Here is a 57,671-nt window from a genome sequence, read left to right as displayed (position 1 = left end):
AGAGTCGCTTTTTAGTGTGATTAGTCCAGGTGTATGAATAAATACATCGCCTGAAACCTCTGTTACCCAACTGCCGGTAACATTGTAAGAAATATTACCAGTAACGGTATTGGTCATATTGCCGGTAACTGTTTCCGTTATATTGCCAGTGGTGGTTTCAGCTATGTCACCGGTTGTTACCTGTTTGATATCTCCAGTTATGGTTCGGGTGATATTTCCAGTTGTTGTTTGGGTTATATCACCGTTGGTTGTCTGAGTAACATCTCCTTTGGTCGTCTGGTTAACATTCCCTATGGTATTCTCTGTAATATTTCCATTAAACGTTCTGGTAATATCATCCGTAATGTTAACAATGTCCCCACCGCTTTTGATGGTGAACTCTCGGCCACTGGCGATCTCAACCTGCTGCTTATTATTAAAGGTGTTTTTCTCGAGTTCTTTAACGGTGATATCACGTTTGGAATTATAGGCAAAAACCGCATCACCCATAACGGTATCGAACTGTTGCCCACCGATATACGTCGTTCTGGTGCCATCAATGGTAATATTTTGATCGCCCTCGACGGAGATATTCATTTTGTCTTCGGCGTGCATATCAAGGGATTCACGGCCTGGGGCATCTTCAAAGAATAAATAGCTGGCATTGTCTGCGCTGCCATTGGTGCTACGTGACATAAAGCCCATTTTGGTGGCGTCGTTCGGGAGATCCCAAGGTGGCATGCTGTCTTCGTTATAGACGCGGCCGGTGATCAGCGGGCGGTCAGGATCGCCGTTGATGAAATCCACCACGACTTCTTCACCAACACGGGGAATTTGTACGCCACCATATTTCCAGCCAGCCCAGGAACTGGAAACACGTACCCAACAGGCACCGCTCTCGTCACCTCTGCCATGCCGATCCCAGCGGAATTTTAATTTCACGCGGCCATATTTATCCGTCCAGATAGGTTGGCCTTCTGGCCCAACAACCTCTGCGGTTTGGGGGCCATGCGTTTTTGGCCACGGAGTGATTCGGGCAGGGCGCCAATTTACATTGCTAGGTACGACGGTAAATTCGGTACGGTGCTCAGCGCTGCTCACATCGTCGCTGGAATAACTGCTTTCGGTCAGGAAATAGTGAGCCTCAATCGTCAGGTATTCGCGCTGATCTTCAACCCGTGGGGCGTTGGAAAGGGTAAAGGTATAGCCGGGAGCAATACCCAGAGTCGAACCCGTGCCAGTCATTCTTTCGTGTTGGGCTTCAAATTCCTGCTGGCGAACGCGTGCGTAGAATTGGCCATGGTCGTGATCGGTAAAATGCCCTGGCCAGTCGAACACTTCTGCTTTATCACCAGCAAAAGAGGTTGGGTTTTGGCGGGTTTCTAGCAGAGAGGCACGAGGTTTACGGAAATCATAATCATCCAGGCTATACAGGCTTGGGGTGATGGCATCGGAAACACTCCAACTTTGGATACCATTGAGAGTGGTACTTACCCCGGTATCTGTCAGTTGGTAGGGAATAATTTCATAACCTTCCAGTTTTTGGTGCGACTGCGGCGCGTCTGCAAGCACCATCGTATGGCTGCCCATGTCGTGACGGAAGTAGTAATAAATCCCTTCGTGTTCCATTAGCCGACTAATGAAGTTGAAGTCACTCTCCTGATACTGGACGCAATAGCCCCACTGGCGATAGCGGCTGGTGAGTTTGTTCTCTAGTTGGATTTGATAGTTGGCAAGGATACTGGAAATAATTTCAGGAATAGACTTTTCCTGCCAAATGCGGAAATCCCTGTTTTGTGTCAAATACCATAAGCCTGGTTGAACAGTTGCACGGTAAACATAATAGCGATCACCGCCAGACTCTCTACCGACGAGCGTCATACGAGTGATATAGCCATTTAAGTAGCGGGTGGAAGATGAGTTTGAACGTAATTCTATGGTTAGGGTTTTTCCTAATAAATCTCTAAGATTAATACTGCTATTGACACTTAAGAGTTCGATTTCAAATGAATAGAGTTCGGATATTTTTTCATTTCCAATGAGTGACTTAAATAACAAGGTATCATCAGCTAATGGAGTATGTGCCAAGATGACTCTGTTCATTGAATATCCTTATCCTTTAGGCATGGCTACCGCACAGAATCTGTGATGACAAATTCAGTACTAGATAAAAACAATTACAAATCAACATCATGGCCTGATTTTAAAAACTCACGTCAAACGATTTGTTTGCAGATACTCTGCTTTTAAAAAATGTAAATTATGCATAAAAAAACTGATGTATTACGGGTTTTTATTGTTTTTAATAATTAAAAATCATGAATGATAGCATTATGAAATCATCTCTTGGCTCGGGTTTTTCTGGGTTAAAGTCATGCTGGTAAATTAATCCATGCTGTTAATGTTACATTATTAAAATCCTTCTATTTATCTATGTCAAATACCTTATAAGGATTTATGACTACCAAAGCATTTTCTGGAACTATTAAACTGGCGTTATTAATTTTCATTTTTACCTTGCCAGAGTTAAATATAAAATTCCTTGAGTCATATCTATTTTCATCGCTAATATTTCCATCTTGCCTGATTTTGGGATTATTCCTAACCAGCCTAATGGCTAGCTGATTATGTTTGTAGAAATGAGAATGATGGGTAATACCCTCTATGGTGGGTATTCACCTGCTTTGCGACGGTAGGCGGTATAAAATGTATTTTATTGATTCACAATGTGATTGTGACTTTAGCCGCGTGGGTCGGTAGTAAAATCCCTGTTAAGCAGGCTAGGGTTTAGTGCTATTCTGTCACTCTTGTGCGAGGTGGGAAGCGTATCAATGTGTGTATCGAATAAATGACATATAGCATTGATTTTAATTAAATAATGCCTGGCAGGGTTGGTTGGCTGAGCTGGCCAACGCGGCGCCCACCAGGCGCACTAAAAAGCACCGCTAAAACAATTCAGATGTTTCTTCTGTTCAGCCTAGAGGCGTAAGAACAGATTAAGCGACCAATATCGGCTACCAGGGCCGTAAGCGTGGAGAGCGACAGCAATGGCTGGGGATGACCGTGAGCCTATCGGGCGCAAAGGAAAACAACCAAAACGTAACGTGCCGCGCAAACCGGCGCACCGTCGTCGCGATGACGATTATGATGATTACGAAGACGACGAGTATCAGGATGAGTATGACGATGATGAATATGATGACGAAGAGGAACGCATGCCACGTAAGGTAAAAGCGCGTCCTCCACGCAAAAAACGCCGCTGGCTTGGCCTGCTGATCAAACTGTTCCTGGTGGTTGCCGTGCTGCTGGCGATCTACGGTATTTATCTGGATTCCCAGATCCGCAGCCGTATCGATGGCAAGGTCTGGCAGTTACCGGCGGCGGTGTATGGCCGCATGGTCAACCTGGAACCCGGCATGCCCTACAGCAAAAAGGAGATGATCAGCCTGCTGGAAGGGATGCAATATCGCCAGGTGAGTCGGATGACGCGCCCGGGCGAATTCACCGTGCAGGGCAATAGTATTGAGATGCTGCGCCGTCCGTTCGATTTCCCGGATGGTAAAGAAGGCCAGATCCACGCACGGCTTGATTTCCAGAATAACGGTTTGGCAAAAATCGTTAACATGGAAAACCAGCGCAGTTTTGGCTTTTTCCGCCTCGATCCCCGCCTGATCACCATGTTGCAGTCGCCGAATGGCGAACAGCGGCTGTTCGTTCCGCGTGCGGGTTTCCCCGATCTGCTGGTGGATACGCTGCTGGCGACCGAAGATCGCCGTTTCTACGAACATGATGGCGTCAGCCCTTATTCTATCGGCCGTGCGGTGGTGGCCAACCTGACCGCCGGGCGCGCGGTGCAGGGGGGGAGTACCCTGACCCAGCAGTTGGTGAAGAACCTGTTCCTGACCAACGAACGTTCATTGGCGCGTAAGCTCAATGAAGCCTATATGGCGTTGCTGATGGATTACCGTTACAGCAAAGACCGCATTCTGGAGCTGTACCTGAACGAGGTGTATCTCGGCCAGAGCGGTAGCGATCAGATCCGTGGTTTCCCATTGGCCAGCCTGTATTACTTCGGCCGCCCAGTAGATGAACTGAGCCTGGATCAGCAGGCGCTGCTAGTGGGCATGGTGAAAGGGGCGTCGCTGTATAATCCGTGGCGCAACCCGCAGTTTGCTCTGGAGCGCCGCAATGTGGTGCTCAAGCTGTTGCAAAACCAGGGAATGATCGACGCTGAGCTGTATAACATGCTGAGTGCGCGCCCGCTGGGCGTGCAGCCGAAGGGTGGGGTGATTTCACCGCAGCCAGCGTTTATGCAACTGGTGCGTCAGGAACTGCAGAACAAGCTGGGCGACAAGGTTAACGATCTTTCCGGCGTGAAGATTTTCACCACGCAGGACCCGGTTTCACAAGATGCGGCTGAAAAGGCCGTGGAGGATGGGATTCCCGCGCTGCGTGCCGCGCGCCACCTTAACGACTTGGAAGCGGCGATGGTGATCGTCGATCGCTTTACCGGCGAAGTTCGTGCCATGGTGGGCGGGGCTGACCCGCAGTTTGCCGGTTTTAACCGGGCGCTTCAGGCCCGCCGTCTGGTGGGGTCGCTGGCTAAGCCGCCAACCTATCTGGCGGCGTTGTCAGAGCCGGATAAATATCGCCTCAATACCTGGCTGGCGGATCAGCCGTTGTCGATCAAACTGCCGAACGGCAGCCTGTGGCAGCCGAACAACTACGATCGCCAGTTCCGTGGTCGGGTGATGCTGGTGGATGCGTTGGCGAACTCGCTCAACGTACCCACGGTGAATCTGGGGATGTCGGTTGGGTTGAATCAGGTCAGCGCCACCTTGCAGCACCTGGGTATCCCCAAAACGGCGATTACTCCGTTACCTTCTATGTTGTTGGGGGCGATCGGCCTGACGCCGATGGAAGTGGCGCAGGAATATCAGACCATCGCCAGCGGTGGTAACCGTGCGCCGCTGTCAGCGGTGCGCTCGGTGATCGCGGAAGACGGTTCGGTGCTGTATCAGAGCTTCCCGCAGGCGGAACGCATGGTGCCTGCCCAGGCAGCGTATCTGACGCTGTATGCGATGCAGCAGGGCGTGGCGCGCGGGACATCCCGTTCGCTGTCGGTGAAATTCCCGAACTACAATTTGGCCGCAAAAACTGGTACCACCAACGATCTGCGTGACAGCTGGTTTGCCGGTATCGATGGCAAAGAAGTGGCGATTGCCTGGGTCGGGCGTGACAACAACGGCCCGGCCAAGCTGACCGGCGCTAACGGTGCCTTGACCCTGTATCGCCGTTATCTGGAAAACCAGACGCCGTTGCCGCTGATGCTGCAACAGCCAGAAGGGATCAGCCAGATGGGGATCGATTCTGCCGGTAACTTTATCTGTGGCGGCGGCAGTTCACGCACCATTCCGGTTTGGACTGAAGATCCTCAGCGGTTATGCCAGGCTAGCCAGGTGGCTGAACAACAGCAGCAACAGCAACAGCAACAGCAGCAGCCGTCAGGTGAACAGAAAGATGCTAATGGCGTTGCTGGCTGGATTAAGGATATGTTTGGCCAGTAGTTAAGCTGATTTGTGCTATCAAGCCCGTGACTTTTGTTGCGGGCTTTTTTCTTGTTTTTGCGCGGCGCTGCGCAACGTTGGCATTTACCGATAAAACGGTCATTAGTAAGGCCGGAGAGATGAATATACTGCGCGTGGGTGCTCTGGATCTTTGTATCTGGAGCCTGAGCGAAAGGTACAAAGAGAAAAGCCCCGAGTCGATAACATCAACCTGCACTGAACCCAAAAAGCTCTGACTCCGTGATAGGAGAGCCCCTTTGCTAACGTGGATAATCATGACACTCAGTGAAATCGGTCATGTGAGCATCCATCCATTTTCCATGGTGTACACAGTACTCCTATTGGTGTACTATGTACCTACATAAGGCGAATGTTCAGTGAGTCATGCGATAGAGTTTATCGAGACCCCAATGTTTACCCGACAGATAAAGCAGATCGCCACTGACGATGAGCTCAAAGATCTTCAGAAAGCGCTTATTGCATCCCCTGATAAAGGCGAGTTGATTCAGAAAACGGGTGGACTGCGAAAAATCAGGATGGCGACAGGTTCTCAGGGAAAGAGTGGCAGCGCCAGAGTCATCTACTTCCTCGCAACCGAGGAGGTTATCTATCTCGTTATGGCCTACCCTAAGAGCACCAAAGACAGCCTGAGCGATGCGGAAAAAACTGAGTTGAAGAAACTCACAAAATTACTGAAAGATGAGGTGTGAGATGAGTTTTTTTGATGACCTGAAAACATCTCTGGAAGAAGCTGTAGACATCAAGCACGGTATCAAAGCGCCAGCTAATGTTACCCGTTATGAGATAGCGGATGTCAGGGCTATCAGAGAACAGCTTAATGTTTCACAGGCTGAAATGGCAAAGGCGTTGGGAACCAGCGTTGATACGATCAAAAGCTGGGAGGCTAAGCGGCGCAACCCAACCGGCCTGGCGGCGAAAGTGCTGGCAACCATTCAGGCTAACCCTGCTTTCTTTCGTGAACTGGCAGCGCATTGACCATCCACTAAAACAACAACGGCGAGCCACTGGCTCGCCGTTGTTACTTCCGCAATACAAACTTACTTCAGGCCAGCCGCTTCGCGCAACTGAGCGGCTTTGTCTGTTGCTTCCCACGGGAAGTGCTCGCGGCCAAAGTGGCCGTAAGCCGCGGTTTCGCGGTAGATCGGTTGCAGCAGGTCCATCATCTGGATCAGGCCGTATGGGCGCAGATCGAAGAACTCACGCACCAGCAGGGTCAACTGCTCGGTAGAGACTTTCTCGGTACCGAAGGTCTCCACCATGATGGAGGTCGGTTCTGCCACGCCGATAGCGTAGGAAACCTGGATCTCACAGCGATCGGCCAAGCCAGCAGCAACGATGTTTTTGGCGACATAACGTGCAGCATAGGCGGCTGAGCGGTCAACTTTGGATGGATCTTTACCGGAGAACGCGCCGCCACCGTGACGTGCCATACCACCGTAGGTATCCACGATGATTTTACGCCCGGTCAGCCCACAGTCGCCCATTGGGCCACCAATCACAAAACGGCCGGTTGGGTTGATGTGGTATTTGGTGCTGGCGCTGAGCCACTCTGCTGGCAGAACCGGTTTGATGATCTCTTCCATCACCGCTTCTTGCAGATCTTTCAGGGCGATATCTTCGCAATGCTGGGTGGAAAGTACCACGGCGTCGATACCCACGATTTTGCCGTCATCGTACTGGAAGGTGACCTGGCTTTTGGCATCTGGGCGCAGCCAAGACAGCGTGCCGTTTTTACGCACTTCGGCCTGGCGCTGAACCAAGCGGTGTGCATAAGTGATGGGTGCAGGCATCAGCACGTCGGTTTCGTTGGTGGCATAGCCAAACATCAGGCCCTGATCGCCGGCACCCTGCTCCAGCGGATCGGAGCGGTCAACCCCCTGATTGATATCCGGCGATTGTTTACCGATGGCGCTCAACACGGCACAAGAATTGGCGTCAAAACCCATATCGGAATGGACATAGCCAATTTCGCGCACGGTTTTGCGGGTGATCTCTTCAATATCAACCCAGGCGCTGGTGGTGATCTCACCGCCAACCAAAACCATGCCGGTTTTCACGTAGGTTTCACAGGCTACGCGCGCTTTTGGATCTTGTTCCAGGATGGCGTCAAGAACCGCATCAGAGATCTGGTCGGCAATTTTATCCGGATGCCCTTCGGAGACAGATTCGGACGTGAAGAGGTGTTTAGCCATTGTGTTCTTTACCTTGCATAAGACGGGTTAGAAATTACTGCACAGCGCTGGAGATCCGGGCATCAAAGCGAAGGGTCTTCCGCCGATGGCGAGATGCATCCTGCAACGCCCCTCAGGCAAAGCCGTTAAGCAGTTTATCAGTCAAACAGTATAGATGGATTAACATCTGGACGTCTATTTTAGGCCAGCATTCGGCCGGATTGCCAGCAATTTTTTGCCATAGCGCTCTTTTACATTCGGCCCCGGACGCCATTTTCATCGCTTGAAACAGTTTCTGGCAAATTTTCATTTTGCATTTTACCCAGGGGTTCGGTATAAACTGCGCGCGCGGTTCATTTGGTGCACAGCGCGGTTTTGGTTAAATCCCGGATCGCCGCATCATTACCTGCCGTAGGCACCGATTACGGTGCCGCCGCTTCACTGAACGTTAACGTTCTTACACTACATTAGAGGCTTAGTCGTTCATTGCGAGCGACGTGCGTGGAGGTGGTTGGATTAATGATCCGTTGTCTACCGGTTGTTGGCTCTCAACAGCAGTGCCGTTCTGGCGCATATTCTTCTGTTATTTCCCGTCTTGTCTCCACACCATCTACCCGATGTTATACCCATATGGGCGCTACTCAGGATTCTCGGGCCGGCTAACGGTCATCTGAAGAACTGAACAAGGGTAGCCTGCAGCTTTCCTGTGGGATCTTTTTTGACCCGATTCACGAGGTTTGAATAGGGTGTCTTACAATAAATCTATTGGGTATCAACCGATCGTGAATCACGAACGGCAGATTAATTCACTGCCAGAGTAGCGCTTTACTGGGTTGTTCTCACGGATTTTAGCTGCGATAGTGGCTGACTGTATCGCCAGTGCGCGATATGAGGCGAGTAATGTCTGATGATCTGTTGATTCACCATCCGTCAGTAGCGGATGAAAATTTATCTTTGCGCTCCATGCAGGAGGTTGCCATGAATGATCTTAATGCCAGCAAGATGCTGCGTACTTATAACGTCGCCTACTGGGGCAACAATTATTTTGACGTCAACGAACTGGGCCACATCAGCGTGTGCCCGGATCCGGACGTCCCGCATGCGCGTGTCGATCTCGCTGAACTGGTGAAAGAACGGCGCAAAGACGGCCAGCGTCTGCCAGCCCTGTTCTGTTTCCCGCAGATTTTACAGCACCGCTTGCGCTCAATTAACGCCGCGTTCAAGCGTGCGCGTGAATCTTTTGGTTATGAAGGCGGCTACTTCCTGGTTTACCCGATCAAGGTTAACCAGCACCGCCGGGTGATCGAATCCCTGGTCAATTCCGGCGAACCGCTGGGGTTGGAGGCGGGTTCCAAGGCTGAACTGATGGCCGTACTGGCCCATGCCGGTATGACCCGTTCGGTGATCGTCTGTAACGGCTACAAAGACCGTGAATATATCCGTCTGGCGCTGATCGGTGAAAAACTGGGGCACAAAGTCTACCTGGTGATCGAGAAGATGTCAGAAATCCAGCTGGTGCTGGAGGAAGCCGAGCGTTTGAATGTGATCCCGCGTTTGGGCGTGCGTGCACGCTTGGCCTCACAGGGTTCGGGCAAGTGGCAGTCGAGCGGGGGCGAGAAATCCAAGTTCGGTCTGGCGGCGGTTCAGGTGCTGAAACTGGTGGAAACCCTGCGCGCAGCGGACCGCCTCGAAAGCCTGCAACTGTTGCACTTCCACCTGGGTTCGCAGTTGGCCAACATTCGTGATATCGCCACCGGTGTGCGTGAATCTGCGCGCTTCTATGTGGAACTGCACAAGCTGGGCGTCAACATTCAATGCTTCGACGTCGGCGGTGGTCTGGGTGTTGATTACGAGGGCACTCGTTCACAGTCCGATTGTTCGGTGAACTATGGCCTGAACGAATATGCCAACAACGTGATCTGGGGGATCGGTGATGCCTGTAATGAACATGGCCTGCCGCACCCGACGGTGATTACCGAATCTGGCCGTGCCGTTACGGCTCACCACACGGTGCTGGTTTCCAACGTGATTGGCGTTGAGCGCAATGAATTTTGCGATCCGGTTCCACCGGCTGACGATGCGCCGCGTGCGCTGGAAAGCATGTGGGAAACCTGGCAGGAGTTGAACGAACCGGAAAACCGCCGCTCACTGCGTGAATGGTTGCACGATAGCCAGATGGATCTGCACGACGTCCATACCCAGTACGCTCACGGCATGCTGGATCTGACCCAACGCGCCTGGGCCGAGCAGTTGTATCTGAACATCTGCAATAAGATTCAGCAGCAGCTTGATCCTAGCAACCGTGCGCACCGCCCGATCATTGATGAATTACAGGAGCGGATGGCGGATAAGTTCTACGTCAACTTCTCGTTGTTCCAATCCATGCCGGATGCCTGGGGCATCGATCAATTGTTCCCGGTATTGCCGCTGGAAGGGTTGGATAAGCCACCAGAAGGGCGCGCTGTGCTGCTGGATATCACCTGTGATTCTGACGGCACCATCGATCACTATGTTGATGGCGACGGTGTGGCAACCACTATGCCGATGCCGCCGTACGATCCCGAAAACCCACCTGCGCTGGGCTTCTTTATGGTGGGGGCTTATCAGGAGATCCTCGGCAATATGCACAATCTGTTTGGTGATACGGCATCGGTTGATGTTTACGTATTCCCAGACGGCAGCGTGGAAACCGAACTGTCTGACGAAGGTGATACCGTCGCCGATATGCTGGAATACGTACAGCTCGATCCGAAGGTGCTGCTGGCCCGTTTCCGCGATCAGGTGAAGGAAACCGATCTGGACAGCGAGTTGCAGGCGCAGTTTGTGGAAGAGTTTGAAGCCGGGCTGTATGGTTACACGTACCTTGAAGACGAATAAATAGTCATCAACGGCTGGGCGTTATCTCTGCGCTCAGCCGGTTTATCCTCTCACGCCTCCCTCTGATTTATCATTTTCAATCCCCCGAGTTATCACAAATTAGTTAACTCTCCGTGAGGATTTGGTCTAGGTTTTCCGCGTAAATTGTCATCATCGGTTATTCACTGAGGTAACGACGATGATCAACAGACGGCATTTTATTCTGGGTGGTGGTGCGATATCCGCTGCTTTTGCGGTGGGGCTGTTGCCCACGTTTTTCTCACGGGCCGCCAGCAAAGAACAGTTTGAAATCAGCTATAGCGATGAACAATGGCGGCAGCGGCTGGGCCCGGCGCAGTATGAAGTGTTGCGTGAGGAGGGCACAGAGCCGCCTTACAGCAGCCCGCTCAATGACGAACACCGCAACGGGATATTCTCCTGTGCAGGCTGCAATCTGCCGCTTTTCTCTTCCGCGACCAAATTTGACAGCCACACCGGTTGGCCGAGTTTCTATCAGCCGCTTGACCATGCCGTGGCCACGCGTCAGGACGGCTCATTCGGCATGATCCGTGACGAAGTCCACTGCCAGCGCTGCGGTGGTCATTTGGGGCACGTATTCGACGATGGGCCGCCGCCGACCGGGTTGCGCTACTGCATGAATGGTTTAGCGATGGTGTTCACGCCGCAATCGGCATAGCCAGATAAGTGAGGAATAAGATGAAAAGTGGAAACAGATTGGTTGTATTACTGCGTTCTTACGGAGTCTGGGGAGCGTTGCTGCTGGCGATGATGCTGGGTTTTCAGAGCCTGGCGGGGGCGTTTGACGGCCCTGAAACCGCAGTGGTGATTCCTGCGCCGCTCAAGGATGAAGCACCGGCCACGTCACACAGTGAAACCGCGATCTTTGCCGGTGGCTGTTTCTGGGGCGTACAGGGTGTTTTCCAGCACGTTAAAGGCGTGACCAACGCGGTGTCGGGCTACGCCGGTGGCACGGCGCAAACTGCCAATTACGATACCGTCAGCGGGGGGAATAGCGGGCATGCGGAGTCGGTGCAAGTCACCTTTGATCCTACGCAGGTTTCCTATGGCCAACTGCTGCAAATCTATTTTTCTGTAGCTCACAACCCGACCGAGCTTAACCGCCAAGGGCCGGACAGCGGCACGCAATATCGCTCCGCTATTTTCCCACTGACCGAGTCACAACGGCAGGTGGCCGAGGCCTACATTGCACAGTTGGATGCCAGCCATAGCTTTACCAAGCCTTTGGCAACCCGCATTGAGAGCAATGGACATTTTTACCCTGCCGAGGCTTACCACCAGAATTTTTTAAACGACAATCCTGATTACCCCTATATCGTGATCAACGATCTGCCGAAGGTAAAACAGCTGCAGCAGCTTTTCCCACAACAATATCGCCAAGATCCGGCGCTGGTTAACTGAATCTGGGGGCGTTTCTTCTATACTTGGTGGCGACGAGTGTCTTGAAGCGCAAGCGAAATGCGGCGATAATCCGCTCCTATCAGCAGTACTGAAACAGACATTGAATCAATCCCTTTCTCGTCGGGCTAACGACGCGGGAGGGATTTTTTTTTGCTACCGCCTGAGCGATTGATTGCGGGCGAACCGTTGAAATATGAGGATTTACTATGAGCACCTTAGGCCATCAGCCCGATAATTCTTTAGTGTCCAACGCCTTTGGTTTCCTACGCTTTCCGCTGAATTTTATGCCTTACAGCAGCGATGCAGAGTGGGTCATCACCGGTATTCCATTCGATATGGCCACCTCTGGTCGCGCCGGTGGCCGTCATGGTCCGGCGGCTATCCGTCAGGTATCGACCAATCTGGCCTGGGAAGGTGCACGCTGGCCGTGGGGGTTTGATCTGCGCGAGCGCCTGAACGTCGTCGATTGTGGTGACATCGTGTTCAATTTTGGCGATGCGCATGATATGAGCGAAAAATTGCAGGCGCACGCAGAAAAACTGCTGCAAGCCGGTAAGCGCATGCTCTCTTTCGGCGGTGACCACTTCGTCACGCTGCCGCTGCTGCGCGCACATGCCAAGCACTTTGGCAAAATGGCGCTGGTTCATTTTGATGCCCACACCGACACCTATGCTAACGGCAGCAAGTTTGACCACGGCACCATGTTCTTCCATGCACCGAACGAAGGCCTGATCGACCCGCATCATTCGGTGCAGATCGGTATCCGTACCGAGTTCGATCGTGACAACGGTTTTACCGTGCTGGATGCTGCGCAGGTTAACGATCGCGGCGTGGACGATCTGCTGACTCAGATCAAACAGATCGTCGGCGATATGCCAGTGTACCTGACCTTCGATATCGACTGCCTGGATCCGGCCTTTGCGCCAGGCACCGGCACCCCGGTGATCGGCGGCCTGACTTCCGATCGTGCGTTGAAGCTGGTGCGCGGCATGCAATCATTGAACATTGTCGGGATGGACGTGGTAGAAGTGGCACCTGCCTACGATCAGTCGGAGATCACCGCACTGGCCGCCGCCACGCTGGGCCTGGAAATGCTGTATCTACAAGCGGCTAAAAAGCAGGGGTAATGCCCGGCACCATGGAGCCGGCAGCTGTTTGCCGTGAAAATAAAATGGAGGAACCGTGCTGACTAAACCATCTACACGCCTAAATAAATATATTAGCGAGAGCGGTATCTGTTCGCGCCGCGAGGCCGATCGTTACATCGAGCAAGGCAATGTTTTTATCAATGGCAAGCGGGTCGGGCTGGGGGATCGGGTGTTTGCTGGCGACGTCGTCAAGGTTAACGGCCAGCTGATTGAGCCGCGCAACGAAGACAACCTAATCTTTATTGCGCTCAACAAACCGGTTGGCATCGTCAGCACCACCGAAGACGGTGAGAAAGACAATATTGTTGATTTCGTCAACCATAGCACCCGCATTTTCCCCATCGGGCGGTTGGATAAAGATTCTCAAGGGCTGATCTTCCTCACCAACCACGGCGATCTGGTGAACAAGATCCTGCGGGCGGGCAACGACCATGAGAAAGAGTATCTGGTCACGGTCAACAAACCGGTGACTGACGACTTTATCCGTGGCTTGGGTGCCGGCGTGCCGATGCTGGGAACGGTGACCAAAAAGTGCAAGGTGAAGAAAGAAGCGCCGTTTGTGTTCCGTATCGTACTGGTGCAGGGGCTTAACCGTCAGATCCGCCGCATGTGTGAGCATTTTGGCTATGAGGTAACCAAGCTGGAACGCACGCGCATCATGAACGTTGGCCTGGCCGGGCTACCCTTGGGGGAGTGGCGCGATTTAACCGACGATGAGTTAATCGATTTGTTTAAATTGATTGAAGGCTCTTCCTCAGAGGCTAAACCGGCGAAGAAAGCCAAACCTGCCCCAGCGGTAAAAAAACCGGCGGGCAGTGGGCCGAAAAGTGCCGAGAAGCCAAGCAGTAACACGGCAGCGCGCAAGCGTTTTGCCCAGCCTGGGCGCAAAAAGAAAGGGCGTTGAGTCGAGTTAGAGTTGCGCTGGCCGCTCTAACCAACGTCTCTGAAAGCGCGGATTGCAACGGGCAGTTCTTCAGCCCACTGCAATCCCGCGCTTTATTAATTTAACCGTTCTTTACTGGTTTCTTTAATAAAAGTGAAGGCCAGCAGCGATAGGCTGCAACCGACAATGACATAAAAGGCCGGTGCTGCCGCATTGCCGGTGATTTTGATCAGATAGGTGGCAATAGAGAGTGAAAAACCACCGAAAATACCCACCGCGACACTGTAAACCAGAGATAGCCCAGTAGTTCTGACATGGCGCGGATATATTTCAGGCAAAATGGTAATGGAAGGCGAAGCACCAATAATATTAATCGTGCTCAGCACGATCATAATGGCAAACATAAGATGCACGCTGGGGTAACTGCTTAACAGATAAAAAGCCGGGTAAATTAATAAGGTAAGGACGATCCTGGAACCGGCAATCAGCGGGCGCCTGCCGACCTTATCGGACCACATTCCCGCCAGCGGGCCACCAATCAGAGTAATTAATCCGCCGATGGCACCTATCAGCATGCTATAGCCGGTATCCAGCTTTAAAATGCTGATCGCATAGTTGGGGAGATAAAACATAATAATCATATGAGGGATGGTTCCCCCAATAGTTAATAAAATGCCCGACAAGGTTTCTTTATAATAGGTGGTGATCACTTCAATTAACGGGATTTTTGGGGCGTTATTTTCCGTAGCCTGCAATGTGTGGGTCGCAGTTTCCTCTAGTTTTGAACGGATATACAAACCGATAGGCGCAATAATCACCCCAAACAGAAAGGGAATACGCCAACCCCAGTCTTGAACGCTCTCTGCGGGCATCACGTTGACCAGGATCACCAGCGTCATAGCGGCAAACAGGTTCCCGGCTCCCTGGCTAGACACCTGCCAGCCGCCATAGAATCCACGATTGTGGGGTTTGGCATACTCCACTAATAACGTGGTTGATGCGCCCAATTCACCGCCAGCAGAAAAACCTTGTACCAATCTGGCCAGCGTAATAATGATCGGGGCAGCAATACCAATACTTTGATAAGAGGGGGTGATACCAATCACCATGGTACTGAGGCCCATCAGTAAGAAAGTGAGCGTCATGGCGGGCTTACGCCCTTTTTTATCCGCATAGTGGCCAATTACCAGCGCGCCGATCGGCCTGGCGAGATAGCCCATGCCAAAGATCATGAACGAGGTCATCAGGCTGACTAACGGATCTGACGCGGGGAAATAGGCTTTGGCGATATAAGTGGCGAAAAAGGCGTACAGCACCAGATCAAAAAACTCCAGTCCATTCCCTAATGTGGTGGCTAAAATCGCTTTTGCCGGTGAAATCTTTTTCTTGGCACTGTCCATAGTCTGTCCTTTATTTTAGAAACGCCTGGGTTAACGCACTCCAATAAGCAATGCCACGAGTAATAATCGCATCATTAAAATCATATCCAGGGTTGTGTACCATACAGCTCTTTTCACCCGCACCATTTCCCAATAATAAATAACTGCCTGGCCGCTGTTGCAGCATAAAGGCAAAATCTTCGCTGCCCATTAATGGCTCGGGAATGTCAATAACCTGATCGCCGTGCTGTTCACCCAACATATCCTGAGCCACCTGTTTGGCAAACTGCGTCATTTCAGGGTTATTGACTAATACCGGATAGGAGCGAACGTAATCAATGCTAACAGTGGCGCCAAAAGCCGCCGCCTGAGCGTTGACCAGCGTTTTAATCCGCTCTTCCAGCAGATCCCTTATTGCTGGGTTCAGCGCGCGCACGCTGAGTTTTAATACCGCCGAATCGGCAATCACATTATTGGCAATACCGCCCTGAAATGAACCGACCGTAATCACCCCTGACTCTTGCGCACTCAAATTACGTGCAACGATGGTCTGTAATGCCATAACGATGCTGGAACCCACCACAACGGCATCGATGGTGCCTTTGGGCATGGCACCATGCCCGCCTTTGCCATGGATCCTGATGGTGACATTATCGCTGGATGCCATAAATGCCCCTTCGCCGAACACAAACTGCCCTTCAGGGAATCCCGGCATGTTATGCATGGCAAAGATGGCATCGCAGGGGAATTGTTCAAATAAGCCATCGTCCATCATCTTCTGCGCGCCTGCCAAGCCTTCCTCCGCGGGCTGAAAAATGACATTTAACGTGCCATTAAAGGAGGGATGATCGGCCAGATAATGCGCCGCGCCGAGTAACATGGCGGTATGACCATCATGTCCACAGGCGTGCATGATGCCGTGGTGCACGCTGCAATAAGGCAAACCGGTGTTTTCGACAATCGGTAGCGCGTCCATGTCGGCCCGGATCCCGATCGCACGTTGGCTGTCTCCCTTTTTCAACTTACCGACAACGCCGGTGACACCCAGCCCGCGCGTGACCTGATACCCCCAGGCCGCCAGTTTTTCTGCCACCAGATCGGCGGTTTGCTGTTCCTCATAACCTAACTCAGGGTGTTGGTGAATATGCTGACGAAGAGCTTGGCTTTCTGCGGCATACTCTTTGAAAACATCTAGGTTTATTGCATTAAATATCATACTGATAGCCTCTGTATACTGGATCAGAATGGGACTTCCAAGTCTCCTGTGCAGCAACGCTTTGGCTGCATGTGAAGTTTATGGAGCTTATCAAGCTGCTCTGAATTGAATATACATTTCTCACTTTTCATTTCAGTACGTACTTTCGTGATCCACTCCGCATTTGCAACTTTTAAACAACTATTCATTAACATTTCCCCCATTGCTGACTTGACGAGAAATTCACCAGACTTATATTGAGTGTATTAAATAAGAAACTTAGTTTCATATATGAAACAATCAGATAGGAGACAAGAAGCGATGAGCTGGAAGAACGTGTGTGAAGTGTCTCAGGTGAAAGAGGATTTTCCTTTCTCCGCCAATGTGGAAGGAAAAGAGGTCGGTGTGTATTTGATCGACGGTCAATATTACGCGCTGGAAGACGTTTGCCCGCACGCCTATGCCTTGCTCAGCCAGGGATTTGTTGATGACGGTAAGGTGGAGTGCCCGCTGCACGAAGCCTTGTTCGATGTGCGCACCGGCCAATGCCTGCGCGAACCGGGTGGCCGCGACCTGCAAATCTATCCAACCCGGGTGATCGACAACCAAATCCAAATCACCTTTATTGCGGAGGAATAAGCATGCAGCACATTACCGATATCAATCCTTGGCTGCCGGACACCCAACAGGTGACGCCGGCGCGTGAGGGCGGCAATGGTCAGATCCATCAGCCAGGTCAATACCAAAACGTTATTTGGCAAACCCGTGCGCGAGTACCGGATGGTTTTGAAACCGCGTTGGTGGCAGCGTTGGAAGAGATCTTCGATCAGGGGTCGGAAGAGCTGGATCAGATCGTCAGCGCGCTGAATCAGCGCCGCCTGTTTGATCGCAGCGGCCAGTCTTGGAATGAAGCCACGTTCCGCGAATTCCTTCACGTAAACGGTTTCTGAGCCGCACAGGGAGAAGACCATGACAGCAAATACAGCATCCTCCGCACAGACATTGCAGAACTATCTTGATCAGGGATTGCGCGGCATCTGGTACCCGGTGTTGGCCAGTTGGGAAGTGGGTAACAACCCGGTGGGGATCACCCGCCTTGAACAGCAGATCGTATTGTGGCGCGATAAAGACGGGGCGATCCATGCGTTAGAAGACCGCTGCCCGCATCGTGGTGCGCGCCTTTCCATGGGCTGGAACCTGGGCGATCGCATTGCCTGCTGGTATCACGGCGTTGAAGTGGGCGGTGATGGCGAGGTAAAAGACGTTCCGGCGGTGGATCGCTGCCCGCTGGTGGGGCAAAAGTGCCTGCGCTCTTATCCGGCCAAAGAAGCCTACGGTGCCGTGTTCCTGTACTTCGGCATTACCGCCGACGAAGAACCTGCCGAACTAACCTTCCCGAAAGAGTTGGCGGACGAAGCCAGCTACAGCAACTTCCTGTGTACCGCCAGTTGGGACTGTAACTATCAATATGCATTGGAAAACGTGATGGACCCGATGCACGGCACCTATCTGCACTCCTCGTCACATTCGATGGCGGAAGGGGATCGCAAGGCCGATATGGCGCTGGAACCTACCGACAGCGGTTTTATCTTTAAAAAGAACGGCCAGATCGGTGTGAACTTCGACTGGGTCGAATTTGGCAGCAGCGGTGCCTACTGGATGCGCCTGTCGATCCCGTACAAAAAACGCTTTGGGCCTGGCGGCCACTTCTGGATCATCGGCATGGTGGTGCCAGAAGATAAAGATCATTGCCGCGTGTTCTTCTGGCGTATTCGTCAGGTAAAAGACTGGCAGCGCGACATGTGGCGCTTTATGTACCGCAATCGTTTGGAGCAACTGCACTGGGACGTACTGGAGCAGGATCGCATCGTGTTGGAAAACATGGCACCGAACGCGCGTGGCCAGGAATACCTCTATCAGCATGACGTTGGCCTTTCCCGCCTGCGCCGCATGATGCAGAAAGAAGCACAGAAACAGCTGGCGATCCTCAGCGAATTGGAGGCAGCACAGTGAATGGCTTGCTGGCGGGCAAACGCGTGGTAGTGACCGGCGCGGCGCGCGGCCTGGGGCGCAGCTTTGCGGCGGCGATCGTCCAAGCAGGTGGTCGCGTAGTGATGTGCGATATTCTGGCGCAAGAGCTGCAAGACAGCGCAGCAAGCCTGCGTGAGCAAGGGGCGCAGGTGGAAACGCAGGTGATCGATCTGGCGTCGCCACAGTCGATCACCGAGGCGTTCAGTGCTATTGCCAAAGGTGGCGCGATCGACGGGTTGGTGAACAACGCGGCGTTGGCGACCGGGGTCGGTGGCAAAACCATGATGGAATACGACATCGACCTGTGGGACAAAGTGATGCAGGTCAACGTGCGGGGTACCTGGCTGGTGAGCCAGGCGGCGGTACCGCTGCTGGCACAAACGCCGCACGCCAAGATCGTCAATGTCGCTTCGGATACTGCCCTGTGGGGCGCACCACGGCTGATGGCCTATGTGGCGAGCAAAGGGGCGATCATTTCGATGACCCGCTCCATGGCGCGTGAACTGGGGCCGCAGGGGATCTGCGTCAACGCCATTGCACCGGGCCTGACGCGGGTTGAAGCCACTGAATATGTGCCTGCCGAACGCCACCAACTGTATGAACAAGGGCGAGCGCTGGCGGGGGCGCAGCATCCTGACGATGTGACCGGCAGCGTGCTGTATCTGCTGTCGCCGCTGGCGAACTTCGTAACGGGCCAGCTACTGCCGGTCAACGGCGGTTTCGTATTTAACTGATTGCCCGACCGATAGGTTAAGGAGCACCACATGGCAGAAGATCAAGAGTGTAAATATCTGATCCCAGGTCTGGATCGCGGCTTACAACTGCTGCTGGCATTCAGTGAGCAACACAAGGAAATGACCTTTGCAGAATTACATCGCCTGGTCGATATGCCGAAGGCGACAGCCTACCGCGTGGTGCAAACGCTGGAGCACTTGGGGTTTCTGGAGCGCAACCCGCGTACCAACACCTTCGGGCTGGGGATCAAGGTGTTGCGACTAGGTTTTGAATATATCGCCTCGCTGGATGTCGCCCAGGCGGGCCAGCCGGTGATCGAACAACTGCGCGATCGCAGCCAATGCAGCAGCCACTTGGCGATCCGCGACGGGCGCGATGTGATCTACATCGCCCGCGTCAGCGCCGCCGGTTCGCAGATCAATCAGGTCAGCGTCGGCACCCGTTTGCCGGTACACCGTACTTCTCTTGGCCGCATGCTGCTGACCAGCACCAGCCGCGAAGAGTTCGAACGGCTGTTCCCAGATGAAACGCTGCCGGATGCGGCCCTGGGTACTCCGGCCAACCGCGAAGCGCTGTGGCAGATGGTGCAGCAGGATAAGGCGCGCGGCTACGTGATCGGCGAATCTTTCTTCCGCCACGGGATTTCCTCGATCGTCTATCCCATCTTTAACCGCGAACAGCGAGTGGAAGCGGTGGTCAGCATTATGGTGCCGTCCGACGAGATCCCGAAGGCAGATCGCGAACGGTTGCGCATGGAAGTACGAGACGCGGCGGAGAAAATCTCCGGATTCTTGGGCGCAACGCCACAGGCAAAAGTCGGCTAGGCATTTCTGCCAGCCAAACAGAATTTTTGACTCAGGTAGGGATAAGACTCATAGCAATCATGGGTCGGGGTTCGATCACGCCTGAAAAACGCATTCAGCGAGAACGTGAGGCACAATAATGAGCATAACCGGAATCGAAAAGCTGGAATTTGGCGTTGAAGATCTGCCAACGTGCGAAAAATTTATGCAAGACTTTGGTCTGCAATCTACATATCAACACAGAGGGGAACCACGCCGTGAATTCACCACGCTGAGCGGTGCCAGCGTGGTGTTGCATCCAAAAAACAGCGAGGTTTTACCGGCCGCATTTGAGGCTGGCTCTACCCTGCGCCGTATGACTTGGGGCGTTGACAGCCCGACCGCGCTGGCGGCGTTGCAGCCATGCTTGGAACAGATGCCGGGTTTCCGCCAGGTGGGGGAAGAGCTGGAGTGCTGCGATCCAAACGGCATGACGCTGCGCTTTGCTGTGACTGCTCTGCGTGAGGTGGAGCTGCCAGTGACCCCGATCAACCAATGGGGCGATGTGCGCCGCATCGATCAACCCAGCCCGGTATACGCCAAAGCTGAGCCGGTCAATATCGGTCATGTGGTGTTCTTTGTTGAGGATCTGGCCGCCACCGAAAAATTTTACTGTGAGCAACTCGGTTTTCAGGTGTCGGATCGCTACATCGATCGCGCGGTGTTCCTGCGTGCCCAGGTACGCGGCGGGCATCACAACCTGTTCCTGCTGAAGTTGCCCAACCGCTCGCGCGGTTTGAACCATGTGGCCTTTACCGTGCGTGATATTCACGAGGTGATTGGCGGCGGTATTGCGATGAACAAAGAAAACTGGAGCACCTTTATCGGCCCTGGTCGCCATCCGATATCCTCGGCTTATTTCTGGTACGTCAACAGCCCGACCGGCGGCGCGTTTGAGTACTACACCAATGACGATTATCTGACGGAAAACTGGCAGCCGCGTGAGCTGGAACATTCGCTGGTGTCGTTTACCGAATGGGCGGTAGAAGGCGGCATCGACCACGATACCCGCCGTCAGCATAAGAAAACGGGGGCCGCATGAGCCAACCCATCCAGGCGGGTATTGTCATCATCGGCGGTGGTCAGGCCGGAGGTTGGGCCGCCAAGACGCTGCGCGATCGCGGTTACGGCGGCAAGCTGACGGTGGTGAGTGATGAACCCTATGACTTTTACGAACGCCCGCCGCTGTCTAAAGCGGCCTTGCTGGATGGCAATGCGCCGCTCAGCCGCCTGTTTAGCGCCGAGGTGGTTGCTGGGCTGAATATCGACTGGCACCGCCCGTTGCGCGCCGAGGCAATCGACAGCCAGCAACAGATCGTCACGCTCAGCAACGGCGAGCAACTGAAGTTTGATCAACTGCTGATCGCCACCGGTGGGCGGCCGCGCTTGCCGGATGCCAGTTGGGCTAATCACCCGCAGGTGATGACCTTGCGTTCCTGGGACGACGCTGCGCGTTTACGCCAAGGGTTACAGCATTGCAAGAAGCTGGCGATTGTCGGCGGTGGCTGGATTGGGCTAGAGATCGCCGCATCGGCGCGCAAATTGGGTGCCGAAGTGACGGTGTTTGAGCGCCAGCCTGCGCTGTGCATGCGCAGCGTTGGGGCCGATGTTTCGCAGGCGTTGCTGGAACTGCATCAGCAGCACGGCGTCAGCGTGCTTTGCGGCTGTGGCGATATCCGGCTTGAAGATCGTCAGGGTACGCCCTGGATCGGCAGCGACATCAGTGACGCGCAGCCGTTTGATCTGGTGGTGGTGGGTATTGGTGTTGAGCTGAATCTGGAGTTGGCGCACAACGCCGGGTTGCAGGTTGAGGCGGGTATTGTGGTGGATGGGCAGGGGCGCACCAGCCATCCGGCGATTTTCGCCGCCGGTGACGTCGCGCGCCACCCCAAGCTTGGCCTGTGCCTGCAATCCTGGGCTTACGCGCAGAATCAGGCCATCAGCACCGCCTGCGCCATGCTGGATGCTTTTGCCGCGCCTTACGATGACGTCGCCTGGCTATGGTCGGATCAATACGACGCCAATATCCAGATCCTCGGCGTTCCGACCGGTGGCGTACATCACGTGGTGCGCCACACGCCACAATCGCAGGTATTTTTCACCCTGAATGCCGATCGGCAACTGGTACAGATGGTGGCGTTTAACGATGCGCGCACCATCAAGCTGGGTAAACGCTGGCTGGCCAGCGGCCGGGTACTGGATCCGCAGCAACTGGCGGACGTGGAGTTTTCTCTGATGGCGTTGAAATAACGTCCGACTGAAGGGAGCGTTTTATGACTACGCAAGATATTGACGCCCACGGCAGTCGGGCGAGGGATGCTGTTGCCGAAAATCAGCCCACCAGCGTGCGCTGGTCGGTGCCGATTGCCCTGTTTGCCTGCGTCTTGTTAGCGTTTTTCGACAAGATCAGCATTGCGGCGCTGTTTTCTGATAGTGGATTCCAAGAGGCAATGGGCATCGGTTTTGATCCCACCCGGCTGGGGTTATTGATGAGCGCCTTTCTGTTCTCCTATGGCTTCTCCTCCATGCTGTTGAGCGGCATTGGCGATCGGCTGAACCCGGTCAACATGCTGCTCGGCATGATGGTGGTGTGGGGCGTACTGATGGTGCTGATGGGGCTAGCGCGTTCTTATCACACCATGATGATCCTGCGCATTCTGCTAGGTATCGCCGAAGGCCCGCTGATAGCGATAGCTTACGCCATCGTCCGCCATGCTTTCCCGCAGCGTTTGCAGGCGCGTGCCACCATGATGTGGCTGCTGGGAACGCCGATCGGTGCGGCGCTGGGGTTCCCGGTAACGCTGTTTATCCTTAGCCGTTTTGACTGGCAAACCACTTTCTTCTTTATGGCTTCTCTGACCTTGCCGGTTATGTTGCTGGTGATGTTTGGTTTGCGCCACCTGAACGTGGCTCGCCCGGCGAAAAGCACCGTCACGCAACCGGCGATTGCCGAGCGCAAACAGCTGCGCCGTGAGCTGTTCCGTACCTCGCATTTCTGGATGATCTGCCTGTTTAACATCGCGTTTCTGACCTACCTGTGGGGCATGAACGGTTGGCTGCCGAGCTACCTGATCAAGGGTAAAGGTATTCATCTGGAACATGCCGGTTATCTGTCATCGCTGCCGTTTATCGCCATGCTGCTGGGCGAAGTGGTGGGCGCCTGGCTTTCAGACAAACTGGATCGCCGTGCGTTGTCCTGCTTTATCTCACTGTGCGGGGCCGGGCTTGGGCTAGGGATAGTGCTGCATCTGGAAGGAACGTACAGCGTGATCGCCGCGATGTCTTTCAGCACCTTTATGTGGGGGGCCGGTGCGCCGAATATCTTCGCCCTGTTGGCGAAGGCCACCAGCAGCCGGGTGAGCGCCACCGCGGGCGGTGTTTTTAACGGATTGGGTAATTTTGCCGGTGCCTTGGCACCGGTGCTGATGGGGGCGCTGATCGCTGCCACTGGCAATATGGATAACGGCCTGCTGTTCCTGGTGGTGACGGCCTTGGTTGGCAGCACCATTCTGCTGCCGTTGCTGAAGAAATACTGACAACGAAGGAGAAACAACATGTCCCAGGTTGAGAATAAAACTGGCATCAAGCCGCAGGATCTGTCGATGGCGCAGTGGGTGGAATCCCGTATCGCCCGGTTTGAAGGCCGTAAATATGACTGGAATGCGCTGAAGTTCCAGGCTGATTACGATCCGAAATACCGCCGTGCGCAGATGCGCTATATCGGCACTGGCGCGACTGGCGTGGTCAGCGACACCAACACCGTACCGGCGGAGCATTTTACCTTCTCTACCATGGTGCTGCCGTCCAAATGCGAAGGGCCACTGCACCTGCATGACGACGTAGAAGAAGTATTTTTTATGCTCAAAGGCAGCATTACGCTGATGATTCAGGACGGTGAGGAGTATTACGAAACCAAACTGAAAGAGCGGGATCTGATCTCCGTACCGGCAGGGATTTATCGTGGCCTGTTTAATCACGGTGAAGAAGAGGCATTAATGTGCGTGATGCTCGGCACCTCCAAGCCGGAAACCCCGACCTACCCGGCGGATCATCCACTGTCAAAGGTGAAACGTTACTGATGAGCAGATTACCGGAACGCCAGCAGGAGGATTGTAGTGGCTTTTGGCTGGGTTGGCGCGAAGCCGGGCACGGCCGGGCAGTGGTACTGCTGCATGGTATCAGTTCCGGTTCCGCGTCCTGGGTGAAGCAGCTTAGCGATGCTGCCTTGACCGACGGTCACCGCCTGATTGCCTGGGATGCACCAGGCTATGGCGGCAGTGCGGCGTTGCCACTGGCTGAGCCAAAGGCCGCCGACTATGCCAACGCGCTGGCGGCGTTGATCGCCGAGCTGGAGTTGGAGCAGCCGCTGATTGTCGGGCATTCGCTCGGGGCATTGATCGGCAGTGCCTATGCGGCGGCCTATCCAACGGGATTGAGTGGATTAGTGTTGGCGGATCCGGCACAGGGTTATGCCACCGCACCAGTCGAAAAACGCCAGCAGGTATATCGTCAGCGCAAGCAGATGATCGAAACGCTGGGGCCGCAAGGTTATGGCGAGCAGCGTGCCGCCGCGTTGCTGCGTAGCGATGCCGATCCACAGGATATCGCCTGGGTACGCAGCGGTATGCAACAGCTTAATCCGGCAGGTTTTCTTAGCGCCGCCTGGATGTTGGCGAATGACGATATCAGCCAATATCTATCGCGTTACCGTGGCCCGCTTCAGGTGTGGTGTGGGGGGGATGATCGCATCACGCCACCGCAGGCTGCGAAAGCGTTGGCGCAGCAGCAGGATGCCCAGTTTCGTCTGATTGACGCCGCCGGGCATGCCAGCTATCTCGATGCTCCAGCGCAATTCAACCGCTATATGCAGGATTTTACGGGGGTGATCCAACCATGAATTTTCAGATTGAACAGCGAGTCGCGGTGGTGACCGGCGGTTCCTCAGGGATCGGTTTTGAAACCCTGCGCCTGCTGCTGGCGGAAGGGGCGAAGGTGGCCTTCTGTGGCCGCAACTTGGACAAACTGGCCAGCGCCGAAGCCAGCCTGCGCGAGGAGTTCCCGCAGGCGGAGATCCTGGCGCTGCGTTGCGATGTGCTTGATGCAGAGCAGGTGGCGCAGTTTGCTCAGCAGGTCAGCAGCCGCTTTGGCGGGGTGGATATGCTGATCAATAACGCTGGGCAAGGGTTTGTCGCTCATTTTGACCAAACCCCGCGTGACGCCTGGCTGCACGAAGCGGAGTTGAAACTGTTCGGCGTGATCAACCCGGTGCAGGCTTTCTTACCCGCGCTGGAACGTTCGGAGATCGCCTCTATAACCTGTGTTAACTCGCTGCTGGCGTTGCAACCTGAGGAGCACATGATCGCCACCTCTGCCGCTCGCGCCGCGCTGCTCAACATGACGCTGACGCTGTCGAAAGAGCTGGTGGGCAATGGCATCCGCGTTAATTCCATCCTGCTTGGCATGGTGGAGTCCGGCCAATGGCGGCGGCGTTTTGCCGAGCGTGAGGATAAAGCACAAAGCTGGGAGCAATGGACGGCGGCGATCGCCGCCCGGCGCGGCATCCCATTGGGGCGCTTGGGTAAGCCGCAGGAACCGGCGCGGGCCTTGCTGTTCTTGGCTTCGCCGATGGCGTCATTTACCACTGGCGCAGCGCTGGACGTTTCCGGCGGCTTCAGCCGCCATCTGTAATCAGGGCCGAAAAGATGAAAAAGATCATGATGATTGGCTACGGCGCGATGGCAAAAGAGGTGCTGGCGCGCCTGCCGGAAGGTGTCGAAGCCGCTTGGATTGTTGCTCGTGAAAAACACCATGCCGATATCCACCAAGCCTTTGCCGGGCGGGTACAGGCGCTGACTCATCCTGAGCAGTGCAGCGAACAGCCGGATTTGGTGCTGGAGTGCGCCAGCCAACAGGCGATTGCCGAGTTCGGCGAAGCGATCGTCAAGCGCGGTTGGCGGCTGGCGGTGATTTCTACCGGAGCACTGGCGGATGCGGCGCTGCAACTGCGGTTGCAACAGGCTTGTGTACGCTTTCACGGGCGGCTGATCGTGCTGTCCGGCGCGGTAGCGGGCATGGACGGTCTGGCTTCGGCGCGGGAAGGTGGGCTGGAAAGCGTCACCTACCAATCCAGCAAAAGCCCGGCCAGCTGGCGCGGCAGCATAGCGGAAAAGCTTATCGACCTGAATGCCGTCAGCGAAGCGCGGGTGTTCTTTGAGGGTTCGGCGCGTGAGGCGGCGCAACTGTTCCCGGCCAACGCCAATGTGGCGGCCACCATTGCCTTGCACGGTATGGGAATGGATGCCACGCGGGTACGTTTGCAGGTGGATCCTCATACCCAGCGCAATACTCATCGCCTACAGGTGTGCGGTCAGTTTGGTGAATTCCAGATTGAGCTGTGCGGTAACCCGCTGGCGAGTAACCCGAAAACGTCCACGCTGGCAGCGCTGAGCGCGGTACAAGCTTGCCGTAGTCTGGTGGATGGCGGTTTCATGGCCTGAATGGCAGGAGTCATAAATGGAAACGTTAAAGATTTTTCTTGCTGGCCGCTGGTGTGAAGGGCGCGGCGAAGCGATGAGTTCAGTTTTTCCCGCCGATGGCAGTATCAATGCCCGTTTGCGCGCAGCCAACGTCGAAGACGTTAACGAGGCGGTAGAAGCCGCTGAACGCGCTTGGCGCGATCCGGCGTGGCGTGGGCTGGTGCCGCATCAGCGTGCGGCGATTTTACATCGCGTCAGCGATTTGATTACCGCTCAGGTGGAGGAATTGGCGCAACTGCAAACCCGCGACAACGGCAAGCCGCTGGCGGAAACCCGTGGTCTGGTGATGAGCGCCGCTGCTACCGCCCGCTATTTTGCTGCGGCCTGTGAAGTGTTGGAAGGGGAGTTACCGACCCAGCGCAACCGCGAAGTAATGACGCTGAGCCAGTATCAGCCACTGGGGGTGATTGCGGCGATCACGCCGTGGAACTCGCCGATCGCCAGTGAAATGCAGAAAGTGGCACCGGCATTGGCTGCGGGTAACGCGGTGATCCTCAAACCGGCGGAAGCCACGCCGCTGATGGCGCTGAAGCTGGCGGAACTGTTTGAACAGGCTGGATTACCTGCCGGGTTGCTCAGCGTGCTACCGGGCAAAGGTTCGGTGATTGGTGAAGCGCTGGCGCGCCATCCGCTGGTGAAAAAGATCTCCTTTACCGGCGGCACCAGCACCGGCCGCCATTTGGCGCATATTGCCGCAGAAAAACTGATCCCGACTTCGCTGGAACTGGGCGGCAAGTCACCCACTATCGTGCTGGACGATGCCGATCTGGAACAGGCGGCGCGTGGCATCTGTTACGGCATATTCAGCTCTGCCGGGCAGGCCTGCATTGCCGGTTCGCGGCTGTTTGTCCACCGTTCGCTGTACCAGCCGCTACTGACCCGTTTATGTGAGCTGACCGCCGGATTACGTATTGGCAATCCGTTTGAACCAGGGGTGCATCTGGGGCCATTGATTAACGAAAAGCACCGGCAGAGCGTGGCGGACTATGTGGCTCTCGCCAAGCAGGAAGGGGGCCGAGTGGTGATTGGCGGTGAAGCGCCAGCCGATCCGCAGTTGGCGCAGGGCAGTTATTACCTGCCGACCATTATCGAAGGGTTGAGCAACGGCGCGCGTACCTGCCAGGAAGAGATCTTCGGCCCGGTGCTGGTGGCGCTGCCGTTTGACGATGAGCAGCAGTTGATCGAGCAGGCCAACGACTCGGTCTATGGTTTGGCTGCCGGTATCTGGACGCGCGATTTTACCCGCGCCATGGCGTTGGCCGAGCAGTTGGAAACCGGCACCGTGTGGATCAACACCTACAAGACATTCTCGATTTCTACGCCGTTCGGCGGGTTTAAACAAAGTGGCTTGGGGCGCGAAAAGGGCCTGCACGGCATTCAGGCCTATATGCAGCAGAAGAGCCTGTATTTGGCCCTCAGCAATCAGGCTAACCGCTGGAGCGATTGAGCTGCGGTCCCTACGACATAAGACAATTAAGAAGGCAGATAATGAGCGAAAAAATAACGGTTGGTGAGGCGATAGCCCGAACTCTGGAGCAGTACGAGGTGGCCGCGATGTACGGCATTATCTCGATTCACAATCTGCCGATTGCCGATGCCGTTGGGCAACGTGGAGCGATCCGCTTTGTGCCTGCGCGCGGCGAGGCTGGTGCGGTGACGATGGCCGATGCCCACGGGCGCTTCAGCGGCCTGGGCGTGGCGCTGACCAGCACCGGTGCCGGAGCGGGTAATGCGGTGGGGGCGATGATTGAAGCACTGAATGCCAATACGCCACTGCTGCATATTACCGGTCAGGTAGAAAAGGCTTACCTGGATGCCGATGCCGGTTTTATCCATGAAACCAAAGATCAGCTTGGCTTCCTGCGCGCCTGTTCGAAGCAGGCTTATCGGGTGAATTCCCCCGAACAGGCGGTGGCGGTGATCCAGCGGGCGATTCAGGAAGCGCAAACCGTGCCCTGTGGCCCGGTGGCGGTAGAGATCCCGATCGATATTCAAAACAGCCTGGTGCCAGCCAATCTGGTCGGCAAAGCGATACGGCCGCCAGCGTTACCGGCGGCGGATGAGGCGGCGGTTGAACGTCTTTACCAGCAGTTGAAACAGGCCAAACGCCCACTGCTGTGGGTTGGCGGTGGCGCGCTGGCCTGCCGTGATGCGGTGAAACGTTTGGCGGATGCCGGGGTAGTGGTGATGTCCAGCACCCACGGGCGCGGTATTTTGCCAGACAGCCACCCGCGCAGCCTGCGCGCTTTCCATAACTCGCCGAGCGTTGAGGCGATCCTCAAGCAGTGCGATCTGACGCTGGTGGCCGGTTCCCGTCTGCGCAGTAACGAAACCCGTACCTGGACGCTGCCATTGCCGCGCCCTTTGGTGCAGATTGATATCGATCCGGCGGCGGCCAACCGCAACTATGTGGCGGATGAACAGGTTAATGGCGACTGTGGCGCATTGCTCAGTGCGCTGGCGGCCCGCTTGGCTCCCGGCGAGAAGGCCAATGCGGCATGGGATGCCGAGATTGCTCAGGCGGTGCAGCAGGCCGAAGCGGCGTTACGTCAGCAATCGGGTGAGTATGCCAAACTGAACGATGCAATTGCTGCTGCACTGCCCGCAGATGGTCTGCTGGTGCGCGATATCACCGTTTCTGGCAGCGTGTGGGGCAGCCGCCTGTTCCGGGCGATCTCTCCGTTGTGCAATATCCACTCCTTGGCCGGGGCGATCGGCATGGGGTTGCCGATGGCGATCGGCACCGCGATTGCCAATCCGCAGCGCAAAGTGGTCGGGTTGGTAGGGGACGGCGGCTTGGCACTGGGATTGGGCGAACTGGCGACCATGGCGCAGGAGCAGGCCAATATCACGCTGCTGATCATGAACGACGGCGGTTATGGCGTGATGCGTGGTATTCAGGATAAGTACTTCGCCGGGCGTCAGTACTATAACGATCTACATACCCCGGCATTTTGTCAGGTAGCAGAAGCGATGGGGCTGAAAGCCTGGAAAGTCAGTGATGCTGCGCAATTCAGCGGTGTGCTGGCGGAGGCGATTAACTATCCGGGGCCGTCGGTGGTGGAAGTGGACATGAAAAGCGTCGGGCCGCTGACGTTCGCCGGGCCACCGCAGAAGCTGTATTGATGATTTGATGGGGGAGTAACACCGTTTTGTCGGTTACCTGATAAGCGGTCTCCCCCTCGCCCTGTGGGCATAGGTATCTACACAAGTTGCCAATAGACAGCCCCATCACCTCCGACGGACAGAGTATCACGGCTTGCTGCGGCTTTGGTGCTTGAAATGTGCACTGAACGGTCCCCTCTTCCCGCGGGAGAGGGCTAGGGTGAGGGGCTATTTACGGCGAACTTTCATTGGTTAAATATCAATTAATTCAATGGGTTCTGTTTTCCATGACAATGAGTTTCCAACGGAGTCGCTGGCAATAGATCGTGATAAAAAGGCCCCTCACCCCCGCCCTCTCCCCGAGGGAGAGGGAGTCCCACCTTCCGTGCAAAGATGTGTAGATACCTATGCCCCAGAGGGAGGGAATTGATGCGGAGTCTTGGTGAGGCACAGGGGTTAATTTGTCGCAGGGCTAGTTCCCTCTCCCTGTGGGCTGTCTCTTGATCAGATCTCCTGATCAAGAGACTTCGCCAGTTTATACCCTTCGACGATATCCTGAAGCTTGAACCATCCCTCCCACATCACTACCCATCCTGCTCGTCCCGTCCGTTTACTGTCATACCAACGCCCCAGCTTCGCCAGATTCAGGTACGCCCACTTCACACTCGGCGGCCTCTTCGGCAACGTTTTACCTTCCTGTTTCACCCACAGCAACTTCCATTCAAGTGGACTCAGTACCCGTTCACAGCTTGCATTGAGCGTCTCTTCACTCAACCCGCCCTGGCGTAACGACAACACCCGCACCGCTATAAAGCTCAGGATGACGATCATTCGCTCCAGATTATTTCGCGTTTGCATCCGTAGCTGTTCCACCTGCGTTCCACCGCTTTTCCACGCTTTATGGTATTCCTCTATCAGCCAGCGACGCTCGTAGTAACTGATAATCACCCGGGCTTCTTCCGCTGATGTGACTTTTTCTGATGTCAGAAGGTGCCAGCACGCTCCGTCTTCTCCTTCTTCACGACAGCAGATATACGTCAGTGGGACGGTATTTTCTTCTGACGTACTCCCCGGCATTTTGAGTTCGACCGAGCTATAGCGGATACTCATTTGTGCCTCACGCGCAGCACGTCCGCCTTTCTGGACCACATTCAGTCGATAACTGCCTGCTTCTGTTAGCGTTTCTGGCAACTCCAACAGCTTCTCATTGTGTCCACTTAGCAACCGGTTCTGAGCTGCTCGAACGATGAAGCGCTGTTTATTTTTCGTTTTATAATCAAGGTAATGCCAGATATCCGCTTCCCGGTCACAGACGGAGATAACGTGTGCTTGTGTGTCACCGAGACGCTGTGCCGTTCGTTCAGATGCCTGTTGCCATTTGTAACTCTCTTTCTCTTCATAAGGCACGTGTTTACGTTGGTGCTTTTTACCGTATTTGTTCGCTTCACGGCTCCAGCGATGCTGGTCGATGAGCCCCAAGAACAGTGCGTGCTCGGGAGCATAAAGCAGGACGGTGTGGGCTAACAGGCCATGCGTATTCTTGCTGGTTGTCGTATTTCCCAACTCGTCATACGCGGTGGTGTGAGCGAAGTTAATGGAGGTGGTGTCTTCCAAAGCAAGTAGCAGAGTGTGCGTCTTGGCGGCCATTGCTGTGGCGTTGAAGCCGGCCTCGGCAATGGCATCGGGTGAGACGTTGGGATTGCGGATCAGACGATAAGCCCCTTCAACTTCAGCGGTGGTTTGGGATGATTTCACAATAGAAAGTCCTGTATTTTTAGCCAACGAGGCAGTGAATTTGACGAGACGCTGAGTTCGCCGATAGTCGCCAAGTTGAGCGAGCCCAAAAGTGTCATTAGCCCATGAATAACAATCAGAAAGCACCATACTAAAAACCGAAGAAGAGGAGAATATAAAGAGAGATCAACAGGCGGGGAGAAAGTTCAAAAACTCCCCGGCGTTTGCGCCGGGGAAATGTGTATAAGAGACAGCCCTGTGGGAGAGGGTTAGGGTGAGGGGGATTATTTCCCTGCTGCGATACGCTCACGGATATGCTGCGCACGAGCTTCTGAAGGCGGGTGGCCGTCAAACATGCTGCTTTTGCGGCTGCCTTCCATCTGTGACAGCTTCTCGAAACTGGTCACCAATCCGTTCGGATCGATACCGCGCTTCTTCAGCAGATCAAACGAATAATCGTCAGCCTGGCTTTCCTGTTTCTGCGAGAACTGGGCGTTGACCAGTTTTTCGCCCAGATCGGCCAACTGCGACTCAGACAGTGAACCCACGATGCCGCCAGCCGAAGAAGCTGCGGTGCGCAGTGCTACGGTGCCGTAAGCCACCTGCATCGCTTTGCGGGTATGACCCAACGCCACGTGGCCGATTTCGTGGCCCAGCACGCCTTCGACTTCGTTGTCGTTCATCAAATCCATCAGGCCGCTGTAAACGCGGATGCAACCGTTGGCCATCGCCCAGGCATTCACGTCTTTTGTCAGGTAAACCTTGTAGTTCGCGGAGGTACCGTCGATATTATCACCCAGTGCAGCAGCGATCTTGTTCAGGCGCTGTGTATAGGTGCTGCCTGCTGGCGCGATTTGAGCCTGGCTGTCCATCTCGGCGCAGGATTTATCACTCAGCGCTTTGACATCGTCATTACTCAACGTGGCAGCCTGGAAGGCTTGCGCCCCAGATTGCATCAGAGTATCGGTATTCAGGTTCTGGCAGCCGCTCAACAGAGTGGTAATGCTTAATGCAATCAAAGAAGTACGGATCTTCATAAAGCTATCTTCCTATGATAGTAAAATAATGTTTGTGCAATGTTCGTTGACGTCATTTCTTTCGCACGAGCCTATTGTATGTCAAGTATGGCGGGAATAGTGTTATTCCGAAAAACTGACCGAACGTGCCATGCCCAATTGTTTCAATAGGCAGTTAAGGTATCTGTCTTTCGAAATGCGACGGGTATAATAAGTTGCGTACTCGCTCACATTTGGCATTAGGGATTGCCGTTTTAATGCTGAGTCTGAGAAAATAGAAAACTAGACTGCTTTTTTAATCCGACCTGGAGTAAAACATGTCCTCTCGTAAAGAGCTTGCCAACGCGATCCGCGCCCTTAGCATGGATGCCGTGCAAAAAGCCAATTCCGGCCACCCTGGGGCCCCTATGGGGATGGCAGATATCGCCGAAGTCCTGTGGCGTGACTACCTGAACCATAACCCGACTAACCCACACTGGGCTGACCGTGACCGTTTCGTGTTGTCTAACGGCCATGGCTCCATGTTGATTTACAGCCTGCTGCACCTCACCGGCTATGACCTGCCGATGAGCGAGCTGGAAAACTTCCGCCAACTGCACTCCAAAACCCCGGGCCACCCGGAATACGGTTATACCCCTGGGGTAGAAACCACCACCGGCCCATTGGGGCAGGGGATTGCCAACGCCATCGGTTTTGCCATCGCTGAACGCACGCTGGCCGCGCAGTTCAACCGCCCAGGCCACGACGTTGTCGACCACCACACCTATGCCTTTATGGGTGATGGCTGCATGATGGAAGGTATCTCGCACGAAGCCTGTTCGCTGGCTGGCACCATGAAGCTCGGCAAACTGACCGCGTTTTATGATGACAACGGTATCTCCATCGACGGCCATGTAGAAGGCTGGTTCACCGATGATACCGCCCAGCGTTTCGAAGCCTACGGCTGGCACGTGGTGCGTGGCGTTGATGGCCATAACAGCGATGCAATCAAGGCTGCGATCGAAGAAGCCCATAAAGTCACCGACAAGCCTTCCCTGCTGATGTGCAAAACCATCATCGGTTTCGGTTCACCAAATAAGGCCGGTACTCACGATTCCCACGGTGCTCCGTTGGGCGAAGCTGAAGTGGCTGCGGCTCGCGTGCAGCTGGGTTGGAAATACCCGGCATTCGAAATTCCACAGGATATTTATGCCCAGTGGGATGCCAAAGAAGCAGGTAAAGCGAAAGAAGCGGCCTGGAACGATAAGTTCGCCGCCTACGCCAAGGCCTTCCCAGAACTGGCTGCCGAGTTCAAACGCCGTGTGAACGGTGAACTGCCAGCCAACTGGAAAGCAGAAGCGAAGAAATTCGTTGAGCAGTTGCAGGCTAACCCGGCCAATATTGCCAGCCGTAAAGCTTCACAGAACGCGCTGGAAGCCTTTGGTAAAGTGCTGCCGGAATTTCTCGGCGGCTCCGCTGACCTGGCTCCGAGCAACCTGACGCTGTGGTCTGGCTCCAAATCGCTGAGCGATGATCTGGCTGGCAACTACATCCACTACGGCGTGCGCGAGTTCGGCATGACCGCCATCACCAACGGTATCGCGCTGCACGGTGGTTTCCTGCCGTACTCCGCTACCTTCCTGATGTTTGTGGAATACGCCCGTAACGCGGTGCGTATGGCGGCGCTGATGAAAATCCGCAACGTGTTTGTCTACACCCACGACTCGATCGGCTTGGGCGAAGATGGCCCAACGCACCAGCCGGTTGAGCAACTGGCCAGCCTGCGCGTGACCCCGAACATGAGCACCTGGCGCCCTTGTGACCAAGTGGAATCTGCGGTTGCCTGGCAGTACGGTATCGAGCGCAACGATGGCCCGACCACGCTGGTGTTCTCCCGTCAGAACCTGACCCAGCAGCCACGTACCGCCGAGCAGTTGGCGAACGTTTATCGTGGGGCTTATGTGCTGAAAGATTGTGCTGGCACGCCAGAGGTGATCCTGATCGCTACCGGTTCCGAAGTGGGGATTACCGTACAGGCTGCTGACAAGCTGAGTGCAGAAGGGCGTAAAGTGCGCGTAGTCTCAATGCCGTCTACCGATGCGTTCGACAAGCAGGACGCAGCCTACCGCGAATCTGTGCTGCCATCTTCTGTGACTGCCCGTGTGGCGGTGGAAGCGGGTATTGCGGATTACTGGTACAAGTACGTGGGCCTGAACGGCGCGATCGTGGGTATGACCACCTTCGGTGAGTCTGCGCCAGCAGATCTGCTGTTCAAAGAGTTCGGCTTCACCGTGGATAACGTGGTGGCCAAGGCTCAAGCGCTGTTGAAATAAATCCGCTGGGAGCTGCGTGCGGCTCCTATGGTTTTTTAGACGACGATCAAAAAGCCCGGTTCCCCGGGCTTTCACTGACTCAGAGCGGAGTCAGTCTTTTTACTTCCAGGCTCACCAACTTCCCTTCCAGTTCCGCCAGGAAAGCATCATGGTAAGACATCGCCATATGCTCTTTCAGCGCCTGCTCAGAAGTCCAGCGTTCGATAAACACAAAAGCGCCCGGATGGCCCTGCTCTTCATGCAGATCATACTGGATACAGCCTGGCTCAGAGCGGCTTGGTGCAACCATGGCGCGCACGGCTTTATCTACGGCAGCACGGTGTTCTGGCTGAGCTTTGATCAGGGCGACTACTTTAACTTCACTCATTTCTGCTCCTTGTTATACAACATTGACCACAAAAAATAGCGATTTATGTACCCGTCGTCTTTCAAGCTGCGGTTAGGCAGCAACTTGAAATCCAGCAAGGTAGATACCTGCCATACTTTAAAATGCAGCGGATTGCTTCCCGCCGTCAGGGGCACCCTACAGGCTAACAGTTTACCTCAATAAATGCTGAATTTATCTTAAGTATCTTACTGTTTACGACAGCTCATCCGCTCGCTGCCCATATCGATGATGCTATTGGGGTTAACGGGGTAAAAATGTGCGCTAGATCATTTTATTTTCGCAAAATCACCTCCAGTCGACAGGCTTGTGGTTACTCCTGTTCCTTTTAGCAAAGCTTTGGTTTATTCTCGGCTGAAGCGTTTCAGTTGGCGCAGTAGGCAACTGAAATACCTGAGTGAGCGGTTGCGATGAGCAACAGGGTTTGACGAATAATGTAATGCAGCGATTCACAGCAGGCGGTACGCTACAGTACTCTAGGCGGATAATGACAACCCGACCTGTGGCCGGAACAACGCCGGCAGGGAAGGCCCTCTTTGACAGGGAGTAGCATGACAATCCGCATAGCGATAAACGGCTTTGGCCGCATCGGCCGCAGCGTTTTACGCGCACTGTATGAATCGGGACGACGCGCTGAAATTTCCGTAGTGGCCATCAACGAACTGGCGAACGCCGAAGGGATGGCCCACCTGCTGAAATATGACTCCAGCCATGGCCGCTTTGCCTGGGATGTCCGCCAGGAAGCTGACGTGTTGAGCGTGGGGGATGACAGCATCCGGTTGCTGCATCAACCGGCGGTGGATCAACTGCCCTGGGGCGAACTGGGGGTGGATGTGGTGCTGGATTGCAGCGGTGTGTATGGCAGCCGCGCCGATGGCGAAGCCCACTTGGCTGCCGGTGCGAAGAAGGTGCTGTTTGCCCATCCGGGCGGTAACGATCTGGATGCCACCATCGTGTTTGGGGTTAACCACCAGACGCTGCGTGGTGAACACCGTATCGTGTCCAACGCATCCTGTACCACCAACTGCATTATTCCGATTATCAAACTGCTGGACGATGCCTACAGCATTGAATCCGGCACGGTGACCACCATCCACTCCTCAATGAACGATCAGCCGGTGATAGACGCCTATCACCAGGATTTGCGGCGTACCCGTGCGGCGAGCCAGTCGATTATTCCGGTCGACACCAAGCTGGCTGCGGGCATTACCCGCATCTTCCCGCAGTTTTGCGATCGTTTTGAAGCGATTTCCGTGCGTGTGCCAACCATCAACGTCACGGCCATTGATCTCAGCGTCAGCGTGAGCGCAAAAGTGCGGGTGACAGAGGTCAACCAGCTGTTGCAAAAGGCCGCACAGGGATCATTTCGTGGTATAGTTGACTACACCGAGCTACCCTTAGTTTCGATCGATTTTAACCATGACCCGCACAGCGCCATCGTTGATGGCACGCAGACTCGGGTCAGTGGGCAGCACCTGATAAAGACCTTGGTCTGGTGCGATAATGAATGGGGCTTTGCCAACCGGATGTTGGATACAACACAGGCAATGGCCGCAAGCGGTTTCTAATAAGGCACTATCAACGCAGTGTTGATGTGCTGTTCAGGCAACTTTATAGAGAATCAACAAAGAGGGTTCACCATGTCTGTAATTAAGATGACCGATCTGGATCTGGCAGGTAAGCGCGTTCTGATCCGTTCCGATCTGAACGTACCAGTGAAAGACGGTAAAGTGACTTCCGATGCGCGTATCCGTGCCTCCCTGCCGACCATTGAAGCTGCGCTGAAGCAAGGCGCCCGCGTGATGGTGACTTCGCACCTGGGCCGTCCTACCGAAGGTGAGTACAACGAAGAGTACTCCCTGCTGCCCGTTGTGAACTACCTGAAAGAGCATATGAAATCTCCAGTGCGTCTGGCGAAGGATTATCTGGACGGCGTGGAAGTTGCAGCCGGTGAACTGGTAGTGCTGGAAAACGTTCGCTTCAACAAAGGCGAGAAGAAAGACGACGAAACCCTGTCCAAGAAATATGCGGCGCTGTGCGACGTGTATGTGATGGACGCCTTCGGCACCGCACACCGTGCGCAGGCATCGACCCACGGCGTGGGCAAATTTGCTCCAGTGGCCTGTGCTGGCCCGCTGTTGTCTGCCGAACTGGAAGCGCTGGGCAAGGCCCTGGGCAACCCGGCGCGCCCAATGGTGGCTATCGTTGGTGGTTCTAAAGTGTCTACCAAGCTGACCGTGCTGGGTTCGTTGTCCAAGATTGCTGACCAACTGATCGTTGGCGGCGGCATTGCCAACACCTTCGTGGCGGCTCAAGGCTACAACGTCGGCAAATCCCTGTACGAAGCTGATTTGATTCCTGAAGCGAAAAAGCTGCTGGAAACCTGTGATATCCCGGTGCCTACCGATGTGCGCGTAGCGACCGAGTTCTCTGAAACCGCAGTGGCGACCCTGAAGCCAGCCAGCGAAATCAAAGACGATGAGCAGATTCTGGATCTGGGCGATGTTTCAGCCGAGCGTCTGGCCAAAATCCTGAAAGAAGCCAAAACCATTCTGTGGAATGGCCCGGTTGGCGTATTCGAGTTCCCTAACTTCCGTAAGGGCACCGAAATTGTCGCACGCGCTATCGCTGATAGCGAAGCCTTCTCCATTGCAGGCGGCGGCGACACTCTGGCAGCGATCGACCTGTTCGGTATTGCTGACAAAATCTCCTACATCTCTACTGGCGGCGGTGCTTTCCTCGAGTTCGTGGAAGGGAAACAACTGCCAGCAGTAGTGATGCTGGAAGAGCGCGCTAAGAAGTAATTCAGATGACGGGGGGCACAAGCCGCCCGTCGGTTTTATTCCGTCCTGATTAATACAGAGCGGAATGCAAAAGTCCCTACCCGCAAGCTTTCAAGCAGCAGCCAACAGTGCTATGGCTTGAAACTGAAGGGTATAACGGCCAACGAAACAGGACAAAGTCGCATGTCTAAAATATTTGATTTCGTAAAACCTGGTGTGATCACCGGTGATGACGTTCAGAAAGTATTCGCAGTTGCTAAAGAGAACAACTTTGCTCTGCCAGCGGTAAACTGCGTGGGTACCGATTCCATCAACGCCGTGCTGGAAACAGCTGCGAAGGTGCGTGCTCCGGTTATCGTTCAGTTCTCTAACGGCGGCGCGGCGTTTATCGCAGGCAAAGGCGTGAAGAGTGATATCCCACAGGGTGCTGCCATTCTGGGCGCGATCTCTGGCGCACACCATGTGCACCAGATGGCTGAACATTACGGCGTGCCGGTGATTCTGCATACCGACCACTGTGCGAAGAAACTGCTGCCATGGCTCGACGGCCTGCTGGATGCGGGTGAGAAGCACTTTGCCGCCACCGGTAAACCGCTGTTCTCTTCTCACATGATCGATCTGTCTGAAGAGTCTCTGGAAGAAAACATCGAAATCTGCAGCAAATACCTGACTCGCATGGCGAAGATCGGTATGACGCTGGAGATCGAACTGGGTTGCACCGGCGGTGAAGAAGATGGTGTGGACAACAGCCATATGGACGCATCAGCGCTGTACACCCAGCCAGAAGACGTGGCATACGCGTACGAAAAACTGAACGCCATCAGCCCGAACTTCACCATCGCAGCTTCCTTCGGTAACGTACACGGTGTGTACAAGCCTGGTAACGTGAAGCTGACGCCAACCATCCTGCGTGATTCTCAGGACTACGTGTCCAAGAAATTCAACCTGCCACACAACAGCCTGAACTTCGTGTTCCATGGCGGTTCAGGTTCTAGCGATGCAGAGATCAAAGAATCCGTCAGCTATGGCGTGATCAAGATGAACATCGACACCGATACCCAGTGGGCAACATGGGAAGGTATCCTGAATTACTACAAAGAAAACGAAGCTTATCTGCAAGGCCAGTTGGGTAACCCTAAAGGCGCAGATCAGCCGAACAAGAAATACTACGATCCACGCGTATGGCTGCGTGCTGCCCAGACTTCTATGATCACCCGTCTGGAACAGGCTTTCAAAGATCTGAACGCCGTAAACGTACTGTAATCTTTGCTTTACCTGATGCTGAGAGGCTCCCTTTTTTGGGAGCCTTTTTTGTTGCTGCTAATGACGCTGCAACTCGAAGTCTGAGAGATATAGTTTAATCAGAACAGAAGGTTATTTTATTGGCGGTGATTGGCACCGCGCGGAAATGTTGGTTACCCTTAAAGGCGTAGTTTCCATACTGACAGTATCGTGCTCAGTACCGTTGTGAATCCCCTCAATTGAGGGAATAAAGTAGGACATTAGGATGAAAGATCTCAATATCATTGAGGACATCAATAGCGCTGGCAACTGGCTGGTGGATCATCAGGATCTGTTGATCCAGTACGCGGTAAACATCGTTGCTGCGATCGTCATTTTTATCATCGGTTCGATTATTGCCCGTATTATCAGCAACGCGGTCAGCCGCGTGATGAAGCTGCGTGGTATCGATGCCACGGTGGCAGACTTCCTGGCGGCGATGGTGCGTTACAGCATTCTGGCGTTTACCTTGATTGCGGTGCTGGGGCGGATTGGCGTGCAAACCACCTCGGTGATTGCCGTCTTGGGTGCCGCTGGTTTGGCTATTGGTTTGGCGCTGCAAGGGTCGCTGTCTAACTTCGCGGCCGGTGTGCTGTTGGTTGCCTTCCGTCCGCTGCGTGCCGGTGAGTTCGTCGATCTGGGCGGCGTGGCAGGTACGGTTGATCAGGTGCAGATTTTCTCGACCACTCTGCGAACTCCAGATAACAAAACCATCGTGGTGCCGAACGGTAAAATCATCTCGGGCAATATCATCAATTTCTCGCGCGAGCCGAATCGCCGTGTGGATATCGTGGTGGCGGTGGCCTACAACGCCGATGTCGATCGGGTGAAGCAGGTACTGGGTGACGTGATTGCCGCCGACAAGCGCATCATGCATGACCTGGGGGTAACCGTGCGCCTGAACGAAATGGCCCCGCCAGCGCTGAATTTTGTCACCCGCTGCTGGACCACAAACGCCCAGTTCTGGGACGTTTACTTTGATCTGATGGAAAACTTCAAACGCCAGTTGGATATCAACCAGATTGGCGTGCCGTGCCCGCAGATGGATGTGCATGTGCGTCACGTAGCCAAATCGGCCGAACAGCCTGAATAACCTCACTTTATCAGTAAGGCCACCGTTATGGTGGCCTTAAACTGCTGACCTATTTTAATACAACAGCCCCAGCCCAAAGCGGTCATCTGTAATAATCGACAGGATGCCACCATTGGTGGTGTAACCGCCGCTGATGGCTCCCGTTGCCGTTATCACGCCAAGCACCGGCTGGTTATAGCTGAGTACGCCATAGCTGTTAGCCTGAAAAACCGTGGTTCCACTCAATTCGGTATCAAACTGGCTGCCATCGCTGGTACTGACACGATAGTTACCATCTGCCGCACCGGTGGCCAGAGGCAGAGCAGAAGGTTGCTGCGCATAAAAGCCCATACCGTAGGTTGTTTCTGAACGGGTCAGAACCAGCGGCACCGGTTTGCCATTGACCATACCGCTAATTAGCGAGCCGCTTAGCTTGCCATTATTTTTATCGGGGGTACCGCCGACAAAATAGTCAAAGGCATTATGATCGCTGTTCCAGGCGATATAGCCTTTGGTGCTTACCGTGCAGCTTGCATCATAGGTAATAAAACCCTGCGTGCTGGGATCTTGGCAGGTTTGCCAGGTGGCTGCTGATGAACGCAGCCGCGCCGAACCGCTCAGCGGTGTGGCATTGTCGTTGCTGACGCTATGTTGGATACCGCTGACATTGTAGATATCGGCAACCGCTTTGTAATCGCTGCTGATATTCTGGAACGCTACCAGTGGCAGGAACTCCGATCCTGATACTTTTGCTACGCCACCCGACAACACGCCCCCGCCGGTGAAGGTAAACTGTGCACCATTCTCGTCACTGCTGAAGGTACAACCATCGTGCGCCAGCAGCGTGCCGCTGCGCACCGTACCTGCCGGGCGTTGCAGGCTGGCATCGACAGTAATGCTGTAGTTCATGGTGGTGGGATCGAACTGCACGGTCAACTCTTCGCCAAAGGTATTCCCACCTTTATAGGTGGTGGTGGCGGTGGGCAGATTGGCACAGGCCTGGGGGATGACATTGCCGCTATCGGTACAGCTGTAGTTGATGGCGGCATCCAGGCTGCCTGCACCTTTAAATTTCGGCCAGGAGGGATATTGGCACAGCGGTCTGGTTCGCCCATAGGTTTGTGCATTGGTATCCATCACCCAGCGATTACCCGGTGCCACACCGCGCTCAACCCAGTTTTCCAATGCCGTTAATGAATTCCAGGCTGGCAGAAAGCTGCCTGTACCATGCCCCATGCCGGGAACGGTATAAAAACGTACCCCTTGGCTGACCGCATCCTGCCCAACTTTGTCACTCATCGCCTGATACCAGGCAATGGTGGAGTTTGGGCTAATGACCTCGTCGGCCAGACCATGCAGCAGGATCAGGCGATGGTTATGACCAAGAAACTCGGAGATGTCGGGATTGGTGGCATCGGTGATCGCAGAGACCTGCTGTACTTGGCTGGTGTAGGCCCCAGGATTAACAGGATTAAAGGTCAGGGCATCGAACGAGGGATCGCGGGTAACGAAATATTTGACCCACTGATCGCCGGTAACATACATATTGGCATCCGCCTTGGCGGCGGGGTTAGCGGGAACCGGGCGTGTCCCCAGATTACGGGTGGTAAAAGGCCCAGCAACCAGCGTGCCTTCCAACAGGTTATAACCTCCGGCCACGTTCACGCCATTAGCCAGCGGATAGTCCAGTTGTAACGGTGATTCGATCACCTTGACCGTGGCAATCTGGGCATCGGAGAGGCAGGTATCGCCACTGTCCACCCCACCGGCGCAACGCAGATTGGCCAGCACCTGCGCACTCCCCGCGCGGCACCCCTCTACATTACTGATGATATTGTCTGTCACGCCGTCGAGTCGATCGCAGGCATCCATTGCTGCCTGTTGCACCAGCAGGGTTTTGTTGACGTTCAGCCAGCCCGCGCCATCATTAAGGTATAGCGCGCGTCCCACCGCCACGTTCGACAGGCGGGTACCGGTGTAATTTAGCGCCGGTTCATTGGCAATCACGCCGTCATAGTCAAGCGGCCAGCGCTGGATATAGCCCAGTGCATCGCGCCCGCCGGTAGAGGTACCGAGGAAGTAGCTATGCTGCGGCATTTTCTCGTAACGCTGTTGCAGCAGCAGTAACGCCACGTCGTGGGTCTTTTTCAGCGTGTCGCCGCCGTAGTTGGCCAGCGCCTCATCATCCATGGCAAAACTGCCGTCGGTAATGCTGCCGCTCTGATGGCCGGAATCATCGCCCCAGGTGGCATACCCTTGCGCCAGCGGGGCCGGATTATTCGGCAGGGAAAAACGTACTTTCTCCGTGCCATCAATCAGCCTGCCATTAAAGCCGCCGCCGCCAAAGTGGATGGCCTTATTGTTCCACTGCGTAGGGAGATTAACGGCAAAATTGATCTCTGGCGCACCGCCACTGAAGGGGAAGATCTTGCCGCGTACCTGACAATATTCACCCAAGGTATTGCCGCTGGCATCCGCGAGGATCAGCGTCGCCGTCACCACTTGCGCTCCTCCGGTTGGCAAGGTTAAGGCTGAGGCGGGAAAAGTAACGCCATTGAGCTGTTCGCAGGCCTGCTGAGCGGTAAGCGGAGTGGGTTCGGGAGCCACGGGGTTCTCTGGTGTTACAGGATCCAACGGGGAAGCGGGATCTACGGGCGTTGTGGGATCGCTCGAATTGTTCGCCGTAGACGATGTATCTTGCGTCGAACCGGAATCACAGCCAGCCAGTAATGTGCAGATGAGGCCGGTGAGCAGCGGATATCTTATGCGGTTTATTATAGTTTTATGCCAAAGCGTAGGCGGGGTTTTCATGGGTTGAATGTCCTCGTGACATTATTGAGCAATGTGGCGAAATTGAAACGGCATTTTAACATTCAAAAGCCAGCCACTATTTGAACTCATGCACGGAATTAATGTTTTGTATGCCAAGGGCCGATAAATGGGTTCCAGCGGAGAAAGGGGGGAGTTGACTTACATCGGGCAGTGATGTGTCAGATACAACAAAAAATATCGGTGTGGGGACGAGGCGGGAGATGGGACGTTCTGGCGCCCCATCAGGCTTCAGTGTTATGCCATCAAACAAAAGCAGCTAATGGATCGGCGGCGGCAAAGGCCACTTCTCGTTCGGCTTTCGGTGGATAGATCAATTCGTTGGTGATGGCGACTTTGATTTTCTTCGCCTCTTCTTTAGTAGATTTAACCACCTGATCCCAACCTTCGGTATACACCGCTCCCCAGGCTCCCAGATCCAGACAGGTAACATAATTCACCTGACGATAAGGCAAGGGGGCAACGCCGAGCAGATCGGCGGCCACGTTATGGCCGACAAAGCGCCCCAGCATGATGGCGTGCTGGCAGGTCATCAGGGCATGATTGCCCAGATCGTCCGTGGCGGCGAAGGCCACATCCCCGGTGGCATAAACCTCTTGCAGGCCCGCGACGCGCAAATGTTGATCTACATGTAACCGGCCCTGCGGATCGCGCTCTGCCGGAATCTGCCGGGTTAGCGAACTGGCCTGTACGCCCACGGTTGAGATCACCGTGCTGGAGGCGATATGCTGGCCGTTTTTCAACGTAATGCCTTTCTCGTCGATCTCCATGATTTCAGCATTAAGCAACCATTCCACCCCAAGTTCATTAGAGGCCTGCTCGATAACGCCGCGCAGTTGCTCGCTGTAACGCCCGCCAATCACCGAGCCACGTTCAACGACAATCACTCGTACCGGAGTGCTATTTCCCAGCACGGCTCGCAAACGCGCAGGTAACTCGGTGGCCATCTCAATCCCGGTAAAACCCCCGCCGCAGACGATCACCGTATTACGTGCTGCGCTATCCGGTTGATCGGCTAGGGCATTGATGTGGTGTTCCAGGCGGGCGGCACTTTCCAACTGATCCAGATCGAAGGCGTACTGCTGCGCGCCGGGTAACGCCGGGTTGATCTGGCTACCGGTGGCCAGAATCAGGCGGTCGTAGCTGGCAACGGCAAGCTGCCCTTGTGCATTGTGATACCAGACCTGCTGGTTTTGGCTGTCGATCTCACTGGCGGTACCGGCCACAAACTTCACGCCGGCCACGCCGAATAACGGCAGCAGCGGTGCGGCGAAGGTGTCGACCTTAGCCTCATAGAAACGTGGGCGGATGCGCAGTTCCGGCTGTGGAGCCAGTACGGTGATTTCAATATCTGTCCGATCGTGCAGATCCGTCATGCGCGCCGCGCTCAATGCGGCCCACATTCCTGCAAAACCTGCACCCAGGATAAGAATTTTTTCTTTCATGCTTTAACTCCGTTAGTCATCCCGTTAAAGGATGAGTGATTCATTAACTACGACTATAATTATCGTAGTTATAAATAACAAGCGTTTTATTGAGATAGGATACGCTTTGCAGTAAGTCTTATTTACTGAGGCATTTGGTTAAAAATTGCATCGGTGGCAGGAAAAAATTACTATACAACTCAGACTTAATAGTGCGGAGATAAGATGGCGTTTTACAGTTCTGGGGTGGAGTATGGCATCCATAGCCTGATGTGCATGGTTGATGGTAAAGGGGAAGGGCGTGAAATGAGCGTCCGTGAAATCGCCGAATTACAGGGCGTACCCTACGATTACCTCGCCAAGATTTTCACCAAGCTGTCTAAAGCCCAACTGGTTGAAAGCACCGAGGGCAAAGGGGGCGGCTTCCGGCTGGCAAAACCTGCCGATCAGATCACGGTGCTGGATATTGTGGCGGCTATCGACGGTGAGAAATCGATTTTTGACTGTAAAGAGATCCGCCAGCGGATGGCCGTATTTGATGAGCCTGCGCCGGACTGGGCTTGCGAAGGCCTGTGCGGAGTACGCCAGGTGATGCAGGTCGCTCAGCAGCGGATGGAAGAGGCGCTGGCACAACACACGGTATTGGATTTGGTGCGGCGGATGTTTAGAAAAGCGCCGGACGTGTTCCCGATCCAGATCGAAGAGTGGATCGATCGTCGTCGCAATGATTGAGATGGGTAAGGTAAGCGATCTCCCTTACCCATCAGCTATCCATTACTGCCCGTAATAAGCGTTCTTACCGTGCTTGCGCAGGTAGTGTTTATCCAGCAACACCTGCTGCATATTGCCAATCCCCGGCGTCAACTGGCGGGAAAAAATCCCCATATAGGCAATCTCTTCCAGCACCACCGCGTTATGGACCGCGTCATGCGCATCTTTACCCCAGGCGAACGGTCCATGGGCGTTGACCAGCACCGCCGGGATCGCGCTCGGGCTGATGCCGCGCCGGTGGAAGGTTTCAATAATCACCTGACCGGTTTCCCGTTCATAGTCGTGCTCAATCTCGTCGGCGGTCATCAAGCGAGTGCAGGGGATCGGGCCGTAAAAGTAGTCGGCATGGGTGGTGCCCCAGGCGGGAATATCCAGCCCGGCCTGCGCCCAGATGGTAGCGTGGCGTGAGTGAGTGTGCACAATCCCACCGATCTCGCTGAACTCGCGGTACAGCGCCAAATGGGTGGCGGTATCGGAAGAGGGTTTTTTGCTGCCTTCCAGCGTGCGGCCAGTGGCGAGATCGACCACGACCATATCGTCCACGTTCATTTGTTCATATTCCACGCCGGAGGGTTTGATCACCACCAACCCACGCTCGCGATCGACCGCGCTGACGTTGCCCCAGGTAAAGGTCACCAGCTTATGACGCGGCAGATCGAGGTTGGCTTCCAGCACCTGCTGTTTGAGCTGTGGCAGAGTTAGCATGTCATTCCCCCTTGCTGCATTTTCTGTTCGATCCAGCGGCGTGCCTGCACGATCTCGGCCACTGGCTCAGCGGCTTTTTCGGTCCACATCTCAATCAGGAAAGCGCCGCGATAGTTGAGCTGCTTCAGCGTGCGGAACAGCGCCACAAAGTCGACACAGCCTTCACCAAAAGGCACGTCGCGAAACTGCCCCGGCGATGTCTCTGTGACCGGGAAAGTATCTTTGAGGTGAATGGCGGCAATACGATCGATGCCCAGCTTCAGCTCCTGCGCCACATCGTTGCCCCAGGCGCTGAGGTTGCCAACGTCCGGGTAAACCGTGAACCACGGCGAGGCCAGGCAGGCGTCCCAGGCTTTCCATTTGCTGATCGAGTTCATAAAGGCGGTATCCATGATCTCTACCGCCAGCATCACCTGCGTGGCAGCGGCACGTTCCACAGCCCACTGTAGGCCTTCGGTGAAGCGGGCGAGGGTGCCTGCGTCCTGCTGTTCGTAATACACGTCGTAACCCGCGAGTTGAATGGTGCGGATGCCGACGTCTTTCGCCAGTTGGATCGCCTGCTCCATGATGCGGTAGGCCTGCTGGCGCGTGGCCTCGTCATGGCTGCCAAACGGGAAACGACGGTGGCCGGAAAGGCACATCGACGGGATGGTGATGCCGGTTTCCAACGTCGCGCTGACCAGCGAAAGGCGCTGTTCTTTGCTCCAGCTCAGGCGCGCCAGCCGTTCATCGCTTTCATCGACCGACATCTCGACAAAATCAAAGCCGCAGGCTTTGGCCAGCGCCAGCCGCTCTGGCCAGCTCAGGTGCTTCGGCAAGGCTTTCTCGTAAATCCCTAACGGATGCTGACGCATATTAAACTCTCCAGATGTCATCAATGGCGCTACGGAACTGACGCGCGGCGGCGATCGGGTCTACCGCTTCCGCCAGCGCGCGCCCGGCGATAAATGCCGTAACGGCGATGTCTTTAAACAACGGTAAATCGGCTGGCGTGATACCGCCGGTGACTGAAAGCTCGATGCCTAAATCAGACAGCGCCTTCATGGTGTCGAGATCCTGCTGGCCCCAGGTTTGCCCGCTGGCCTGCGCGTCGCGCCCCCGGTGGTAGATCGCCTGCTTGATACCGAGATCAAGCCAGTGTTTGGCATCCTCCAGCGTCCAGCGGCCAAACAGTTCGATCTGAATTTCCCCCTGATGGCGCGCTGCCACTTCCTGCGCGCTGGCCATGGTGGCTAACGGGGCGGCGCAAATCACCGTCATCCAGTTAGCCCCCTGCGCAAAGGCTTGCTCTGCCAGCGTGGCACCGGCATCGGCCACCTTCAGATCGGCTACCAGCGTATGCTGCGGGCAACGCTCGCGCAGGGCGCTCACCGCCTGGATCCCGGCGCTGATGCACAAGATGGTGCCTGCTTCGATAATGTCGACATGCGGATGGAGGCGCTCCACCGTTTGCAGGGCCGCATCCAGCCGGGTGTGATCGAGCGCCAGTTGCAGGCGCGGTTTGATGGTCATAAAGCCTCCTTGGAGTGGCCGCTTTGCAGCGTTTGTAACGCGCTAATCAGCGCCTGATAACGTTGGTATTTATGCTGGTAAGCCGCTTGCGCCTGTGCGTCTGGATGCACGATTTCCAGGCGCGGGGCCAGCGCCTGCTGGGCAGCGGTAAAGTCTGGGAACGCGCCGGTGCCGACCATGGCGGCCATCGCCGCCCCCAGGCAGCCGGTTTCTTCCACCTGCGGCAGTTCCAGCGGCAGGCCGCTGATGTCCGCCAGCATCTGCATCCACGGGGCCGACTTCGCCGGGCCGCCGGTGACGCGCAGCGCGGTGGTGTGCGGGAAGCGTTGCAACATGCGGTTTAGGTGGGTCATATGGCAGAACACCACCCCTTCGAAGATCGCCTGCACCAGATGTTCGCGCTGGTGGAAGGCCTGCATACCGTAGAAGCTGGCGCAGAGGCCCAGCCCGGCGTTGGAGCCGTAGAGGAAAGGGGCGAATAGCAGTTGGCTGCCCGCTTTCGGCAAGGCCGCTACCCACTGGTTGAGTTGCTCATAATCATGCAACCCCCATTGCTGGCAGAACCATTCCAGATTGGCGGCGGAGGTTGGGCTGGCTTCGTGCACGATGTATTGGCCCGCTTCGGCATAGCGGCCATAGACGAACGGATGATCAAAGCCGGTTTCAATCGCTTGGGTAATGCCGCTGGTTACCGACCAGGTGCCCATTACCGCGTTCAGCCGGGTTTCATCCTGCAACCCGGCGCATAGCGCGGTGGACACTACGTCGAACAGCCCGCCCACCACTGGCGTGCCCGCCAGCAGGCCGGTTGCGGCGGCAGCGGTGCTATTGACCCGTCCGGCAATGTCGGCGGAAGCAACAATCGGCGGCAGAGCGGCCACGATCTCGCCGATCCCGAGCAACTGCGCCAGCGCCGGGTCATAGCGGCCCTGTTCCATCTGATACAGATTGGACTCAGAGATATTGGTCTCTTCGCAGGCCAGTTCGCCGGTCAGGCAGTAGCGCAGATAATCGTGGGCCATCAGCACGCTGCCGATCTGGCGATAGCGTTCCGGCTGATGCTGCTTCACCCAGCGCAGCAGCGAAACCGGGTGGCCGGTCCACAGCGTCTGGCGGGTCTGTTCATACAGCGCCTGCGGAATACCAGCTTTTTGCCACGCCTGCACCAGCGCCAGCGCACGCTGATCGGAAGAGAGGATGCCATTACCCAGCGGCTGGCCCTGTTTGTCCAGCAGGAACAGTCCCTTCCCCTGAGCCGAAATCCCCACGCCCTGAACGGCGGCAGCTTTGATGCCGAAGCGCTCGAGCACTTCGCGGATCACCCCGGCGGCGGTTTGCCACAACGTGGGCATATCCCGTTCCGCCCAGCCGGGCTGTGGCGCGATAATGGTCAGATTCCGGCGGGCAATCCCCAGTTCTTTTCCCTGTGGGTCATACAGCCCGGCTTTAATAAAGGTGCCGCCGCAATCCAGCCCTAACCAGTATTTCATGGCGCGTTCCCCGCGCTTTGGTCGCATTTGTTCGGCAGCATCAGCGCCAGCACTGAGGCAATCGCCAGCGAGACCGCCAGGCTGTAAACCCCGACGTCTTTACTGAACAGGCTGATCAGCACGCCGACCATATAGGGCCCGCAGAACCCGCCCAAATTACCGAGGGCGTTGATCACCCCGCGCGCGCCACCGGCCACTTCGGCGTTAAACAACTTCGGTGGAATGGTCCAGAACACCCCGGCGGCGGCCTGAATAAACACCCCGCAGCCGACCAGCGCGGCATAGGACCACCAGATGTGTTCTTTTAGCAGCACTGAAAGCGCCATGCAGATGGCAAAACAGGCCAGCGGCAGGGAGACGAAGATTTTGCGTTTGCCGGTGCGGTCAGACAGGGTGGAAATGATCAGCATGCCGAAGATCGCGCCGACATAGGGCAGGATGGCCAACATCCCGACCTGTTCCATATTGCCGTTGGTCAGCCCTTTAAGGATGGTCGGCAGCCACAGGGTGTAGCCGTAGATGCCGGTTTGGTAGAAGAAATTCACCAGGATTAGTTGCCACATGATCTTGTCGCCCAGTACGCGCCGCAGCGACGCATTGCGCACCGTTTTGCCTTTGATCAGCAACTGTTCGTCGTGCAGGGTTTTAATCAGGTAGTCTTTTTCTGCCTGCGAGATCCATTTGGCCTCCTGTGGGCGGTTGCTGATGGTGAAGTACCACAGCACCATTACCAGCAACGACAACCCACCTTCTACCAGGAACAGCATGCGCCAGTCCCAGGCGGTGATGATCCAGCCGGAGAGCGGGGCGGTGAGTATTCCTGCGATCGGCACGAACATGATCACAATGGCGTTGGCGCGACCACGTTCTTTGTCCGGGAACCAGTTGCTGATCATGGTCAGCACCACCGGCAACATACCGCCTTCGGAAACGCCGAGGGCAAAACGCAGGAACAGCAACTGATACTGGTTGGTGACCAGCCCGGTAAGCACCGAAATAATAGCCCAGGCCAGCAGCGACCAGCCGATAAACTTCTTGCCGTTACCGTTGACCGCTAACTTGCCGCCGGGAACTTGCAGGAACAGATAACCGATAAAGAAAATACCGCCCGCTAATCCGGCCATTGAAGCGGTAATGCCCAATTCCTCATCCATACCGCCCGGCATGGCGAATGCGATATTAACGCGATCCATATAAGAAATAATGCAGGTAATAAGAATAGGGGGCACTATTCGTAACCAGCGTAATTTAGGTATGGCCTGGCTACGGCCAACAGAAATAGAGGCTGTATTCATATTATCAATACCTTCATATAAATAATGGCATTTCTTTAATTACCTGAAGCTGAAAGCTCCAAGTCGTTTGGGTATAGCGCGAATAAATTTCCCGTAGCACTTGATATCATATGACGCCCCCTCTCCCCGAGGGAGCTGTCTCTTATACACATTTCCCCGGCACAAACGCCGGGGAGTTTTTGAACTTTCTCCCCGTCTGTTGATCTCTCTTTATATTCTCCTCTTCTTCGGTTTTTAGTATGGTGCTTTCTGATTGTTATTCATGGGCTAATGACACTTTTGGGCTCGCTCAACTTGGCGACTATCGGCGAACTCAGCGTCTCGTCAAATTCACTGCCTCGTTGGCTAAAAATACAGGACTTTCTATTGTGAAATCATCCCAAACCACCGCTGAAGTTGAAGGGGCTTATCGTCTGATCCGCAATCCCAACGTCTCACCCGATGCCATTGCCGAGGCCGGCTTCAACGCCACAGCAATGGCCGCCAAGACGCACACCCTGCTACTTGCTTTGGAAGACACCACCTCCATTAACTTCGCTCACACCACCGCGTATGACGAGTTGGGAAATACGACAACCAGCAAGAATACGCATGGCCTGTTAGCCCACACCGTCCTGCTTTATGCTCCCGAGCACGCACTGTTCTTGGGGCTCATCGACCAGCATCGCTGGAGCCGTGAAGCGAACAAATACGGTAAAAAGCACCAACGTAAACACGTGCCTTATGAAGAGAAAGAGAGTTACAAATGGCAACAGGCATCTGAACGAACGGCACAGCGTCTCGGTGACACACAAGCACACGTTATCTCCGTCTGTGACCGGGAAGCGGATATCTGGCATTACCTTGATTATAAAACGAAAAATAAACAGCGCTTCATCGTTCGAGCCGCTCAGAACCGGTTGCTAAGTGGACATAATGAGAAGCTGTTGGAGTTGCCAGAAACGCTAACAGAAGCAGGCAGTTATCGACTGAATGTGGTCCAGAAAGGCGGACGTGCTGCGCGTGGGGCACAAATGAGTATCCGCTATAGCTCGGTCGAACTCAAAATGCCGGGGAGTACGTCAGAAGAAAATACCGTCCCACTGACGTATATCTGCTGTCGTGAAGAAGGAGAAGACGGAGCGTGCTGGCACCTTCTGACATCAGAAAAAGTCACATCAGCGGAAGAAGCCCGGGTGATTATCAGTTACTACGAGCGTCGCTGGCTGATAGAGGAATACCATAAAGCGTGGAAAAGCGGTGGAACGCAGGTGGAACAGCTACGGATGCAAACGCGAAATAATCTGGAGCGAATGATCGTCATCCTGAGCTTTATAGCGGTGCGGGTGTTGGCGTTACGCCAGGGCGGGTTGAGTGAAGAGACGCTCAATGCAAGCTGTGAACGGGTACTGAGTCCACTTGAATGGACGTTGTTGTGGGTGAAACAGGAAGGTAAAACCTTGCCGAAGAGGCCGCCGAGTGTGAAGTGGGCGTACCTGAATCTGGCGAAGCTGGGGCGTTGGTATGACAGTAAACGAACGGGACGAGCAGGATGGGTAGTGATGTGGGAGGGATGGTTCAAGCTTCAGGATATCGTCGAAGGGTATAAACTGGCGAAGTCTCTTGATCAGGAGATCTGATCAAGAGACAGCCGAGGGAGAGGGAACTGAATAGTCTTAGCTCATTAGTATTGGATGATTAATTTAGAATTTCTTTCCTGTCTGAAATTAATGTTACCGGTATTTTCACTACCACTTTTCTAATATCGCAGGGTTGCTGATTAATACAGGCAGGGCGATGAACATCCTGCGGGAAAAATACCGCGAAATTACCGGGGTGCATGGTTAACCAGGATTCATTCTCCACATCCTGATAAAAAATAATGTCGCGCTGCTCCAATAGTTCCTGCTCAATAAGGTTATTACCGTTATCCACAGCGACGCCGATAAGTTCGGTGCCACTCACCAGAAACTGCACGTCGATATTTTTGCGGTGCACTTCTGGCCGCAGTTGGTTTTTATCTTGGGTGTGTAAATCCAGCACCTGCACCAGATAACCGGTTTCCGCATCTTCATAACGCCCGGCGGGCAGGGCGGCGAAGTCGGTGTTCTGCAAATAGGCCACCGCTTTGGCGATCGCCGGGGGATAATGCTCTGCTGCCGTATGGGCAATATGGCCAAAGAACATAGTCTTCTCCTTAAAGCGCCTGAATGCGCGCCCAGACTCGGTCGTCAATGGGAATACCGTCGCGCTGATTCTCGGCGCGGACGCGTGGGAACCTGTGGCCCGGCAGGCGAATAGCGACATCGGGGTTATCGCGTTCGGCGCTGGTGATGTAATCCATGATGCGTTGTAATTTCTCATCGCGGGTTTTACCGTCGATCAGGCGTTCGATCTCGATGGCGATAAACACCTGCGAAACGCCATATTCGTCGCGGTGATCTTCGGTTACTTCGGCTACGGAACTGCCACCGGAAAGCAGGGTGGCGATCATATCCAGCACCACCGACAGCGCCGAACCTTTCCAGTAGCCCATTGGCAGAATGCGCCGATTTTCTTCGATAGTGGCCGGATCGCGAGTCAGGTTGCCGTCATTATCAAAACCACCATCTACCGGCAGCGTTTTGCCTGCCAGGCGATTTATCTCCAGTGCGCCGTAGGAGAACATCGACATCGACATATCCACCATGGTGATCGGGTTACTCGGCACGGCGACGATCAGCGGGTTGGTGCCGATGCGGCACTGTTTGGCTCCCCAAGGCGGCATCACGGCGATCGAGTTGGTCCAGCAGATGCCGATATAACCCTTTTCCGCCGCCTGCCAGCCGTAGCCGCCGCCGCGCATCCAGTGGTTGGCATTACGCAGCGCTACCAGGCCGATGCCGTGTTGATCCGCCAGTTGCATGGCACGATCCATCATCTGGCGGGCGGTCAGGTTGCCGATCCCCTGATGGGCATCCCATTGTTCGATAGCGCCCAGCGCCAGCAGCTTGCTCGGTTTGGCACCGGGGACGATGTCACCGGCTTCCAACTGCTGAATAAAGCGCGGGAAACGGTTTACGCCATGAGAATAGACGCCGCTTTCGGTAGTTTCCGCGAACATCGCGGCGCACTCATCTGCCGTTTGTTCCGCCACGCCCCGTGCCAGCAACACACGCTTGAATTGCTGTTTTAGTTCGGTGTAACTCACTCTCATGCTGCTTCTCCGTTACGGCGAATTGTGCGTTTTACATTCTTTAAATTTCATTATGCGAAATTGCATTTCAAATAAATGCTATACCCGCATCGGAGCGAAGTCAAAGTGAGGTGACGGAAAATTAATATTTAAAAACAGTGAGTTAAATTAGTGTGGTGATTTTGTGATCGGCGGCACGTTTTGGGGGTTTGCCGTGCTACAGGCGTGACAAAACAGGGTGAGGCGGCTCACCCTGTATGAAGCGGAATGCCTGTTACCCGTGGGTATTCAGGGCGATCCGATATAGCGAAGTGGTGGCGGTGATATACAGCTCATTACCGTCCGGCCCGCCGAAGGTGCAGTTGGAAACCCGCTCCGGCACGGCGATCTTGCCGATTTTCTGGCCTTGAGGGTTAAAAATGGTGATGCCATCAGCACAGCTACAGAACAGATTACCGGCGGCATCCAGGCAAAAACCGTCCGGAAAGCCGGGCGCAACATGGGCAAAATGGCTACTGGCTCCCAGTTTGCGGCCTTCTACCGGGTAGACCCGCAGTTCGCTGCGTCCAAGCGTGGGGAAATCGACGATCGACATATCGGCTACGTACAACAGGCGTTCGTCCGGTGAAAAAGCCAGGCCGTTTGGCCGTTGCAGATCGCTGGCGGCAATGTTCAGCGAACCATCGTGGGGATCGAAGCAGTACAGATAGCAGCCGATCACCTGGCTTTCTGACTTGTAGCCCTCTTCATCACCGACGATGCCGTAGGGCGGATCGGTAAACCACAAAGTGCCGTCGGAGCGCACCACCACATCGTTGGGGGAGTTGAAGCGTTTACCGTCAACGCGTTCCACCAGCAGGGTGAGGCTGCCGTCATGCTCGGTGCGGCTGATGGCGCGCCGTCCATGTTCACAACTGATCACGCGCCCTTGATTATCACGGGCATTACCGTTGGCGTAGTGCGAAGGCGAGCGCCACAGGCTGAGTTCCCCGTTGCGCGCCCAGCGAAACATACGGTTGCCTTTCACATCGCTGAACACCACAGCATCCTGTTGTGGCAGCCATACCGGGCCTTCGGCCCAGATGGCGGGCGAGCATAAACGTTCCAATGATTGTGCGATCATGCCAGCCCCTCCGTTTATTTTACGCCCCAGATGGCTTTGTAATGTTCCTGGTAGCCGTTCTGCGGGTCATACAGGTTATCGGCGCTGATATTGTCACGAGTTACCAGGTGCGCCGGAGTGACATAGCCAGAAGGCGGCTGTTTGGCAAAGGCGCGGTTGAATTCATCCAGCAACTGCCAGCCGTGCAGCTTCAGCGGCTCCGGCACGGTGGCGGACTGGCTGTCGTCGGAGCGGATGCGTTGATAGGCGGAAATAGAACCGTCACCGGCCGAGATGTTATATGGGGCATTTTGGCCGCCTTTACCGGCGGTTTTCAGCGCTGGAGCCATGAAATCGAAATACAGGTCGTTAATCGCCAATGCGTACTGGAATTTATCGCCGTATTTTTGCAGCAGGCTGAAGGTCATGGCGGGCATGCGGTTGGCGGTGTCCGCCAGCGGCGTATCGATGAACTCCACCACTGTGCAACCGCTGCATTTGCCGATCTCTTCTTTCATCACGTTGGCCTTGTCCAGCGCGATTTGGTACAGCGAATCGGTAAAGATCAGCACGCTGGCCTGGCCGCCGGATTTCACCACTGCGTATTGTGCCGCGATGCGTGCCACTTCGTTGGAGTCGGAGGTGACGTTATAGAATACGTCATATTTGGCGATCGGCCCCGGTTCCGGCACCGCGTGCCAGGCGGTGAGCACGATGCCCTGCTGGATCGCCTTCTTCAGTGGGATCTTGGCCACGTTAGGGTTCCAGCCACCGATGACAATGCCGTCTGGCTTTTGAGCAATCGCCTGATTGAGAGATGACAGCTGATCCTTCACCGAACCGCCACCGTCCAGCGTTTCCAACCGCCAGCCTGCCGCTTTGGCCGCTTCGCTCAGCCCTTGCTGCACCCCTTGTACGCCGCCGTTTTTCATGTCGGAAGCAATAAAGATGATTTTCTTGTTCGGCACTAACTGCGGGCCGCTGGTGGGGCCATCCCACTGGCTGGCGCTGGTCGTGGCCTTATTTACCGCCGCGGTGGCCTGATCGAGATAAGCATCTGCCCACGCCGGTGCGGTGGCTAACAGCAACGTAGTGACCCCTGATAACATCCAAAAACGTTTCATACGTAAACTCCTGATTAAGGATTAATCGCTTTCTGGTTATTTTTTTCGGCTAAAGCCGCCTGACTGTGCTGTACCGCTTTTTGGTTGAGCAACCGGCGGCGCTGGGCATAGCCCGCCAGCGTGATGGAAAGCAGCAGGGTGGCACCGTTAAACAGCGGTTCAACCCAGAATTCGCCGCCAAACTGTTGGATACCGGCAATGCCGATCGCCAGAATGGCAATGCCGACCACCGTGCCCCAGACGTTGACCCGCCCTGGACGGATGGTGGTACTGCCGAGGAAGGCGCCAACCAATGCGGGTAATAAGTAGTCCATGCCGACGCTGGCCTGCCCGACGCCTTGTTCAGCGGCGATCAGCACGCCGCTAAAGCCGGTGAGTACGCTGGAGGCCATAAAAGCGCCGATGGTGAAGCGGTTGACGGAAATACCGTTCAGCCGCGCCGCCGCCGGGTTGCCGCCTACCGCATACATGCAGCGGCCGAGCGGCGTGTGTTCGGTGATCAACCACAGGACCACGGCCACGATCAGCACATAGAAGGCAACGATCGGGATACCGGCAATTTCGGTGTGATGCAGGGCGATAAAGGCGTCGGGGAGATCCCCGACAATCTGCCGCCCGCCGGAATGCCACAGAGCCACCGCATACAGCACGGTGCCGGAGCCCAGCGTGGCGACGAAGCTGTCGATATCCGCCAACGCCACCAGAATGCCGTTCAACAGGCCGTACAGCGCGGAAATCACCAATACGGCTAACACCGCCATCTGCCAGGAGAAGCCGTATTCCACTTGTAGGGTAATCGCCAGAATGTGCCACAGCACGATGCCGAAACCGACGTTGAGATCGATTTTGCCGACGATCATCGGAATGGTGGCTGCCAACGCCAGCAGGGCGATTTTGGCTTTGCTGGACAGGATCGCCTGTAACGTCAGCATTGAGGCAAACGACGGCGTGGTGAGTGAAAACAGGATCACCAGCATAATGCACAATAACAGCAGGCCGTAGCGGGTGAGCACCTGCATTAACCACGGGCCAGCGCCGTCCTGCGCCAGGCTGACGCGCTGCTCTAATGCCGTTGATTTAACGGATGTTTTATTCGACATGCTGTTTCTCCACCACAACTTCCCCGGCGCTGGCAGAGGCCAGCTCCAATAAATTAGCGAACGAGACCTGCTGGTTCTTCAGTTCGCCGACCACGGTTCCCCGGTTGAATACCAAGGCGCGGTTACAGATATGGGCGATCTCCTCGAAATCGTTGGAGATCACCAATACCGCCACGCCAGCGGCCAGGGATTGATTTAACAGATGATAAATTTCTGCCCGCGCCCCGACGTCGACACCGGCGGTAGGATCTTCCAGGATCAGCAAGGGTGCGCCCAGGTGCATCCAGCGCGCCATCACCACTTTTTGCTGGTTGCCACCGGACAGGGCGCTGATGTCGATATTGACGTCCTTCGGCCGCACGTCGAACAGTTGCACTTTCTGCTCGCTGGCCGCGGTTTCGGCGCGGCGGCTGTAGCGCGCCAATAGCTGATGGCCGCTGGCGCAGGGGTTGATAAACAGGTTTTCGCGTACGCTCATCGACATCACCAGGCTTTCGCCGGTGCGATCGCCCGCTACCAGCGAAACGCCGCAGGCGATCGCCTGCTGTGGACTGGTGGCAGCGTAAGGCCGATCGCGGAACTGGATTTCGCCGCCGTCGCGCTGGCGCAGGCCGAACAGCAGGCGGCCAATCTCTTCCTGCCCGGCACCGCGCAGCCCGGCCAAGGCCAGCATTTCACCCGGTTGCAGGCTGAA

At 55.1% G+C, this 57,671-nt stretch carries 50 protein-coding genes (2 of these 50 running past the window's edge); 30 read left to right on the top strand and 20 right to left on the bottom strand.

Translation table 11 applies throughout. The annotated features are described in order from the left end of the window. On the bottom strand, positions 1 to 2,082 hold the 5' portion of the coding sequence (locus tag ACX1CU_RS19345) for a type VI secretion system Vgr family protein (RefSeq protein WP_459399851.1). It extends 273 nt beyond the left edge of the window; the window shows 2,082 of its 2,355 coding nt (coding positions 1-2,082); the start codon lies at positions 2,080 to 2,082; its stop codon lies off the left edge, out of view. A 944-nt stretch (positions 2,083 to 3,026) separates the two neighbouring features. On the opposite strand from ACX1CU_RS19345, the gene mrcB reads away from it, so the two are divergent. From mrcB to nadS, 3 genes are all read left to right on the top strand, one after another. Next, positions 3,027 to 5,546 (top strand): bifunctional glycosyl transferase/transpeptidase, encoded by a 2,520-nt coding sequence (mrcB, locus tag ACX1CU_RS19340; protein WP_459399850.1) that lies wholly within the window; start codon positions 3,027 to 3,029, stop codon positions 5,544 to 5,546. A 377-nt stretch (positions 5,547 to 5,923) separates the two neighbouring features. Beyond that, entirely contained in the window at positions 5,924 to 6,256 is a 333-nt protein-coding gene (locus tag ACX1CU_RS19335) for a type II toxin-antitoxin system RelE/ParE family toxin (RefSeq protein WP_459399849.1), read from the top strand. A gap of 1 nt (position 6,257) precedes the next feature. Next, a complete protein-coding gene (nadS, locus tag ACX1CU_RS19330; protein ID WP_459399848.1) occupies positions 6,258 to 6,542 on the top strand; it encodes a NadS family protein in 285 nt (94 codons plus the stop codon). 62 nt (positions 6,543 to 6,604) lie between these two features. Here nadS and metK read toward each other — a convergent pair whose 3' ends face one another. Then, positions 6,605 to 7,759, bottom strand: a complete 1,155-nt coding sequence (metK, locus tag ACX1CU_RS19325) for a methionine adenosyltransferase (protein ID WP_459399847.1) — start codon at positions 7,757 to 7,759, stop codon at positions 6,605 to 6,607. A 498-nt stretch (positions 7,760 to 8,257) separates the two neighbouring features. Here metK and ACX1CU_RS19320 point away from each other — a divergent pair, with 498 nt between their 5' ends. The 6 genes from ACX1CU_RS19320 (at position 8,258) to rluF (ending at position 14,086) form a co-directional block, all read left to right on the top strand. After that, positions 8,258 to 8,401 (top strand): hypothetical protein, encoded by a 144-nt coding sequence (locus ACX1CU_RS19320; RefSeq protein WP_422066799.1) that lies wholly within the window; start codon positions 8,258 to 8,260, stop codon positions 8,399 to 8,401. A 225-nt stretch (positions 8,402 to 8,626) separates the two neighbouring features. After that, positions 8,627 to 10,615 carry a biosynthetic arginine decarboxylase gene (speA, locus tag ACX1CU_RS19315; protein ID WP_459399846.1) on the top strand — a complete coding sequence of 663 codons (1,989 nt, stop codon included), beginning with the start codon at positions 8,627 to 8,629 and terminating at the stop codon, positions 10,613 to 10,615. Positions 10,616 to 10,793: 178 nt separating this feature from the next. Further along, positions 10,794 to 11,291, top strand: a complete 498-nt coding sequence (gene msrB, locus ACX1CU_RS19310; RefSeq protein WP_459399845.1) for a peptide-methionine (R)-S-oxide reductase MsrB — start codon at positions 10,794 to 10,796, stop codon at positions 11,289 to 11,291. 20 nt (positions 11,292 to 11,311) lie between these two features. Further along, positions 11,312 to 12,034, top strand: a complete 723-nt coding sequence (gene msrA, locus ACX1CU_RS19305) for a peptide-methionine (S)-S-oxide reductase MsrA (RefSeq protein WP_459399844.1) — start codon at positions 11,312 to 11,314, stop codon at positions 12,032 to 12,034. A 206-nt stretch (positions 12,035 to 12,240) separates the two neighbouring features. Beyond that, positions 12,241 to 13,161, top strand: a complete 921-nt coding sequence (gene speB / locus ACX1CU_RS19300) for an agmatinase (protein WP_459399843.1) — start codon at positions 12,241 to 12,243, stop codon at positions 13,159 to 13,161. A gap of 55 nt (positions 13,162 to 13,216) precedes the next feature. Beyond that, the gene (gene rluF, locus ACX1CU_RS19295) at positions 13,217 to 14,086 is read left to right on the top strand and encodes a 23S rRNA pseudouridine(2604) synthase RluF (protein WP_459399842.1); all 870 of its coding nucleotides are present in this window, start codon (positions 13,217 to 13,219) and stop codon (positions 14,084 to 14,086) included. A gap of 95 nt (positions 14,087 to 14,181) precedes the next feature. Here the strand turns inward: rluF and ACX1CU_RS19290 are convergent, their stop codons facing one another. Further along, positions 14,182 to 15,465 carry an MFS transporter gene (locus ACX1CU_RS19290; protein ID WP_459399841.1) on the bottom strand — a complete coding sequence of 428 codons (1,284 nt, stop codon included), beginning with the start codon at positions 15,463 to 15,465 and terminating at the stop codon, positions 14,182 to 14,184. Positions 15,466 to 15,475: 10 nt separating this feature from the next. After that, entirely contained in the window at positions 15,476 to 16,660 is a 1,185-nt protein-coding gene (locus tag ACX1CU_RS19285) for a M20 aminoacylase family protein (protein ID WP_459399840.1), read from the bottom strand. 300 nt (positions 16,661 to 16,960) lie between these two features. Between ACX1CU_RS19285 and ACX1CU_RS19280 the strand changes: the two genes are divergently transcribed. The 14 genes from ACX1CU_RS19280 (at position 16,961) to ACX1CU_RS19215 (ending at position 29,909) form a co-directional block, all read left to right on the top strand. Beyond that, the gene (locus tag ACX1CU_RS19280) at positions 16,961 to 17,278 is read left to right on the top strand and encodes a non-heme iron oxygenase ferredoxin subunit (RefSeq protein WP_459399839.1); all 318 of its coding nucleotides are present in this window, start codon (positions 16,961 to 16,963) and stop codon (positions 17,276 to 17,278) included. Between the two features lie 2 nt (positions 17,279 to 17,280). Next, positions 17,281 to 17,589, top strand: coding sequence for a recombinase-like helix-turn-helix domain-containing protein (locus tag ACX1CU_RS19275; protein WP_459399838.1), 309 nt, complete (start codon positions 17,281 to 17,283; stop codon positions 17,587 to 17,589). Between the two features lie 19 nt (positions 17,590 to 17,608). Further along, a complete protein-coding gene (locus ACX1CU_RS19270) occupies positions 17,609 to 18,652 on the top strand; it encodes a Rieske 2Fe-2S domain-containing protein (protein WP_459399837.1) in 1,044 nt (347 codons plus the stop codon). Then, the gene (locus tag ACX1CU_RS19265; RefSeq protein ID WP_459399836.1) at positions 18,649 to 19,404 is read left to right on the top strand and encodes an SDR family oxidoreductase; all 756 of its coding nucleotides are present in this window, start codon (positions 18,649 to 18,651) and stop codon (positions 19,402 to 19,404) included. The genes ACX1CU_RS19270 and ACX1CU_RS19265 overlap by 4 nt, the downstream gene beginning before the upstream one ends. 30 nt (positions 19,405 to 19,434) lie before the next feature. After that, positions 19,435 to 20,229, top strand: a complete 795-nt coding sequence (locus ACX1CU_RS19260; protein ID WP_459399835.1) for an IclR family transcriptional regulator — start codon at positions 19,435 to 19,437, stop codon at positions 20,227 to 20,229. A gap of 118 nt (positions 20,230 to 20,347) precedes the next feature. Next, positions 20,348 to 21,289: a VOC family protein gene (locus ACX1CU_RS19255; RefSeq protein WP_459399834.1), complete on the top strand. Its 942-nt coding sequence runs from the start codon at positions 20,348 to 20,350 to the stop codon at positions 21,287 to 21,289. Continuing rightward, positions 21,286 to 22,497 (top strand): NAD(P)/FAD-dependent oxidoreductase, encoded by a 1,212-nt coding sequence (locus ACX1CU_RS19250; RefSeq protein WP_459399833.1) that lies wholly within the window; start codon positions 21,286 to 21,288, stop codon positions 22,495 to 22,497. The genes ACX1CU_RS19255 and ACX1CU_RS19250 overlap by 4 nt, the downstream gene beginning before the upstream one ends. Before the next feature lie 23 nt (positions 22,498 to 22,520). After that, positions 22,521 to 23,783 carry an MFS transporter gene (locus tag ACX1CU_RS19245; protein WP_459399832.1) on the top strand — a complete coding sequence of 421 codons (1,263 nt, stop codon included), beginning with the start codon at positions 22,521 to 22,523 and terminating at the stop codon, positions 23,781 to 23,783. Between the two features lie 18 nt (positions 23,784 to 23,801). Then, positions 23,802 to 24,326 (top strand): cupin domain-containing protein, encoded by a 525-nt coding sequence (locus ACX1CU_RS19240; protein ID WP_156293104.1) that lies wholly within the window; start codon positions 23,802 to 23,804, stop codon positions 24,324 to 24,326. Next, on the top strand, positions 24,326 to 25,144 hold the full coding sequence (locus ACX1CU_RS19235; protein ID WP_459399831.1) for an alpha/beta fold hydrolase: 819 nt from the start codon (positions 24,326 to 24,328) through the stop codon (positions 25,142 to 25,144). Before ACX1CU_RS19240 ends, ACX1CU_RS19235 begins: the two co-directional genes overlap by 1 nt. Next, positions 25,141 to 25,935: an SDR family oxidoreductase gene (locus tag ACX1CU_RS19230; protein ID WP_459399830.1), complete on the top strand. Its 795-nt coding sequence runs from the start codon at positions 25,141 to 25,143 to the stop codon at positions 25,933 to 25,935. Before ACX1CU_RS19235 ends, ACX1CU_RS19230 begins: the two co-directional genes overlap by 4 nt. A 14-nt stretch (positions 25,936 to 25,949) precedes the next feature. Further along, positions 25,950 to 26,744, top strand: a complete 795-nt coding sequence (locus ACX1CU_RS19225; protein ID WP_459399829.1) for an aspartate dehydrogenase — start codon at positions 25,950 to 25,952, stop codon at positions 26,742 to 26,744. Between the two features lie 16 nt (positions 26,745 to 26,760). Beyond that, complete coding sequence (locus ACX1CU_RS19220) at positions 26,761 to 28,230, top strand: aldehyde dehydrogenase (protein ID WP_459399828.1); 1,470 nt, start codon at positions 26,761 to 26,763, stop codon at positions 28,228 to 28,230. A 41-nt stretch (positions 28,231 to 28,271) separates the two neighbouring features. Beyond that, on the top strand, positions 28,272 to 29,909 hold the full coding sequence (locus tag ACX1CU_RS19215; RefSeq protein WP_459399827.1) for a thiamine pyrophosphate-binding protein: 1,638 nt from the start codon (positions 28,272 to 28,274) through the stop codon (positions 29,907 to 29,909). Between the two features lie 483 nt (positions 29,910 to 30,392). Here ACX1CU_RS19215 and ACX1CU_RS19210 read toward each other — a convergent pair whose 3' ends face one another. Then, positions 30,393 to 31,772 (bottom strand): IS4 family transposase, encoded by a 1,380-nt coding sequence (locus tag ACX1CU_RS19210; RefSeq protein WP_459399038.1) that lies wholly within the window; start codon positions 31,770 to 31,772, stop codon positions 30,393 to 30,395. Positions 31,773 to 31,906: 134 nt separating this feature from the next. Then, a complete protein-coding gene (gene loiP, locus ACX1CU_RS19205) occupies positions 31,907 to 32,659 on the bottom strand; it encodes a metalloprotease LoiP (protein WP_459399826.1) in 753 nt (250 codons plus the stop codon). Positions 32,660 to 32,955: 296 nt separating this feature from the next. Here loiP and tkt point away from each other — a divergent pair, with 296 nt between their 5' ends. Next, positions 32,956 to 34,950 carry a transketolase gene (gene tkt / locus ACX1CU_RS19200; RefSeq protein ID WP_459399825.1) on the top strand — a complete coding sequence of 665 codons (1,995 nt, stop codon included), beginning with the start codon at positions 32,956 to 32,958 and terminating at the stop codon, positions 34,948 to 34,950. Positions 34,951 to 35,029: 79 nt separating this feature from the next. Here the strand turns inward: tkt and ACX1CU_RS19195 are convergent, their stop codons facing one another. After that, a complete protein-coding gene (locus ACX1CU_RS19195) occupies positions 35,030 to 35,317 on the bottom strand; it encodes a putative quinol monooxygenase (RefSeq protein ID WP_459399824.1) in 288 nt (95 codons plus the stop codon). Positions 35,318 to 35,886: 569 nt separating this feature from the next. On the opposite strand from ACX1CU_RS19195, the gene epd reads away from it, so the two are divergent. The 4 genes from epd to mscS all read left to right on the top strand — a co-directional run bounded on the left by epd (position 35,887) and on the right by mscS (position 40,492). Continuing rightward, the gene (epd, locus tag ACX1CU_RS19190; protein ID WP_459399823.1) at positions 35,887 to 36,903 is read left to right on the top strand and encodes an erythrose-4-phosphate dehydrogenase; all 1,017 of its coding nucleotides are present in this window, start codon (positions 35,887 to 35,889) and stop codon (positions 36,901 to 36,903) included. 72 nt (positions 36,904 to 36,975) lie between these two features. Continuing rightward, a complete protein-coding gene (gene pgk / locus ACX1CU_RS19185; protein ID WP_459399822.1) occupies positions 36,976 to 38,139 on the top strand; it encodes a phosphoglycerate kinase in 1,164 nt (387 codons plus the stop codon). A gap of 162 nt (positions 38,140 to 38,301) precedes the next feature. Then, on the top strand, positions 38,302 to 39,381 hold the full coding sequence (fbaA, locus tag ACX1CU_RS19180; RefSeq protein WP_459399821.1) for a class II fructose-bisphosphate aldolase: 1,080 nt from the start codon (positions 38,302 to 38,304) through the stop codon (positions 39,379 to 39,381). A gap of 244 nt (positions 39,382 to 39,625) precedes the next feature. Then, on the top strand, positions 39,626 to 40,492 hold the full coding sequence (mscS, locus tag ACX1CU_RS19175; protein WP_459399820.1) for a small-conductance mechanosensitive channel MscS: 867 nt from the start codon (positions 39,626 to 39,628) through the stop codon (positions 40,490 to 40,492). 54 nt (positions 40,493 to 40,546) lie between these two features. Here mscS and ACX1CU_RS19170 read toward each other — a convergent pair whose 3' ends face one another. Then, on the bottom strand, positions 40,547 to 43,078 hold the full coding sequence (locus tag ACX1CU_RS19170; protein WP_459399819.1) for a tannase/feruloyl esterase family alpha/beta hydrolase: 2,532 nt from the start codon (positions 43,076 to 43,078) through the stop codon (positions 40,547 to 40,549). Positions 43,079 to 43,545: 467 nt separating this feature from the next. Next, on the bottom strand, positions 43,546 to 44,745 hold the full coding sequence (locus ACX1CU_RS19165; RefSeq protein ID WP_459399818.1) for an NAD(P)/FAD-dependent oxidoreductase: 1,200 nt from the start codon (positions 44,743 to 44,745) through the stop codon (positions 43,546 to 43,548). A gap of 204 nt (positions 44,746 to 44,949) precedes the next feature. Here ACX1CU_RS19165 and ACX1CU_RS19160 point away from each other — a divergent pair, with 204 nt between their 5' ends. Beyond that, positions 44,950 to 45,456, top strand: coding sequence for an RrF2 family transcriptional regulator (locus ACX1CU_RS19160; RefSeq protein WP_459399817.1), 507 nt, complete (start codon positions 44,950 to 44,952; stop codon positions 45,454 to 45,456). Positions 45,457 to 45,498: 42 nt separating this feature from the next. On the opposite strand, the gene araD is transcribed toward ACX1CU_RS19160, so the two are convergent. Genes araD through ACX1CU_RS19135 form a run of 5 tightly spaced genes read right to left on the bottom strand, consistent with a single transcriptional unit; the run spans position 45,499 to position 50,497 of the window. Then, complete coding sequence (araD, locus tag ACX1CU_RS19155; protein ID WP_459399816.1) at positions 45,499 to 46,200, bottom strand: L-ribulose-5-phosphate 4-epimerase; 702 nt, start codon at positions 46,198 to 46,200, stop codon at positions 45,499 to 45,501. Next, a complete protein-coding gene (locus ACX1CU_RS19150; protein ID WP_459399815.1) occupies positions 46,194 to 47,054 on the bottom strand; it encodes an L-ribulose-5-phosphate 3-epimerase in 861 nt (286 codons plus the stop codon). Before ACX1CU_RS19150 ends, araD begins: the two co-directional genes overlap by 7 nt. A 1-nt stretch (position 47,055) precedes the next feature. Beyond that, complete coding sequence (ulaD, locus tag ACX1CU_RS19145; RefSeq protein WP_459399814.1) at positions 47,056 to 47,712, bottom strand: 3-keto-L-gulonate-6-phosphate decarboxylase UlaD; 657 nt, start codon at positions 47,710 to 47,712, stop codon at positions 47,056 to 47,058. Next, positions 47,709 to 49,202 (bottom strand): FGGY-family carbohydrate kinase, encoded by a 1,494-nt coding sequence (locus ACX1CU_RS19140; RefSeq protein ID WP_459399813.1) that lies wholly within the window; start codon positions 49,200 to 49,202, stop codon positions 47,709 to 47,711. Before ACX1CU_RS19140 ends, ulaD begins: the two co-directional genes overlap by 4 nt. Next, on the bottom strand, positions 49,199 to 50,497 hold the full coding sequence (locus ACX1CU_RS19135) for an MFS transporter (protein ID WP_459399812.1): 1,299 nt from the start codon (positions 50,495 to 50,497) through the stop codon (positions 49,199 to 49,201). Before ACX1CU_RS19135 ends, ACX1CU_RS19140 begins: the two co-directional genes overlap by 4 nt. A gap of 239 nt (positions 50,498 to 50,736) precedes the next feature. Between ACX1CU_RS19135 and ACX1CU_RS19130 the strand changes: the two genes are divergently transcribed. Further along, positions 50,737 to 52,116: an IS4 family transposase gene (locus ACX1CU_RS19130; RefSeq protein ID WP_459399175.1), complete on the top strand. Its 1,380-nt coding sequence runs from the start codon at positions 50,737 to 50,739 to the stop codon at positions 52,114 to 52,116. 58 nt (positions 52,117 to 52,174) lie between these two features. Here the strand turns inward: ACX1CU_RS19130 and ACX1CU_RS19125 are convergent, their stop codons facing one another. From ACX1CU_RS19125 to ACX1CU_RS19100, 6 genes are all read right to left on the bottom strand, one after another. Next, entirely contained in the window at positions 52,175 to 52,663 is a 489-nt protein-coding gene (locus ACX1CU_RS19125) for a YhcH/YjgK/YiaL family protein (RefSeq protein WP_459399811.1), read from the bottom strand. Between the two features lie 10 nt (positions 52,664 to 52,673). After that, positions 52,674 to 53,672, bottom strand: a complete 999-nt coding sequence (yiaK, locus tag ACX1CU_RS19120) for a 3-dehydro-L-gulonate 2-dehydrogenase (protein WP_459399810.1) — start codon at positions 53,670 to 53,672, stop codon at positions 52,674 to 52,676. Positions 53,673 to 53,925: 253 nt separating this feature from the next. Next, positions 53,926 to 54,774: an SMP-30/gluconolactonase/LRE family protein gene (locus tag ACX1CU_RS19115; RefSeq protein ID WP_459399809.1), complete on the bottom strand. Its 849-nt coding sequence runs from the start codon at positions 54,772 to 54,774 to the stop codon at positions 53,926 to 53,928. Between the two features lie 14 nt (positions 54,775 to 54,788). Then, positions 54,789 to 55,877, bottom strand: coding sequence for an ABC transporter substrate-binding protein (locus tag ACX1CU_RS19110; RefSeq protein WP_459399808.1), 1,089 nt, complete (start codon positions 55,875 to 55,877; stop codon positions 54,789 to 54,791). Between the two features lie 14 nt (positions 55,878 to 55,891). Further along, positions 55,892 to 56,977 (bottom strand): ABC transporter permease, encoded by a 1,086-nt coding sequence (locus tag ACX1CU_RS19105; protein ID WP_459399807.1) that lies wholly within the window; start codon positions 56,975 to 56,977, stop codon positions 55,892 to 55,894. After that, positions 56,967 to 57,671 carry the final stretch of a sugar ABC transporter ATP-binding protein gene (locus ACX1CU_RS19100; RefSeq protein WP_459399806.1) on the bottom strand. The gene runs 837 nt beyond the window's last position, so the window shows 705 of its 1,542 coding nt (coding positions 838-1,542); its start codon lies beyond the right edge, outside the window; the stop codon is at positions 56,967 to 56,969. The genes ACX1CU_RS19105 and ACX1CU_RS19100 overlap by 11 nt, the downstream gene beginning before the upstream one ends.

It is taken from the genome of Serratia sp. D1N4, from assembly GCF_054552755.1.
The sequence above is the reverse complement of the archived record's forward strand: the minus strand, read 5'-3'. Positions and strand labels throughout refer to the sequence as shown.

Coding starts and splice junctions, on each gene's coding strand:
- mrcB (WP_459399850.1), top strand. CDS start 3,027: ATGGCTGGGGATGACCGTGAGCCTATCGGGCGCAAAGGAAAACAACCA.
- nadS (WP_459399848.1), top strand. CDS start 6,258: ATGAGTTTTTTTGATGACCTGAAAACATCTCTGGAAGAAGCTGTAGAC.
- metK (WP_459399847.1), bottom strand. CDS start 7,759: ATGGCTAAACACCTCTTCACGTCCGAATCTGTCTCCGAAGGGCATCCG.
- ACX1CU_RS19320 (WP_422066799.1), top strand. CDS start 8,258: ATGATCCGTTGTCTACCGGTTGTTGGCTCTCAACAGCAGTGCCGTTCT.
- speA (WP_459399846.1), top strand. CDS start 8,627: ATGAGGCGAGTAATGTCTGATGATCTGTTGATTCACCATCCGTCAGTA.
- msrB (WP_459399845.1), top strand. CDS start 10,794: ATGATCAACAGACGGCATTTTATTCTGGGTGGTGGTGCGATATCCGCT.
- msrA (WP_459399844.1), top strand. CDS start 11,312: ATGAAAAGTGGAAACAGATTGGTTGTATTACTGCGTTCTTACGGAGTC.
- speB (WP_459399843.1), top strand. CDS start 12,241: ATGAGCACCTTAGGCCATCAGCCCGATAATTCTTTAGTGTCCAACGCC.
- ACX1CU_RS19290 (WP_459399841.1), bottom strand. CDS start 15,465: ATGGACAGTGCCAAGAAAAAGATTTCACCGGCAAAAGCGATTTTAGCC.
- ACX1CU_RS19285 (WP_459399840.1), bottom strand. CDS start 16,660: ATGATATTTAATGCAATAAACCTAGATGTTTTCAAAGAGTATGCCGCA.
- ACX1CU_RS19280 (WP_459399839.1), top strand. CDS start 16,961: ATGAGCTGGAAGAACGTGTGTGAAGTGTCTCAGGTGAAAGAGGATTTT.
- ACX1CU_RS19275 (WP_459399838.1), top strand. CDS start 17,281: ATGCAGCACATTACCGATATCAATCCTTGGCTGCCGGACACCCAACAG.
- ACX1CU_RS19270 (WP_459399837.1), top strand. CDS start 17,609: ATGACAGCAAATACAGCATCCTCCGCACAGACATTGCAGAACTATCTT.
- ACX1CU_RS19260 (WP_459399835.1), top strand. CDS start 19,435: ATGGCAGAAGATCAAGAGTGTAAATATCTGATCCCAGGTCTGGATCGC.
- ACX1CU_RS19255 (WP_459399834.1), top strand. CDS start 20,348: ATGAGCATAACCGGAATCGAAAAGCTGGAATTTGGCGTTGAAGATCTG.
- ACX1CU_RS19250 (WP_459399833.1), top strand. CDS start 21,286: ATGAGCCAACCCATCCAGGCGGGTATTGTCATCATCGGCGGTGGTCAG.
- ACX1CU_RS19245 (WP_459399832.1), top strand. CDS start 22,521: ATGACTACGCAAGATATTGACGCCCACGGCAGTCGGGCGAGGGATGCT.
- ACX1CU_RS19240 (WP_156293104.1), top strand. CDS start 23,802: ATGTCCCAGGTTGAGAATAAAACTGGCATCAAGCCGCAGGATCTGTCG.
- ACX1CU_RS19235 (WP_459399831.1), top strand. CDS start 24,326: ATGAGCAGATTACCGGAACGCCAGCAGGAGGATTGTAGTGGCTTTTGG.
- ACX1CU_RS19230 (WP_459399830.1), top strand. CDS start 25,141: ATGAATTTTCAGATTGAACAGCGAGTCGCGGTGGTGACCGGCGGTTCC.
- ACX1CU_RS19225 (WP_459399829.1), top strand. CDS start 25,950: ATGAAAAAGATCATGATGATTGGCTACGGCGCGATGGCAAAAGAGGTG.
- ACX1CU_RS19220 (WP_459399828.1), top strand. CDS start 26,761: ATGGAAACGTTAAAGATTTTTCTTGCTGGCCGCTGGTGTGAAGGGCGC.
- ACX1CU_RS19215 (WP_459399827.1), top strand. CDS start 28,272: ATGAGCGAAAAAATAACGGTTGGTGAGGCGATAGCCCGAACTCTGGAG.
- ACX1CU_RS19210 (WP_459399038.1), bottom strand. CDS start 31,772: ATGGTGCTTTCTGATTGTTATTCATGGGCTAATGACACTTTTGGGCTC.
- loiP (WP_459399826.1), bottom strand. CDS start 32,659: ATGAAGATCCGTACTTCTTTGATTGCATTAAGCATTACCACTCTGTTG.
- tkt (WP_459399825.1), top strand. CDS start 32,956: ATGTCCTCTCGTAAAGAGCTTGCCAACGCGATCCGCGCCCTTAGCATG.
- ACX1CU_RS19195 (WP_459399824.1), bottom strand. CDS start 35,317: ATGAGTGAAGTTAAAGTAGTCGCCCTGATCAAAGCTCAGCCAGAACAC.
- epd (WP_459399823.1), top strand. CDS start 35,887: ATGACAATCCGCATAGCGATAAACGGCTTTGGCCGCATCGGCCGCAGC.
- pgk (WP_459399822.1), top strand. CDS start 36,976: ATGTCTGTAATTAAGATGACCGATCTGGATCTGGCAGGTAAGCGCGTT.
- fbaA (WP_459399821.1), top strand. CDS start 38,302: ATGTCTAAAATATTTGATTTCGTAAAACCTGGTGTGATCACCGGTGAT.
- mscS (WP_459399820.1), top strand. CDS start 39,626: ATGAAAGATCTCAATATCATTGAGGACATCAATAGCGCTGGCAACTGG.
- ACX1CU_RS19165 (WP_459399818.1), bottom strand. CDS start 44,745: ATGAAAGAAAAAATTCTTATCCTGGGTGCAGGTTTTGCAGGAATGTGG.
- ACX1CU_RS19160 (WP_459399817.1), top strand. CDS start 44,950: ATGGCGTTTTACAGTTCTGGGGTGGAGTATGGCATCCATAGCCTGATG.
- araD (WP_459399816.1), bottom strand. CDS start 46,200: ATGCTAACTCTGCCACAGCTCAAACAGCAGGTGCTGGAAGCCAACCTC.
- ACX1CU_RS19150 (WP_459399815.1), bottom strand. CDS start 47,054: ATGCGTCAGCATCCGTTAGGGATTTACGAGAAAGCCTTGCCGAAGCAC.
- ulaD (WP_459399814.1), bottom strand. CDS start 47,712: ATGACCATCAAACCGCGCCTGCAACTGGCGCTCGATCACACCCGGCTG.
- ACX1CU_RS19140 (WP_459399813.1), bottom strand. CDS start 49,202: ATGAAATACTGGTTAGGGCTGGATTGCGGCGGCACCTTTATTAAAGCC.
- ACX1CU_RS19135 (WP_459399812.1), bottom strand. CDS start 50,497: ATGAATACAGCCTCTATTTCTGTTGGCCGTAGCCAGGCCATACCTAAA.
- ACX1CU_RS19130 (WP_459399175.1), top strand. CDS start 50,737: ATGGTGCTTTCTGATTGTTATTCATGGGCTAATGACACTTTTGGGCTC.
- ACX1CU_RS19125 (WP_459399811.1), bottom strand. CDS start 52,663: ATGTTCTTTGGCCATATTGCCCATACGGCAGCAGAGCATTATCCCCCG.
- yiaK (WP_459399810.1), bottom strand. CDS start 53,672: ATGAGAGTGAGTTACACCGAACTAAAACAGCAATTCAAGCGTGTGTTG.
- ACX1CU_RS19115 (WP_459399809.1), bottom strand. CDS start 54,774: ATGATCGCACAATCATTGGAACGTTTATGCTCGCCCGCCATCTGGGCC.
- ACX1CU_RS19110 (WP_459399808.1), bottom strand. CDS start 55,877: ATGAAACGTTTTTGGATGTTATCAGGGGTCACTACGTTGCTGTTAGCC.
- ACX1CU_RS19105 (WP_459399807.1), bottom strand. CDS start 56,977: ATGTCGAATAAAACATCCGTTAAATCAACGGCATTAGAGCAGCGCGTC.